Below are 57,671 nucleotides of genomic sequence, written 5' to 3'. Positions count from 1 at the left end.
GCGTATGAGCCCCACAACGACGGTCCAATCGCAATAATTTGCGAGATGGACGCATATATACTCCTAACTCATTGGCAATTAAGCGGATTCTTATTGGGAAAAATCTACGAGCGGGCGCTAATTTTTGCGAGGAGGCGTGAGACCGTACTTCTTCATTTTGTATCGTATTGTCGGTTCAGGAATTCCGAGGATTTTGGCGGCTTTGGTTCTGTTCCAGGATGATTCTTCAAGGGCTCTCTTCAGCATTTCAAGCTCGACTTTTGAGATTACCTCCATGAGGGTCTCCTCGCCTGGAGCGAAGGCCGCCAGAGCCGGGCCAGATCCCTCCCGGACTTCGTCAGGCAAGTAGTCAAAAGAGATCTCCGAGCCCTCTGACATGACAAGAGTCCTTTCAAGGCAGTTGAAGAGCTGCCGGACATTCCCGGACCACCTTCCTTTCACCAGAGCCTGAATGAATTCCTGAGGAAGCGGTTTTGGTCTCATTCCGAGACTCTTATAGTAGTTCTTTACGAAGAAATCAGCGAGCAGCGGGATATCCTCCGTTCTCTCTCTCAGGGGCGGCACTTCGATGGGAAGTGTCGAAATTCTGAAATATAGATCTTCCCTGAATCTTCCCTCCTTGATTTCATTCCTGAGGTCCTTATTTGTGGCCACGATTGTCCTGACATCGACCTTTATGTCTTTCCTTCCGCCGACCCTTCTAACTTCTCCATCCTGGAGAACGCGAAGGACTTTTGCCTGGACTGAAGGGTCCATATCTCCTATCTCGTCCAGAAGCACCGTTCCGCCCTCGGTTTCTTCAAAAAGTCCTTTTCTCATGCTCACGCCGGTCGCAACCTTCTCTTCGATTCCAAGGAGCTCGCTCTCGATCAGTTCTCTAGGGATGGCTGCGCAGTTTACGCCCCTGAACGGTTTGCCTGCTCTCGGGCCGGTGAAATGAATTGTTTTTGCAATAAGCTCCTTACCAGTCCCACTCTCTCCCGTGATCAGGACCGGAGCCGTCGAACCGGCGACTTTCTCAATGAAAGAAAACACCTTTCTTATTGCCTCACTCTGGCCGACGAGGTTCTCGTACCGGTACCGCGAGACAACTTCTATTCTCAACGACTCGTTTTCCCTGGAAAGAGAATCTCTCGCCTCTTCGAGGTCAGATCTCAGCCTTGAGGTCTCAATAATTACTCCGGCCAGGTGGCCGAACGCCTGCAGGAAAGAGAGATCGTCCTCCGCAAAGGGACTCAGGTCCTCTCTCTTGTCAATATATATTGCTCCAACCTTCTCACTCTTTATGACAAGGGGAATGCACATGAGCGAATGAATCTGGTAATCGACAACGCTCTTTCTTTCTCTGAGTCTCTCGTCCTCTGCTGCGTTTCTTGATATCAGGGGTATTCCTTTCTCGGCGACATCTTCAAGCACTGACCTGGAGATCCTGAGCGCGTCCCTGACGAGTCCCATCTCGACACCCGAGTTCACAACCACTTCCAATCTCCCGGTCCTCTTTGAGAAGAGTGCGATCAATCCCCTCTCGCCACCCGTCTTCCTCAATGCGAGCTCCATGACCTTGCCCAGAAGTTTCTCTGTCTTCTCAATTGAGTTGGCAAGCTCCAGCATTTCGCGCAGAGCCAGGGTGTCGGCTTCCCTTCTCGCTTCTTTCCCGGTTCTGCTGAGAGCAGATTCCAGAACTGCCGCATAAAGGCCGAGCGTTTCTTCAAGCTTCCTCTTTGCCCCCAATCTTCTGAAGATCTTGATCGCACCCTTTAACGATTTGAGCGGCTCCGCCCGCTCACCTTGTTTCCCTGCATCATCCGCGAGGATTCCCCCCTTCGCAAGCAGAGACTCCGCCTCTTCATAGGGGGCTCCCATCTCCCGGAATTCAGCAATTGCCTGCTCAATAAGTGAAAGTCCCTTCTCCCCATCCCCCAAGATGCATAGGCTCTGACCCAGAATCCTCTTTGAGCTTGAAACATCGACTTTGTTCTCATACCGTGGAAGCAAATCAAGACTCTTGCTCACGTAACCCGCCGCATCTTTGGACTCATTCCTGAGACATAAGGTGTACGCCAAGCAGGAAAGCAATCTTACCCGAAACGACGGTTCAACGAATTCCTTCTTTTCATCAAGAACAGACCTCAGAAGAGCTTCTGCCTTTGCAGCTTCCTCTTTCTCGATGGCAAGAAAGGCCAGATTCGCGCTGGTAACAAGAGACCTGGCTTTCAGTCCCAACGCGTCTTTGAGTTCCCTGCTTTCAAGAAGTAGCTTCTCGGCCTGACCGATGTCGCCTTTCCTAAGGGAAAGAAGAGCCAGATTCTCTTTGGCCGCGGAGAGAGTGGACCTGTCTCCCAACCGGCATGACATCTCAAGCCCCTGGGTGATATATTCCTCAGCCTTCAGCCACTCACCCCTGAGCATGAGGACCCAACTAAGCGAGACTCTGGACCACGCCTCGCCGCTCTTGTTGCCAATCCTGTTTCTCAAGTCGATTACCTGCAGATAACACTTCTCCGCTTCCTCGAATCTCCCGAGTTTCTCCTCGACAGAGGCGACATTGTTGAGTATGAGCGCCGCAGAAAAACTATCCTCTCGCCCCTCCGACAGCGAGAGCGCATCCTTGTAGGTTGCGAGGCCCTTTTCCAGCTCACCCTTATTGTCCAGGACGAAACCGATGTTCAAAAGACACTTCTGGATGGTCAGGATATCATCCTCTTTCCTGCCGATAGAGAGGGCCTCGGAGAATGAGGCCTCTGCCCCATCAAACATTCCGGAGTAGATTTCCACTATTCCTTTTCTCATAAGCGCGAGAGCGACATTCTTGGAATCCTGAAGACCGTCAAAGATTTCCCGGGCTGTCTCAAAGGTGCTGACTGCCTCACCGCCTCTTCCCTCGAGATGTTCGAGCCAGCCAAGCTCAAGCAGGATCTCCCCGCATACAGATTCCTGCCCCTGTTCGACAGCCCGGATATGACACGCATCGAGTTTTTCCCTCGCCTGCCTGAGCTCTCCCTTCTTTCTAAGAATGACACCCTCTCTGAAGATTGCTTTCAGCGCGAACGGAGAGGCATCGCCTTCTTTTGCTTCCAGAGATTTCAAAGCACCGAGTGCCTGGTCAAGCATCCCGGCTTCCTCGAGAAGATCTGCAAGCTGAATCATGAGTTCATTCTTCTCTTCTTCAGAGACTTCAGGATGCAGCTCAAGGAGGGTCTTCAGGAAATGAGCGCCTTTTCTCGGGCATCTTCTTCTCAGTGCAAGGCCGGCAGCTTTTCTTGCGTACTCCTTTGCCTTATCGAGGCGATTGCTTTTCAGGTAGTGATCGGCAATCTCCCAGACTGTCTCATCCGCGTCCGATTTCTCTTCAAGGATGCCGGCAAGATGCTCATGTAGCTCCTTCTTCCTCCCTGGCTCTAACCTCCTCTCCACGTATTGCTGCAAAGATGAGTTTGAAAAAAAGAAGAGGCCATCTCCCTGTTCTGAAAGAAGTCCCTTACCTAGAAGCTCACCCAAAGAGTCAAGAAAACCTTCCGGCTTGAGAGAGACAAGCTCTTCAAGGAAATCGCCCAGTATTGAGATCTCAAAAACGCTCGCAGCTTTGAGAACTGAAAGAGTCTCAGTGCCAAGGCCTGAAAGAATATTCTCAAACGCAGCCTCCAGAGACCCCGGTAGAGGCAGCTCTTTCCCCTCTTCATCATATTTCCAGGCTCCGCCCGCTCGTGAGAGAATTTTCCCCTCGACAGCCATCTTCACAAACTGGACGGCATAGAGAGGATTACCCTGAGATATTTCAAAGACCCTTTGAGCCAGGCCGGACGGAGGAGTAGCGGTCCCGAGCATCGATGCGACTACAAGCTCGATCTCGTCCCTGGAAAGAGGATCAAGTTCACGCCTCTGGAACCCGGAGGCTTTCGAAAGTTCATCCTCTTCGAGGAAGGAATGAACAGGAGGCGGATCAAGGCAGGTGAGGACAAAGAGGCCGCCAGCAAGCGATGAATTATTCGAGAACATGCTGATATATGCGAAACTCAACTCATCGATTAGATGAGCTGAGTCAACAAGAACAACAAGGTGGGGCTTCGTGCCGGGTTTCCGGAAAAGTATCTCTGCTGCTTTGCAGAGAAATTCGTCGACTTGAAGGAAGAATTCTCTTTCTGAGCTCCCGGCCCACGCTGAGAACCTTGAACGGGCTTCGAGGAAAAACTCATCGCCGGTCCTCTCAAACGACTTCTCGCAAAATTGGTGGAAGATCTCCAGTCCACGATTCTTTCCCGGATAGTCAATCATTATCGGGAAGAATCCCTTCATGGACGCAGTTGCAGCAAATTCTTCAAGGAGCCGCGTCTTGCCGGTCCCGGATTCTCCACGCACGAGGAGGACGGCCCTGTTGTTCTGAGTTTGATCCAGAAGGAGAGAGTCGAACTCCCGAATCAATTTCTGTCTTCCTGTGAAAGCCGGCAGGAATACTGTCCCCTTCCCGGTAGCAACATATGTTCTTCCCAGAAATTGGGAAAAGTCCCTCAGCACCTCATCGGCGAACTGGTACCTTTTTCGTGGGTCCCGCTCCAGCAATCTCGATATCACTTTCTCAAACCCTTGGGGCATTCTGGAAAAAAGGCCGGCGCGAAAGACGACTTCCCTGTTCTCATCGAACTCAATCTTGCCGCCGCTCGCTGCATGGCAAATCGTCACGCCGAAAGAATAGAGATCGCACCTTCCGTCAGCTCCCTTCCCTTCGAGCAGCTCAGGAGCAACGAATCCCGGTGTGCCGGAGACTTTGCCCGATCCCTTTTCACGAAACAACCTCGCGAGACCGAAGTCCGCGAGCTTCGCAGTGGGGCGGGGACCAGCATCTATTACAAAGATGTTTGATGGCTTCACGTCCAGGTGGACTATCCCTCTTGAATGGATGAACATGAGGCCCTGAAGAATATCCGCTACTACCGAGCAAGCTCGTTCTGATTCCATCAATGCCCATGCATCCAGAAGATTCTTCCCTTCGATGAATTCCATCGTGTAGAAGGGACTGACATCATCTGCCCAATCCTGTTCGTGAACACGAACGATGTTTGGATGCTCAAGTTTCGAGAGCCGCAGGAACTCCCTCACAAACCGCTCTCTATCTTTTCGAGTGTTCAGTTCTCTGGAGAGCAGCTTTAGAGCCTTGATACCGCCCTGTTTCAAATCCTCGATTTTGTAAACCGAGCCCATGCCCCCGGTGCCGAGACGAGCAAGGACCTTGTACCTTCCGGCTAGGATTTTTCCAATATCGATATCGGACATCGTCTGCGGTTTCTCCTGACGAGTGACTACAGCTTGTATCCTATCCGTCTCAAGAAGGATTTCCTGTTCTTCACATCCTCGCTGCCTTCAACGGTCCTTGGCGGCGATCCGTCTATGACACCCATGATTCCTCTTCCTTTTTCAGTTTCCGCAACAACGACCTGGAGAGGATTGGCTGTGGCACAGAAGATGGAACACACCTCATCGCACGATTTGATTGCCCCAAGGACGTTTATTGGAAAGGCATCCTTCATGAAGGCAACAAACACATGCCCGGCTCCTATTGAAAGAGCTGCCCTCTCTGCAGATTCCTTGAGTTCAGCATCGTTCCCTTCAGAACGGACAAGGCAGGGCCCCGAAGCTTCGGAGAATGCTACGCCAAACTTCGCAGCCGGCACAGAAGTCACGAATGCCTCATAGAGGTCTTCAACCGTCTTTATGAAGTGGGCTTGCCCAATGATCACATTCGTGTCTTTGGGAAGATCAATGTCAATTACCTCTGTCTTCATGGCACCTCCAGAGCAGTGCAATTCCCTGAAACATCATCGTCCAGCACAGACAACAGAACCCTACATTATGTTTGACAATAGTGGCTCTGGCGGTGAACTGTCAAGAACGCGCCTCTTGGGAGAAGCATCTCCGCTGCCGCGACTGCCTTGACAGGTCTCTTGTCCAATGATAGCCTGAGATTGCATCGATAGGCACCCAGTCCTGGAATTCCAGACATCCAGAGGCAGAAATGCACGCCAGAATCTCTTTCACTGATATTCACGACCTCGACGAACTCGCTGAGCTCATCATCCGGTGGCCGCACTCTTTCGAGAATGGATATTCGGTAATCCTCAAGGGTGGTGAGAAGAAGCTTCCGCCCGGCTTGATAAAAGCTTCTCAGAAAGAAAGAAGCTATCTTGTCGGGATCGACTGCAATCGGAAGCCTGTGTCCCTCTGCATATCACTCGAACCTTCAGACGGGCTCTTCTTGGAACTGCTGGATATTTACCTGTGGGAGAAGAAAAACCCCTGGTTTTTCTCGATTCTTTTTCCAGGGAGTGAAGCGGTCAACGCTGAAGCTTGCAGGATAGTAGTTGCTGCTCCCTCTTTTCCAGATATCTTTCTTGAACGGATGGCCTCCTTCTCCAGCTATGCAATTGAGCTTTTCGAACTCAGAGTAGTCCTTCTCGGCAAGGATGAGAAGTACCCCGTCTTCAACGCAGTGAACCTGTCCCGCATCAAGCGGGTGGATGCGGAATCTCTGCCCGCATTTTTCTCCCAAATAGAGCCGGACAAATTGCGAAATCTTGCGATGCGGGCGGCGGGGAGAATCCAGAAGCTCTTTCCCGGAGTCTCTCTGAAGTGCGAGCGTGGAAGAATCTTTGTGGAGGCATTCCAGAAGCCGGTAGCAACCATCCAGGCAGGACGAGGTTTTCTCGAGTTCTCACTTGACGGAGGGGGCGCCGGTCCCATGCAGATTCAAGAGGCCGAGGACATTGAGGAAGCCTTGAGGAAGCTCAGGGAAAAGTTCGCAGTGCCGGACGAGAAGCCAAAGGCGGGGCTCCTGACCATTGCCGAGATAATGTCCCTCGGAGGTTCTTCTCCGGGGGAATCCGGACAAAAAGACAATGAACGATGAGGCGTCTGAAGGAAGGCCCGGTCTTGCGCAAGATTTCGGATCGCTCCAGGGCGTACTCATCAGTTTTTCCTCGGGCAACGGGGGGACCGGAGTATCCTACCTGGCGACTCAGTTCTCCTTGTGGCTTTCCAGGCTCGGAAAGAAAACTCTACTCGTTGACGCTAACTGGAGTCTTGGTTCAAGCCACTTTTTCTTTGGCATCGAGCCGGATGATCACTTTGCTCAGTATCTCGAAGGGAAAAGGACACTCAGGTCGTGCGTGAAGGAAACCAAGACCGGAGTCAGCGTTCTTGCCGGGTGTCCCGGACTCGGCAGTCTCTCGGGGCTCTCACACGAGGAGCATCTCTCAGTCCGCGGCGACCTTGAACCCATATCAAGAGAATTCGACTGCATTATTCTTGACATTCCATCGGGTCTGGGAGGTCCTGGCGCGGAGCTTCGTGAAATCTCAACGTTTGCGGTGATCGTAGCAACACCTGACCCTCTATCGCTGACTTCCAATTATGCCCTTCTCAAAAACATTGTCCTGGGCAAAACGACTTCCAGAGTCGGTGTTGTGGTTAACAGGTGTACCACGCCTAACGAGGGGCGAAGTGCTTCTCAAATACTTGCTGGAGTCTCAGACCGTTTTCTCAATTTCACTCCGGTCGGGCTCGGATTTCTCCCTTTCGACCTCCAGCTCCTCAGAAGACCTTCCGGGACCGGCTCAATCTCGAAGGTTCTCGAAGACCTGTTCTCGCGCATCCTGTCGGTCATTGAGACGCTCCCCCAGGAACTACCACAGTGATGAGCCCTTCGCCGGCTCCGCTCCGGGATGACCCATCTATGGCCCGCTAGGCGGGGAATCCTTGCCCCTCCCAGCGTCTGAAGGGCTGGGTATCCCCACCTTGCTCGCCAAGATGTGTCCCCATCCCTCCCACAGAAGCCAGCTCAGGGTTCATCACTGTCAGCCATCCCAGTCGCTCATGACCCCATTCGTTTTCCTGCCAGTAGAAGATTTCCCTCAAGTGTAAAGCCCAGCCTGACGATTAGATAAACAGCATGCTTCCCATCCTGCCCTTCCAGAGAACAGGCGAAGCGCGGGAATAAATCGGAGGGTGTCTTGTCAGATCAACGGCTGCTGCTCGAACGTCTTCTAGAAGATTCAGGTCTTCTTCCAGTCATAAACGAAACCCCTATTATCCGCGAAAAACCGCTTTCAAAGGAACAAGCGCTTCTCGGTTTCAGAGAGGTTCTGACGACAAATCCGCTCCTCATGAAGAAAGCCATGAGTTCATGGAATGAGACCGGGGAGATCGACCAAGTTCTGAGACTTGAGCTTGTAAAGGAGTGGGTGAAACAGATGTCCAGGCAACAAAACAGGGTGGAACCAGAAAGAGAAAAGTGCATGTTCTGCACCAGGGATCTGCCTGCAATAACGGCTCCGTACAGGTTCGTCATCGCATGCGAAAAGCCGTACGAGTCTGAAAAGGACTGAGCTTCACGAGGAAGAGAATTCCAGACCCTAATAGGGAGGAGGTGATGAGCAATGCCGAAGTTCAATCTCCAGGATTTCGAGTGCCTCGAAAGATGGCCGACTTCTCCGGGAAATCTGAGAAACAAAGTGAGCCAGATGCTACTTAATTCTCACAATGCCAACTGCAAGGTGGAGGCCGTCAACAGGACGACCGGGGAGTACAGGATTGTTCTCCAGGGAACACTCGACAAAGACGAGAGCAGGTGGGATACGCCCTAAACTCTGAAGGAGGATTTTTATCATGCCAAGATTCAAGATTCAGGATTTTGATTATCTTGAGAAGTCGCCGACCGCCCCTGCATCGCTCAGAAACAAGCTCTCCGAGATGCTGGTCTGTTCGACCAACGCAAGGGCAAAAGTGGAGTTGGTCAATCCGGAGACCGGCGAATACAGAGTTGTTCTTCATGGCACTCTTGACAAGGACGAGTCCAAGTTCGACGACTGGAGTTGGTAGGCCGGTCACTCGAGAAGAAGGGGAAGAATATTCTTCCCCTTCTTCTTTGCAGCCAGCGCAGAGCCAGTGTGCCCTCCCAGAGATGACTTTACGAAATGCGGGGCGTTTCATAAGGCACACTGCCAGGGGGTATGAGGGGGTCGTGGCCGACCCCCTCAGGGTGACAGCGTAGGGATGCGACAAAGAGGAGCATCCAGAAGCGTCAGAGGGGTAACAAACCCCTATGAAAGTGTCGTGTCCCTGGGCAAAGACATATACAAGGAATTTCCGGGACACGACACTAACGGCACCAGCATGAGACTCATCGCAAGAGACTACGGACCACACGAAGAAGCTACTCCGCTTAATCCTGGTTTCAGTGAGGAGCTGTGGAGGCTCAAGCTGACCATTGAAATCGGACAAGAGCTTTCTTTGGAATTCAGAAAGCGCCTTCCCCAGGTCATCGGAAGATTGGCTGTTCTCTTCCCTGCTCTCCCCAATCACAAGTGCTGCGGCAGTTCAACCCTTATTGAGACGCTCCTTTCCCTCGAGGGCCAATCCCAATGCGGTGCCCCTGACAGAGGAGCCGCCGCTGATGTGGCCCATGTGTTCGAGCATGTTCTCATAGACACGATCTCATCTTTGAGCGGCGTGAGGAGGTGCAGCGGTATCACATGCGGTCACAAGGAGCCTGAGCACAGGTTCGACTTATTCGTTGAATGTCCGAATGAGAGACTTGGGAATTTCGCTTCATCTCTTGCCCTACTTATCGTGCCTGAGCTTCCGGAGCCAGGCGCAAACTACAGCTTGTACTCACGCTCGATCGGCCTCGCAAGGCTCATCGCAAGAAAGAAAATGAGAGTTCTAGCGCTGTCAACCCTGGCTCAGGAGGTCAACTGGACTGTTGAGGAAATCGAAGATACTCTCCGGCTCCTTTCTGATCTCGGATACATTGCAGAAAGGCAGTATGCGATGAACTTCAGTGGAACCAGGAGTTTTGAGGTTTTGACCGTCTAGGACAAGTCCAGTATCCGCTCAAATGCGTCTTCCACCAGAACCTGTATAAGCTCTTTTCTGTACCAGGCGTGGCCCCGAACATCATCTATCGGCTTCGATTCCCCGGCGGCAACTTTCGAGGTTTTGGCGACAAGCTCTCTGGTCGGAATCCGGCCCAGCAGAACCTTTTCTGCCGCCACAGCCCTTATTGCAGTCGGCGCAACGGAGCCAAGCGCTATCCTTACCTTCACTATCTTCCCCCCCTCAACGTGCGCTCCGACCGCGACGTTTACGAGTGATATCGCCAGGGAGTTTCTCTGTCCCGCTTTCCTGAAACTCTGAAGCGGGGGAAGTCCACGCCTATCAATAACGACCGAAGAAAGTATCTCCTTCGAAGAGATTGCCGTCTTGCCGGGACCCTTGAGGAGCTTTTCCAGTGGCACTTCCCTCCTTCCGCTTCTTGATGCAAGGACGACCTTCGCGTCGAAAGTAATCAGTGGGGGTATGAGATCGCCTGCGGGTGATGCGTTCGCTATGTTCCCTCCCACCGTCCCCCTTGACCTTATCTGAGGAGAGCCAATCATAGACGCTGCTTCTACCAGTGATGGGCAGAGCTTCGCCAGCTGCCGGCTCTCTTCGATAGTTTTGTGAGTCGTGAGAGCACCGAGGATTATCTGGGTCTTCGTTATCTTCACTCCTCTCAACGACTTTATTCCGGAAATATCAAGAACGGAGAGCGGTTTTCTCTCCTCTTTCAAACGTCCAATCTCATCGGTGCCGCCTGCAATGATCGTTATCCCCCGCGTTTTCGAAAGAATCTTGAGCGCCTCTTGAATGCCCGCGGGTGCATGATACTCAAGGATTTCAATCATCTCTCTTCTCCGGCTGATGCCAACTTGTTCGAATCCGGCTCTTCTTCCACGGTATGACTCTTTCTCCGGACCCCGAAGCTGGCCCTCGTTCTTCCGAGATGAATCAGAATCGCCTCCAGAACTCCGCCTCCGATTGCCCTTGCCTTGTCCGAAATGGTGAAGCATAGAGATTTCTCGCCGCGCGGGTCGATGTCGCCGAGTTTCATTCCCTTCTTAACCTGGCTTCCCGATGTCAGCATTCCTCTCAATACTCCGTTAATCGTTGCGGAGATGTATCTTCCGTCGACGGCGCATATCTCCTCTCCCTTTCTTACCTTTCGTCCAATATCTGCGAAGCTCGTGAGCACTCCGTCACACGGCGCCCTCAGGACCCTTTCTTCACCGTGACCCAGGATTGGCTCCGGAATTCCGTCGTCCGCCTGAGCTTCTCCTTCATGAATGACCTTGCCCAGGTTATGGCCTCTTTTGGTCTCAATCACAAAGTCAACGTCCGTCCCGGCAGCGAATCCGGGACCAAGTCCGATCACCAGTTGTGCCTCATCGATCGTCGTTCCAAGATTTGTCTTCGCCATCCGTCCGTCGATCACAATGCGCGGCTTGAGCTTGCCGGCAGTGACACCCCGCGGATCGACAAGAACGGGTATGCAGCTCCTCTCCTTCAGGATTCGCTTTGCCTCACTCAAGGTCGCAGCAGAGAATGCTCTGACGCCCTCAATTTCCATCGTTCCTCTGTGGACGGCCTCGGCAAATGATACAAGCCTCCGCACTGCCAGAGGGTTTTCAAGCTCAGTCATGCAGACCGGAAATCCGGCCATGAAAAGCCGGTGCGCGACTCCGGAGGCAAGGTCTCCTGCCCCCTTGATGACAACCACAGGGAACTTCATTTCTCAAGCTCTCCTGCTCAGCGAACCAAGCGGACTGTCCAGTCCGCGCCTCACCGCAACGATTTCCGCAAGTATGCTGACGGCGATCTCCTCAGGAGTCTCCGCGCCTATGGCGAGTCCAATGGGCGTGAAGATTCTGTCGATTCTTTTCTTGCTGAAACCTTTTTCCTTCAGCTTCTTCTTGATAATGGCTGTCTTTCTTCTGCTTCCGATCATGCCGATATATGCCGCATCCTCCCGAAGAAGCCTTACCAGGTACGCAAGGTCAAGCTCGTGCCCCCTCGGAACAAGGGCGATGAATGTGTTCCTGCCGATCTTGATTTTCTCGAGAAGTTTCTCCGGCTTCACAACGATGACTTCATCTGCGTCAGGAAATCTCTTTCTCGATGCAAAAGCCCGTCTGTCATCGGTGACAACCACTCTTAAGCCGGCAATTTTTGCCAATCTTGAAAGAGCAAGCCCGATGTGGCCGGCGCCGACTACGAGGAGTGTCGGCTCACTGATCACAGGCTCGATGTAAACTTCGGCCGTCCCGCCGCAGATCGAGCCTATTCCATGCGACTCTTTCTCGGTGAGCTTGAAGACGACCTTTCGTGGAGACCTTTCCTCAATTGCTCTTTTTGCCTCCCGGATTACAAGGTTTTCGAGCCGCCCTCCCCCGATTGACCCTATGACCTCCCCGGACTGCTTCACAATCATTCTTGCACCAGTCCCTCTTGGAGTAGAGCCTTTCACGGAAATCAACGTGGCCACAGCACAGTCCTCACCATTTTCCTGAAGAGCCAGAACGTTCCGAAAGATAGCATCCATCATTTGTCCGGAGCCTCCGTGTCAATGTCGGAATAGATCGAATCCGTACCGACTTCGAGAAGGAAAAGGTCTTCCGGGTGCTCGTCCAGAAGCTCCCTTGCACCGGAGTCACCACCCAGGCGCCTCAGCTCGCCGAGATATTTCCGGCTGAAGCAAACAGGATGGCCTCTTCTTCCCAAATGAGCCGGAGCGAGGATTCCTTTTCCACATTTCCCGAAACCAACAACAATATTCCTGACGGTCTCGCCGGTGAGATAGGGCAGGTCAGAAAGCGCGACAAGAATCGCAAGTGATGATTCCGAGACATACCGCGCACCCGTTCTTATTGAGCTCCCCATACCTTCTTCGTATTCTTTGTTAATCACAATCTTCCATCGGCCTTGACCGAGAAGTGCAGTCACCTCTTCCGCCATGTGGCCGACAACAACGATGAGCTCATCGACACCACCGTCAATGAGTGCTGCGGCACACTTTCTGACCAGCGGCATTCCTGAAATGACCATGCCCTGCTTGAGCCCGCCGAATCTTTCGGACTTCCCGGCTGCAAGCAGAATCGCTGATGAGAATTGCATGTCAATCTGTGCCCGATGCTGACAGAATCGCTTTCACGATTTTTGCATAGCCCGTGCATCTGCAGAGATTTCCGGAGATCGCCTTCCGCACGTCCAATTCACGCGGCCTGGGCTTCTTGTCCAGAAGAGCCTTTGCCGCCATGAGAATCCCCGGAGTGCAGAACCCGCACTGAACCGCTCCCTCCCGTAGAAAAGCCTCTTGAATGGGATGCAGTGCCTTTTCGTCTCCAAGTCCCTCGACTGTGATCACGGTCCTCCCCTCTACTTGCGGGGCAAGAACAAGACATGAGTTCACAGGCTCGTCATCAATCATCACAGTGCAGGCGCCGCAGTCACCCTTCCCGCACCCTTCTTTTGTTCCGGTGAGCCCAAGGTCATATCTGAGAATTTCGAGAAGAGTCTTTCCGTAGGGAACACTGAGCTTCCGGACCTTTTCATTCACGGAGAATGAGAGCTCAAACGTTTTCAAGTTTCACCCCTTTCCCCTCCTCAATGGAATCTCCGCTATGAGATCCAAACAATCGCCGTACAGACACGAACTCTACTGATGGCCTCCGCTGCCTTGGCCCTCTCCCCCCGGGGGAGAGGCTGGTGAGGGGGTCCTTCCCGCCCTGTGAGCACAACCGCTACATTCTGGAGGCTTTGTAGATTCCTTCAACAATCTGCTGGTAGCCGGTGCACCGGCACAGATTTCCGGAGATCGCAACTCTTATCTCCTGCCTGGAAGGTCTTGGATTCTTCAAGAGAAGGGCTTTTGCCGAAATAAGAATCCCCGGAGTGCAGTATCCACACTGAACTGCACCTTCGGAGATGAGAGATTCCTGAAGAAATGTCAGCTCTCCATTTTCAGACAACCCTTCAACTGTAAGGATTTCTTTTCCTTCAACTTCCTCAACAGGCATGAGGCACGAGTCTACTGCTTCGCCATCTACCAGCACTGTGCATGCGCCGCATTCTCCTATGCCGCAGCCCTCCTTTGTTCCTGTCAGCTTGAGCACTTCTCGCAGAGTCTCAAGGAGTGACATCCCGCCCGGTACGCTGAACCGGTCTCCATTCACCACGATAATGCAGGACTTGCCAGTCAAGAGAGAACTCCCCTCATCTCATGAATTCCTTATGTGCCCTCGAAGAAGCAATCCTGAGCGCCCTCTCAACGAGAACGCTAACAACCGGGGCCTTGTATTCTGTTGACCATCTTACTCCGCCACGATTTACCATCTCCCTGGATACTTCGCCCGATGCTTCCTTAATCCCCTTCTCAGTCATCCTCCTGCCGAGTAGGATTTCCTCTGCCGGGCGGAATCTCTCGCATTTAGGCGTGACCGCACCTGCGGCAATTCTCACGTCAGTGACAATGTCCTTGTCGTCGAGGCAGACTGCGCACGCAGCAGATATCCTGGCTCTTACCATGACAGACCTTCTCCCAAGCTTCAGAAACGCCGTGCCCGTTCCGGGCTGCAGAACCTCAAACGAGAACTCGGTGAGAATCTCATCAGCCAGGAGCGCCGTCCGGTGAGGTCCAAGAACCAGTTCTGAGACCGGGATCAGCTTTTCTCCGCGCGTGCTTACTACTTTTGCCTTTCCGTCAAGCGCAACAAGGACAGGAACAGTATCTGCGTGTGGCGCCGCATTGACAACGTTGCCGCCTATGGTTCCCACTGCCCTGATTTGCGGCGAGCCGACTTGAGAGGCAGCTTCAATCATGAAAGGAGCTTCCTCATTCATAAGAATGGAACTCTGAATAGCGGAAAAAGTGAGGGCAGAACCAAACACGATTTTCCCGTTCTCCCTGCGAACAGCCGCGAGTTCGGGAATGCGGGTAATGCTGAGAAGCCTGTCCGGACAGATTTCTCCTTTCTTCATTCTCACCATTAGGTCTGTCCCGCCGGACAGAATCTTTGTCGAGACGGTCTTCTCCGCGAGAAGAAAGACTGCCTCTTTCAGCGAAGCAGCCCGATAGAAACTTCCGTACATCACTTTCAATATCCCCCGGCTCCATTCACAATGAAACTCGCTAACGGCTTCCTGAGAGCCTTGCCAAGAAGAACTCTCTCAAGACTCATAGGGAGATCATGGATTCTCCTGCCCGTTGCAGCACAGACTGCATTCGCTATGGCAGGTGCCGTCGGCAGAATCGGCGGCTCGCCGACCGCTTTTGCACCAAAGGGGCCCTGCGGCTCAAAGGCCTCAACGATTATCGGAAAAACATCAGGGCTGTCGAGCGATGTCGGAATTACATACTCGTCAAAATTTCTCGTTCTTGTGATTCCGTTCTCGATTTTCACCTCTTCGTACAATGCGTACCCCATCCCCATTACGGCACCGCCTCTGATTTGGCCTTCAACACCCTGAGGATTTATCGCCTTTCCAACGTCGTGAGCAGCGAAGATGTTCAGTACTTTGACTTCCCCCGTGCCGAGGTCAACCTCAACCTCAGCAACCTGGGTCCCGAAGCTGTATGAAAAATATGCATCTCCTTTACCTTCCTCATCGCTCCAGGATACGGGTGGGCCTTCGTAGTAGTGGTGCACATCAAGGCTGATCCCTTTCCTCAGGCACTCCCTGGCAACTTCCCCAAGCGAGATCCCACGAGCAGAAGCTCCGGCGCTCCGCGGCTCCATTTTCTCCGGCAAGCTGCCGGAAGGCTCCGCACCGGGAAAATTCTCTTTGTCCTTCTCAACGATCCTGTCGTTCTTGATGGCGAGTCTCTCCGGGCCCACTCTGAGCAAATCCGCCGCAACTGAGAAAATTCTCTCTTTCAAGCCCAGGGCAGCGCCTATCATTGCGTTTCCGCCAAGCGTAGTGCCCCTCGATGCAACAGTAGGACCGGCATCGCGGACAAGTGCCGTGTCCGAGGCAAGGACTTTTATCTTTTCGACAGGTATCCCCAGAACCTCTGATGCGATCTGGGCAAACACGGTTTTTGAGCCGGTTCCGTAGTCCGTTATTCCCGATGCAATAAGAATGTTTCCGTCTTCATCCATCTTGCACAGGGCGCTCGAGAAGTCTTTCCCTTCTGCGCCAAGGCTGACCCCGTGATAACCACACGCCATCCCTATGCCGTATGCCTTTTCGCCGTCTATTTTCCCGGTCCGCCTCTTCTCATCCCATCCCGATTTCTCGCGCACTCTGAATATGGTTTCTCTGAGTCCGACACTTTCAGTAAGAAGCTGTCCCGTTGAAGTAGTCCTCCCACAGTCAAGGGCGTTCTTCATTCTCAGGTCCATCGGGTCGATGCCGAGCTCGCCGCTGACTATGTCCATCATCGATTCAGCGGCAAATGTGACCTGCGGCGAGCCAAATCCCCTCATCGGGCCAGTGTATGTATTGTTGGTATAGACCACTGTCCCCGAAATCCTGACATTGGATATGTCGTATGGGCCTGACGCGTGAACGCAGGCACGCCAGATTATGAAAGGACTCATCGCTGCGTAGGCGCCGCCATCTCCGAGAATCTCCGCTTCCAACGCGATGACAGTCCCATCCCTTTTTGCCCCAACCTTGTATCTCATCTCCATCGGGTGTCTCTTGTAGCTGGCGACGAAGGATTCTTCTCTCGAAAGTACAAACTTACATGGAAGGCCTGTCTTCCGGGAGACAAGAGCGGCCTGCGCAGCCATCTCATAGATAATGTCGTCCTTACCTCCGAAGCAGCCCCCGGTAACTGCCTGCACGACCCTCACTTTTTCCTCACTGACTCCGAGAGTCTCGCACACGGTTCTCCTCACATTGAACGGACTCTGCATGGAGCCATAGATGGTGAGCGAGCCGTCTACCTGGGGAACGCAGACAACGCTTTCAGGTTCGATGTAGGCATGCTCGACAAAAGGCGTTGAGAATCTCTTTTCGACAACGATGTCGGATTCAGAGAATCCCTTCTCTACATCGCCTCTTATCACCTTCTGTTTCTGGATTATGTTCCCGTCTTCATGGACTTTCGGAGCATCTTCCTTGAGCGCTTCCGCCATGGTGAATACGGCGGGAAGTTCTTCATAACTGACCTTCACCTTCCGGACCGCTTCTTCACAGGCGGCCCTCGACGCCGCTCCGATTATCGCTATTGCTTCGCCGAGATACCTGACCTTCTCCGATGCGATAACAGGATGATCCCGCTTCGGAAATCCGTACAGCTTCCGGCCCGGAATGTCGCTGCTCGTGAGAACAGCCTTCACGCCCGGAACCGCCCCTGCTTCTGCTTTTTCAATCTTCAAAATTCTTGCGTGAGGGAAGGAGCTCCGCAATGCTTTGGCATAGAGCATTCCCTCGAAAAAAAGGTCACCTGCATACTTCGCCTTTCCGGTGACCTTCTCTTCTGCGTCAACCCTTCTGATTGATTTCCCTATGCACTCTGCCAAGGCAGGCCCTTTCTACCTGTTCCGGACTCTCCGCACGGCGGTGTCGGGCGTCTGTTCATATTCACTTCTTTATTTTCCTGAGCTCTCCGAGGACAACCTCTCCTGTCATGGGGATTTCTCTTATCCTCACGCCGGTAGCATTAAAGACTGCATTTGCCACTGCCGGAGCAGTCGGAATTATGGGAGGCTCTCCGACTCCTTTTGCACCAAATGGTCCGTCTTCCGATGGCGCTTCCACTATTATTGAAGCAATCTCCGGGGCATCAAGGGCAGTCGGAATTATGTAGGTTGAAAGATTCTGAGTGATTGGCCGGCCTTCATCCAGGATGAAGTTCTCATAGAGGGCATACCCTATCCCCTGAACCACACCGCCCTCAATCTGTCCTTCAACGCTGCCTGGGTTTATGGCTTTGCCGACGTCCTGGGCGGCGGTCACTTTGGTCACCTCAACCTTTCCTGTCTTCGTATCAACAATCACCTCTGCCACCTGTGTTCCCCACGAGTAAACGTAGTAGGCATCGCCGGAGCCGTCCTCTTCGCTGAAAGATGTCGGTCTCGACGCATAATGTCCGGCCGCGCTGAGTCCGATTCGTCTTCTGTAGCACTCTCCGGAGACTTCCCTGAAAGGAATTGATTTGCCGCCCCTTGTGAAGAATCCGGACCTCACAGATACCGGCCCCTGCCCCCCTAACATCTCCCCCGCAACTGCAATCATCCTGCCCCTGACTTCCGACGCTGCCCGCAGAGCTGCATTTCCGCTGAAGACCGTGGTCCGTGAAGCTACCGTGGGTCCGCTATCCGGCACTATTGATGTATCAACCAGAAGCACCCTGACGTTTTCAACATCGACTCCGAGCTCCTCTGCGACTATCTGGGAAACTACCGTGAATGCACCCTGACCCAACTCAGTTCCGCCTATCGCAGCTCCGACAGATCCGTCTGGGTTCACCTGAACGTATGCAGATGAGGCGTCCAGATACTTTCCCTTGGCACCCAGACTCACGCCATAGTGGAAACAAGCGACCCCGATCCCCTTCACGAATCTGACGCCGCCTCCCGAGGTCTTCCTTTTCTTCTTCCACATGGAAGCATCACGGGCCTTTTCCATAGTCTCAAGGAGGCCGACGCTGCCATTGAGAATTTGGCCCGTCGGAGTTTCTGAGGAATCGCCCAACGCGTTTTTCATTCTCAGTTCAATCGGGTCCATGCCGAGGGCAAATGCTGCCTCATCCATCATAGACTCATGTGCGAATGTTGCTTGCGGTCCGCCGAATCCCCGGAACGCCCCGCACTGCGGGTTATTTGTAAGCACGCCAAAAGTGTCAACCTTCACATTCGGAATCTTGTACGGGCCCGGGACATGAACGGTAGTTCTGAATAGGACGGCGGGACTCAGGGTCGCGTAGGCCCCGATGTCGGCAGTAACGGTTATGTCCGCAGCCCGAATTTTTCCATCCCCGGTCAGCCCCATCTTGTACCGTATCTCAGCGGGATGCCTCTTGCTCGATCTCAGGACATCCTCTTCCCTGCGGTAGATGAGTTTGACAGGCCTTTTGGTCATCCACGCCAGGAGCGCAGCGTGTCCGCACACCTCCGACGGGACATCCTCTTTTCCGCCGAACGCTCCTCCGGTAACCGCCTGGACAGCCCTTACGCGGTTCATCGGGATACCGAGCACGGTTGAAACCGCTTTCTGCACGTAGTACGGACATTGCATCGATGCGATCACGAGGATGGATCCGTCCTTCTCGGGTACTGCAAGAGCTCCCAACGGTTCGAGGTACATGTGCTCCTGGTGAGGTGTTCTGTATGTCCTTTCAATAACGAATTTGCATTCGCCGAATGCATCGTCCGGATTTCCTTTTCTCACCTTGAGATGAGTGAAGAGATTCCCGGAAGCGTGCACTTTGGGCGCCTTCGGCTTCAAGCCTTCCTCTGCGCTGAAGACTCCTTTCAGCTTTTCAAACTTGATTTTCACCTTCTTCTCGGCCTCAAGAAGAGCCCCCTCGCTCTCTGCGGCTATCAGAGCCACGCACTCACCGGCATACCGGACTTTCTCTTCTGCGATTAGCGGCTGGTCGGAGACAATGACACCAATCTGATTCTCACCGGGAATGTCCCTGGCGGTAAGAACAGAGAGGACTCCAGGAACCTTCTTCGCAGCCGACACATCAAAGCCGAGTATCCTGGCATGTGCATAGGGACTTCCGACCACCTTGGCGATGAGACAGCCGGGCGTGACAAGGTCATCTACGTAGGTCGCCTTCCCCGTCACCTTGGACAGGCCATCAACTCGCCTAACCCTCTTTCCGACTACACTGAGGTCTTTCAATGGTCCCCCTCTTCTTCAGAGTAGTCCATCATCGCTTTTCCAAAAACCCTCTTATGCCGATCTGCGAATTGCCTTGCTGATGCAGGCAGTGTGTCCGGTTGTTCCCATGTCGTGAATGGTTGCTGCGCCGCCTCTTATGAGTCCGGTAATTCCGGGGAGAGAAGAGAATAGGAGAGGGCAGAGTCGTTTCCGGCGACCGGTAAGACTCTTACCCGGCGTGCGCATACTCATCTCCAGGCAGGGGCTAGAACTCGAACAATGAAGGGTCAACCCCCTGATCTATGCTTACTTCTCTCAGCATGAGAGTCCGCACCAATCGCCCGTTTATGTAGGTGTCAAGTTTCATGGGAAGCCAGTAGCCCCCCACTCCAGTCATCGGCGGCACAGAGCGGTAATCCAGGAATTGCGTTTCCGTGATCGTGCCGGTCTCTGGGTCATTCTCAATAACCTTTGCCGGGAGCCATGAATCCTTGTTCACCCAGAATTGACTTGAGAGGCTGTCTCCCTGGACAGCGCCGAGCACAACAAAATTCGCGCCTGCAAAGGTTTCTTCATGCATGATGTCAAGCGCAATGCTTATCGCACCTGGTTCTCCGGCTTCCGCGGTAAGACGATTGATGAATGTCGCTTCCTGGACATTCACCATTCCGAATGGAATGAACCATAGTCCCCTCCTAGGGCGCTTTGTACTGGTTCCATCCTTCATAACCTTCTCAACAAACTCTTTTCCGATGACCGTTTCCGCTCCCGCGACATCGATGCGGCTCTGGAACGGCGGAAGGAAGTAGAGTGTCACCTTTTTCCTCTCGACAGTACCTGCCGTATCTTCTCTGGACTCATAGAGCGTGCCTGTAATCTCTGCATCTTTGAATTTCAGTCCTCTGTTTCTCAACTGGTTCACAACAATCTTCGCATCCTGCCTCGTGCTAGAGCTCCAGCGTGCTATGGCATTTCTGTCCATCGCGAGCATCTCAACAAGGTCAACATTGGCCGGAGTTCCGGGAAGCGGGATCGTCGATTTTACGGAAAGGTCGGCCGGAGAGAAGACGACCACCCTCTTGCCGTTCTTATCAACGACACAGAGATTGTTTCCGGTTGGATCAAAGCAGCCGAATTCACCAAATCCGTCGAACTTTGCCTTCGCAATCAGCTTGGACGACTTCTTCTTGAGGTCGAGTCCGTAAAGCTGAATCTCACTGCCGCATGTCACCACGAGCTTCGACCAGTCCGGAGACGAAAACATGTAAAGCGGGCCCGGCCCGACTCCGAATCTCTTGACCACGCGATCGTTCCCTGTGTCAATGATGAGCACCTCTGATGAGCCCGCATCCAGGGCGAGTAGAATCTTGCCGTCACTCGAGAGTTTCAAGGCGGTGATCCCTTTTCCTCCGGGAATCTTCCCGATCTCCTTGCCGCCGGAAGGATCGAAGACGGTTATGTAGTCCCTCAAACCGGCAGTCGAAAGCGCATTTCCCCAGATGACATATAGCTTCTTCCTGTCAGGTGTTATTGCCAGGCCTCTCACTCCATCAGGGGCAGGAAGCCTGGTTCTGGACTTGACCTCAAAGCTGGTGCAGTCGATTTCAAGAAGAGCGGAATCTTTCAGAGAAATTCCGTAGGCGCTCTTGCCAGCCGGTTCGAAGGCGACCGGCCAGATGGGCTCCATCATATTCGAGATTTCTACTTTCGCAAACCCGCCCCGTTTTGTAAGATCTATGACCGTAGTCTTGCCTGAGCCGGTGTTCAAGACCCAAACGTACTTCTTGTCTGGCGAAACCACCGCCCGTGCAGGAGCCTGTCCTGTGTAGAGTTTATAGATGACCTTCCCCCAGGAAAGATCAATCATGGAGACCTGGTTGCCGTTAGGCACGAATCCGACAGTCACCGGCTCCATGTCTGACGATTGCGCAAACAATAAAGACGGGATGAGAATCAAGGGGAGAAGAAAATAGAACCTCATCTTAGCCTCCTTCCAACGCCACTTGAGAACCAACACGTAGACCTGAAGGCCAAATGTTATCACACAGCGCACGACTGTCAACTTCTCACGGTCACGCGGGAGCTTCAGGCGTGATATCTGACTTGGCATCAACACCCAGGATTCACGTTATGGGACGAGAGTCATCCAGGCAGGGATCTTGTAGAATTCCTCTTGAGATTCCATGGTCGCGGTTTGATTAACAAACTTTCTGCTATGCCGCGCTTGCATATGCGTGATCCGAGGCATCGACATACTGCCGGAGGACATGATTGAAGATAAGCTCCACCTTGTCTTCAACCTCTGGGGGACTGTAACTTTCCGCCGGCAAGCCTGTTTGTTCATTCCAGAGGAAATCATGAATAAACGTCTTCACCGCAGCACGCGTGGCTTCTTTCTCCCTCCAACCGTGCACTCTCAGTTGCTCAGCTTTCAGCCGTTCTAGCAGCTCTTTTGCGACCATCTTGAGCTTGTTTCTTTCTCTCGGCCTAAGCTTCGGCTTCTCCAAGAGATCAAATAGCGCCAACGTCTCTTCGTCTAATCCCTCGCGGATGGCACGCTTTTCTTCCCTGTCGAGCTGCTCGACAAATCTCAGGAGTGCTGCGAATGTCTCTTCAATCGTAACTCGATCCTTTTCCAGATTATAGTCAGCAATGATTTCTTGATAACGTCGGTAGAGATCGGTCCGAAGTGGATTCCGTGCAATCATTGCTTTGAGACGCTTCTCCACTTGCTCTTTTAGGCAAAAAGTCATGGTGTTCCTTGTGGGAGACTTCGTGAATTCCTTTTTCAGCCGTTCGAAATCAATCTTGCTAATGTCGTAGACTCTGTCCTGTGATTCCGCAAGATCTCTGGGCACGATTGCTTCATCAACGATCGTTTGCAGTTCCTTCATAATGCCAGTGATGTCAGCACGATCCCTGTCGTCTTGCAGTTTCCTATAGATGATATCGATCGCACCATATTCGTCTCGGTACTTGTTGACGCCTTTGATCGTAATGCAAGCCTTGACCTTGTTGAACACTTCTCGCGCCAATATTTCAAACCGTTTGCGGGTTTCCTCATTGAGGTTGATGACCTCTTTGGCGGCGATGATCGTCTGAATTCGCTCAAACCCCGTGTTCCAAATGATCCGATTAAGATCAAACCCGCGTTCTCTTAGGAATGCTTTCGTCTCCTCAACTACTTCTTCTAGTTCCTCCAACAACTCCTCTTCGGGTTTGAGAGGATCAACGACATGCTCTCCTCCTCCAACAATGGACCGGGTTGCGAACGTGGCTAACGCCTCCCGGAGGTTCTTCAAAATGCCGCAATAGTCGACAATCAAACCATTGGTCTTTCCTTCGTAGACACGATTTGCTCGGGCTATGGCTTGCATTAGCGTGTGAGCTTTAAGCGGTTTATCGAGATAGAGCGTCGAGAGCGACGGCACGTCAAAGCCGGTCATCCACATTGCACACACTATCGCAACGCGAAATCGGTGGTCAGGATTCTTGAATGCCAGATCAATATCGATCCGTTTCCCGTCCGGGGTCTCATAGCCGTTCTTGATCTTTCTACGATGTTGCAGGATATCCAGTCCCCACCTGCGAAATTGCTCAACCTCGCCCTGTTCTTCGCTGATTACGGCAGCGATTTCGGTTTCCATGAGCCACTGAAGCTGCCGACGCAGGTGAATTTCTTCTTGTTCGTCGCCAGCCTTCGACATGTTGGCTTCAATCTCTTGTATCCTTTGCTGCCAAAATCCTCGGATCAGATTATACATCCGCACGGTTGTTATCTTATCGATACAAACCATCATCGCCTTGCCAGTCTCCCAGCGCTGCGTGTAGTGCGAGACAAAGTCACGGGCAATAGCATCAAGCCGCTTTCCCGCTGTGAAGACGTGGTAGTCTCTGGCAAGGTCTCGTTCCAACGCTGCTTGTTGGTCGGGATCGAATTCCAATTCTTCTAATTTCTGTGCAATTCGTTCATTGATGTCGGTCATCGTAATTTGCAGCTTCTCACCTCGGTTATCGTAATAGAGCGGCACCGTGGCTTTGTCGTCAACCGCCCGCTGGAAATCATAGGTTGATACATAGTCGCCAAAGATCCGCATTGTGATTTCGTCATCTTTGAAGAGGGGAGTACCAGTAAATCCGATGTAGCTCGCATTGGGCAGAGCATTCCGCATGTTCAATGCTAATCTTCCATATTGCGTGCGGTGCGCTTCATCGGTGATGACAATGATGTCATCCCGGGTCGTGTACGGCTGGTCAGGGTTAACGTCTTTGTTGAACTTGTGGATCATCGAAAAGACGTAGGGCAGATCTTGCCTGAGAAGTTGCTCGAGGTTATCTCCTGATCCTGCGCGGCACTTTGTTTTGTCGTTATCAACAATACCGCAGCCGGCAAAGGTTCTATAAATCTGATTATCCAAGTCTTCTCGATCCGTCAGGATGAGAAACGTGAAGCTCCCCTGCATTTTGCGGTGGATTATTTTCGCAAAGAAGACCATCGAGTACGACTTGCCGGCTCCCTGCGTGTGCCAGAAGACACCCAACCTTCCCTTCCGCTCCTTCCGTTCACGCACAGCCTGGATTGCCCTGTGGACACCTAAGAACTGATGATTGCGAGCAAGAACCTTCATAAGCTTACCTGAGCTGTCATCGAAAACGATGAAATTCTCAAAGATGTCCATGACATTCTCTTTCGTACATATTCCCTTAAGTAGTGTTTCCATATCCACGACGCCCGGGTCTTCTTCAACGAGTCGTTTCCACTCGTGGAAGTGCTCGTACTTGGCAGAGAACGACCCTACCTTCGCTTCGCTGCCGTTGCTCAACACAACGATAGCATTGTGATAGAGAATGTTGGGGACGGTGTCTTTGTAGTCACTCAGGTTTTCGCTATAGGCGCGGCGGATATCTTTGTGGATGTTCTTGAGTTCAAAGAAGAGGAGTGGGATCCCATTGACAAAGCCAAGAATATCCGGACGGCGGCGATACAAGGGCCCCTGCGTCCATAGCTCACGAACGACCATAAAATGATTGTTCGTGGGATCAGAAAAATCGAACACTCTCAGTTTTTGCTTTTCCACCACACCACCGCTGTTGCGAAACGAAACGAGCACGCCATTCTTGTAAAGTTCGTACTTCTCTCTATTTGTTTGCAATGTGGATTTGGCAACACTCGTTTCCACGATTTGCCTTATAGCGGATTCGTAGGCGTCAGAGGAAAGTCCCGGATTGAGCTTTTCCAGCGCTTGACGAAGATAACGGACAAGAACGACTTCCCGCTCGGTTGTTCTGCCCAGCGTACCATCCGGACCGAGAATCTCGTCGTTGTAGGCGTATACGGATTCCCAGCCTAGCTTGTCACGGAAATAGTTTGCCGTGGTTTCTTGAACGAGTTTGTCTTCGGAGTAATTGTGCGTCATGGTCTTATTCAGTTTTCACGCTTCCATCTCATTGGGCAAATCGTTGAGAAAACAGAGACAAGCCCACCCAGTCCCATTTGCCTACAAATGGATAATCTATTGATTCATAATGAGTTGGCGGGTTTTCCACATTTCCATAGACGTTGTTTGCAAATAGACTATGCCCAAAATGGAATGTATTTCGCATATCTTTTGGAGCTACTTTCAGGATCTTCAAGCCTGATTAGGCCAGCTTCCAGGGTTTCCCTTATGACCCGTGAGGCGGCATCCGCTTTGATTGCTGAGAGCTTGAATCTCCCGCGCAGAGACTGGTTCGTCATCTTCTGATTCATAACACAACGAAGGCAGCAATGCTGATAACAAGCTCGCACTTTGTCTTTCATCTCCATCTCATCAAATTCCTTGTGTGCAAAGATCAGAACGAGAGTATGTTTTTCACCTACACGGAAATCAGGAGCAGGGAGCTGGAACAATTCAACACTTTCAACAACTTTATCAATACCGCTGCCTTTTTCTTCACATATCCCCAGTCTTCGCATCACGTCAGCAAGGCGGTCATTTCGAGATTGGTACTCATCAATGAATCGCTCGGGAGGTATGAATGGTTTGCCGGGATTAGAAATCTCAATCCGATCATTGTAGATTTCGATCATTACAGATGTTCCGCTCTCATTAAAGTCTTGATGAATCAAAGCATTGGCAACAAGTTCTCGAATCACAATTTCCGGATACATTTGAACAGTCTCTCGGAGAGCTTTGCCGATGACTTCATTTGACGGAAGCTGGCTTCCGATATAATCGATCAAACCTTCAAAGCCCACGGCATAGCCTTTCACGCCTGGTTTATCCGATTTGGTTTTCGTTTTGCCTATCCCCTCATAGACGATCACACGTGGGGCCTTTCGATGCAGACTTTCAAACAGCTTTAGATCTTTTGCAAAAAGAATTGCACCAAGATTTGTTACATCGTAGCTATCGTAATGTGAGGTGATAAATCTTTCACTTTCAAATCGTTCAAGCACCCTCTCTCGACTTGCCGGGTATGCTAGATTGAGCAGGTCAAAATAGCTATGAGTATCTAATGACCGAATAACGTCGTCAGAAGAAGCTCGCCGGAGTGCGATCTCGGACAACCAGGATGGTCTGCCCTCATTGAAAATCGCACGAAGACGATCTTCGGACATTGGAACAGTTTCTTCAGTGGATCGCATCAAATAAGCACCATCGATATGATACGCGGTCCCTGTCGGTCTTGAAGGAATGTGAAAAACTACAACACGGCCGCTTGGGTGGGGAATTTTTTCCGTTTCTACCCGAAAGCGCAACTTCTCGAAAATTCTCCTTTGAATATCCTCAAGATTTTCAAATGCCTGGCTGCCAACAACTTCTCGTGGCTTTTTGTCGGTCACGCCAAGAACAAGTTTTCCTCCTCCCTCGTTTGCAATAGCGACGCAATACTTCATCAGTTTGGTGGTGTCAAACTGATTCTTGGCTTCCTTGAACTCGAGATTTCCTTCGTGTTTCTCTCGTAGCCACTGTTCGAATTGTTCGATCGTTGTTCTCATACTTAATTCACTTCATACAATAGAATTTGTTTCAAATCTCTACCTCTCCGTTCATCAGCTTTGGTAGCAAGAGATCACGAGCTTGGCGGAGCTTGTGGTTGGCGAAGGCGAGTGTCTTCAGCTGCTCGACGGTGGCGTGCACGAAACTATCGAAGCTGCTCAGCAGACCGTCTGGCGGAAGAGGTACCAGGTACGCCTGCATTTGTTTCCAATCAGCGCGCGGCATCTTCGATCCTTCCCTCATTGTCTGCGCAGTTACTTCGACAAACGGATCGCACGACATCGTCATCAGCACGAGGCCGCGGAGTGTGGAGCGGCGTGGCCGGATGACGATTGCATCTGACGAGGAAACACCATCAACAAATGTAATACCCACCTTGTGGAAATATGGCCGGATTTTTCCAAAAAGGATGTCTTCTGCGCGGAATCTGTGCTTTGAACTTGTAACTTCTTCAGCTTTCCCCCATGTAGAAAGAGTTATGGATCGACGTGGAATATGTTCAAGTCCGATATACGGCGTATCCGGATCGACTTCCTGGGGAGAAACCATCTCCCTAATTTCATCACAGAGATCACCTAACTTTTTCTTCTCCCACCCTTCCGGCACACCGTTGATGATGCGGGTGTGTTCGTAGCCGGGGAAGCGGAGGCGGACAAACCACTCTTTGTACAGCAGTCTCGCGGATTCCTCCAACAGCTTAATCCGCCGCTGGTTGTTCTCGATTAGGTCGTCGTAGGCGGAGAGGATGTCGCCCACTCTCCTTTGAACTCCAAGCGACACGTCTGGAACCAGCCCCCGCTCAAAGGTGTCAGTGTCAACGGCCGGATACGATGTGCCCTTAGCGTTGTTGGATAAGTACTCGGTGAAGCTTCGGTCAGTAACTGCATAGAAGACAAAACGAGGATCAGCTTGCTCTCGTGCTCGAAGAACGGTGAAGCCTGTCGAGACTACTGTATTTGGCTTTGGATTCTTTATGAAGAGAAATGACCTGAGATTCGGTCGCACGTTGGCAATGATGGTATCGCCGTCACGCACAATCCTCTTGGCCCTACTTGGAGCTGTCCCTAGCGGAATCACCGCTGGCCGTGACACCGAGGCGCCTGATCCAATGCTCGATATGTCGATGTACTCAATCTCTTCGAAAGGGTAATCCTTGCCAACGGTCTCTGGGTTGAACGTTGCGAACTTGGCAAGAGGTGATAGCTTGCGCGCCCTCATGACCCCAACTCCTCAAAGTTCTCCTGAATCTTCGCCGCCAGCTCCGCCGCCTCCTTGTTGAGATCCACCAGCTCGGTGTGAATGTCACGCAAGGTTTCCTCAAAGTCAAAGTCGTCATCCTCTTCCGGTGGTGCCACGCCAACATAGCGACCGGGGGTTAGGCTCCAATCGTTCTTTTCAATGATTTTGCGGGCAACCAGTTTCACCAATCCTTCCACATCCCGCAGCTTCGCATCGGGAAACTTCGCTTGCAGCCAGTGGATCTGCTTATGGAAATAGACAACCTGCTTGAGATTGTCGAGTGCTTTTCTTAAAAGCGTGGTTTCATCGGAATCTGCCTTAGGAATCACAAATTGCTTTGAGAGTTTGGCAACCTCTTTTCGATCCAGACCGCTATTAAGTAACTGGGTCTCTGCCGTCAGGTTCTTCACCTGATCCGCAACTCGAACAGCCAGCTTCGCCAAGAGCTCAATCTGTTTCATCAGGCCTTTGAGCCTGTCCGCCGTGGAATCGAAGGCTTCTCGGGCTTTCACTTGCTTCCCGTTGGTCCCCGGCGGTGTCTTTTCGCAGGATTTCAGAAAGGCCTCGATCTCACCGAGCACTTTCCGGCGGTCTTTTTCGTACAACGTTACTGTTTCATCAATTTCCTTCACTGGTTCCTTGAACTGTTGTTTCTTTTCCGCTGCGACTTTTTTGTTCTTCTCAAGAGTTTTCGAAAACGTTTCAAAGTGTGCTCGAAGCTTTTGCAAGCCTTCGTGGAATGCTTTCAGGCCGTCAGGAATTTGTGTGCATTCAGACACCATGGCATCAAAGTAGTCCCGCACGAGCTTCAGATACTTTTCCGTTTGTCCACGATAGAGCCAAACAATAGCAGCGACATTCCCGAGTTGCTCGGGCGAGAAGTCGTAAATCTTGCGTGTCACTTTGCGGTGAATGTTTCGCGCGTCGATCATCAAGACCTTGTCCTGCATCGCCTTCGGCTTTCCCTTGTCGAAAAACCACAGCTCGCATGGGACTGAACGGGTGTAGAAGAAATTGGAGCGGATTGAGATCATTACGTCCACGTGTCCCGTCTGAACGACTTTCTTCCGGACCGTCATTTCCCCGTGCCCTGCGCTGGAGGCTTGAGACGACATCACGAATCCAGCTCGCCCTTCAGGATTGAGGTAACTGTAGAAGTACGAGATCCACAGATAGTTGCCGCTTGTGACGGCTCCTTTGTTGTTCACGCCCGGCAGGCCGAAGGGTAACCGTGGATCGTTCTTGATCTTCTCGGCATCCACGCCGTCAACATTGAAGGGCGGATTTGCCATCAGAAAGTCAGCCTTCGCAAGCATCTCGTGTTCATCTTCGTAGAAGGTATTCCCTCTCTTTATGTTTCCTTCAAGGCCGTGAACGGTAAGATTCATCTTTGCAATTCTGATTGTCGTTTCATTCTTCTCCTGGCCATAGAAGGTGACCATCTTCTGCACTTCCTTTTCGCGGGTTTCGAGGAAGTGACTCGTCTGCACAAACATCCCCCCCGATCCATTGGCGGGGTCGAATACGATACCGTGATCAGGTTCGATAACATTAACGATCGTCTGAACGATGGAAGGCGGCGTGAAAAACTCGCCGTTGTCATGGGCTCCTTGCATTGCAAACTTCATCAAAAAGTATTCGTAGATTCTTCCGAAGACATCACCCGACGCCCTTCTCAGAATCTCATCATTGAAAATCCTGATGAGCGAACGCAACAAATCATTGCTGAACGCTTCGTAGTTCCTCGGCAAAATACCACGCAGACTCTCATAATCGTGTTCGATAAGCTCCATTCCGTGGTTCAGCGCTCGACCGATGTTTGCATCTCCGGGAAGACCGGTGAGATATTCATACTGCGCCTCTTTTTGCAAATAAATTGACCTCCTCTTTGTGAAGTCTTCCTTGGTAACCCGACGTCTCACACCACCACGGACTGGCAAGGACTTATCAACTTCCTTCGCAGCGAGAGAGAATCGATTATACGCCTGACGCAGAAAGAGAATGCCCAGTACAGGCATGAAATACTCGTTGGAGCCCAGACCTGAGTTTGCCCTTAGCTGGTCTGCGGCTTCCCAGAGCCGTTTTTCAAGCGCTTCGATGTTTTGCATAGTGAAGTTGGCCGAAATCTATCCCGGTCTTTGCACGAAATAGTAATGTGTTCACGACATGGACACGTTTTTCACACCGCGTTCAGAAAAACGTCTATCTCGACATTCAGAATCGAATCTTGACCACATTTGGAACCAAATCAGCATATGTGTCATGAGGATACACATAATTCCACACATGTGTCGTCTGTTTCATTGCCGACACACGTTCTGACAAATACGTGTCTGAGCGACACATGTCACTTTCCTGAAGTTGGGAATCAGGTTGACGATACCTTTGGGTTCTCCGAGAGCACCACGAGCAGATGCCAATTTCTTTAAGACACCCCTTGTTTCTAAGTCTGCCTTTGGTGGCAGTAGGGGCAATTCATTGTAGGGATCACGCGGGTTGAACGTCATGGCGTTAGTCAGTCCTCCTTGAGGTGTTTTTGAAGATACTCATTGTAGATCATTCTGGCTGTTTCAACATTACGCACGTCCGCAGTGGCTAAGAGGTCAGCGTAGACGAGAAGCGGTGGTACGAGATCTCTTCTGAGTTCGTTCAGCTCGAATTTCCAAAAGCGCTGTCGCAATTCTACGTGGCCTTCTTGGTTCTTCCGAAGCTTAAGAGCAAGCAGAAGGTCGTTCAGCGGACGTCGTGCGTAGATCGTAACGATCTCCGGCCTCACGTAATGTACCATTCTATCTGCAGCAACTTCACCGCCCCATTGTGCATCGTAGGGTACAAGATCAACGTCTTGCCAGAACTCAGGTCGGATCGCAGTATAGCGTCCAATCAGGGTCTTCCGGCGGACCCTTTCAGCATATGCAATCGTCCATTTGTCGAGAAGTTCTTTCTTCCTTGTGAGCTTCCGCCCCCCCTCTTGTTTCTCAATCATATACCCCTGGCGAAGCAGATCCTTCACAACAGCGGCTACGGTTCCAAGGGCTACGTCCGCTACCTCAGCAATGTCACGATAGGGAGCATTTTCCAATTCTCTTTTGCACAAAAGCGCAAAGACCACGTGCAAGCCAGCCCGTCCTAGCATGCCTTCTTCCGATGTCAGCTGAAGCCGTCGCTGAGGCTTGTTGCCGTTTATGAAAATGAAGATTGGCGGCTCGTTGATATAGGCGTTGCCGACTGTATCCATGAACTGGATATTAAGGTCTCTCAACTTCCTTGCCAGACGCTGCGGGACATGAGGCGTCACCACCAACCATTTTCCCGAGTACTCTTCGAATTGATGGGCCAAGCGGCCTATGACTGTGTCGGTCACTCCCGTCTTCATCTCGACACAGAATCGTATCTCACGTTGTTGAGCCTTCAAGCGAATCATTGTATCGATTTGTCTCCCATCCGCCGCGATGTCACCTTGGCATCTCTCCACGTTCAGGTGCGTCTCTCGGCGGAATGCATCCAGGGCATCCAAGAGAAACTCCTGCCCGGATTCATCTTCTTCTCTAGGTTCTTGACTTGTGTTCATTCTCGCGTCCCGTTCAATATGCTTGAACATATATGCATATTGAACAAGTGTCAAGTCCAATCTTCCTGTGCCAGTGGGTCATGTTTTGTGGCAGGGAAGCAAACGCGGGCTTTCTTCTGGAGAGGCCGTCGTTGGGCTTTGACCTTTGGCCGAGAGGGAGTGCCCCCACGCTCCAATCAGTAGTCACGAGCGTGACGAGAGCTTTCAATGGAGCATTACACGTGAGACGTGGGGCCATACTCACTAACCAGTGTTTTGCTGCTAATCAGGGTGACACGTAACTCAATTCAATTGGGGCTCGGCCCGGGTCGGTGACGCGGCCGTGCAGCAGGCAGGCTTGGAGATGTCCTTGAACCGACTTTCTGAAAATCTCTGGACTCCCTTCTTGGACGAGGGAGCGACCCGAAAGGGACGAATTTGCGCTGTCTGAGGGCGAAGCCCAAGTTCGCAAATTCGAGTGAGCGAGTTCAAGAAGGATCGATATTTTCGGCAGGAGGGAAAGGACAGCTCGAAGAGCAATTGGCTGACGAGCACCGGAAGCCCAGTCGAATCCGTGCCGAGGAACCAAACCTGGGCTGGGCACACGGAGGTACGTGACTGCGCATATTTTCTCGAACTAGGTGGCGTGTCCCCCGAATCAAAAAATGTGCTTGCCTTTGAAAAACGTGTCGTGTATAAATGGTTGACTTTGGGTATGAGTTGGCTTATATTGCATCGGAAAAACTGAACATTGAGCTCTGAACGGTTCAGGATTTCCTTCCTCGAAGGTTGGGCAGTTTCTAGTACTTCGTCTCATGCTGTGAAAAAAACGAGGATTAGTTTGTCTTGAACGGCTGCGCTCGCAAGGGCATGGCATCACACAGAACACAGATGAGGCAGCAGAGGAAAAGCTAATTGGAGCAAACTGAAATGGCCCAAGAAATAAGAATCGAACCGGCTTTGCTTTCCTGTGTCCGCAGATTTGGCAAATTTGACGTAGGCGGTTGTTTCAATTGTGGAAGCTGCACGATAACGTGTCCTCTGTCTAAAGACTCCGCTTCATTCCCGCGACGGACCATTCGCTACGTGCATTATGGGCTCAAGGACAAACTCAGAACAGGCCTTGAACCATGGCTCTGCTACTACTGCGGCGATTGTGCTGTGACTTGTCCTCACCAGGCAGAGCCTGGAGAGGCGATGATGACACTGAGGCGATATCTTTCATCTCAGTACGACTGGACCGGCTTGTCCTCAAGATTGTACCGCTCGGGAATAGCGAGGTTCATAGCGAGCTTGTTCGTGGCCGGCCTCGTCTTTCTTCTTGTGCTCTTCTACCATTTGAAGTTTGTCGAAGCCTTGCAGGGCGTCCAGGCCGGCGACTTCCTCAAAATGTCCCTGGGACTGAGCCACATGTTCGGCAATATCACCTATTTTACGTATGTTGTCTTCCTGATACCGGTTGTCCTGATGATCACCAACGCCTTCCGTATGTACTGGCTTTCCATCCACAAAGACAAAGGAATGAGAATACCGCCGGTCTTGTTTCTAAAAGAGATGAAGACGTTGCTGCTGCACGGGTTCGCTCAGATGCGCTTCAGGGAATGCACGGACAAGACAAGATGGGTGAAGCACCTGATTCTTTTCGGCGGATTTGCTCTCATAAGCATACTGGTTCTCTTCTTTTTGAAATGGTTTCAGACCGACAACATATACCCCATCTATCATCCGCAAAGATGGCTGGGCTACCTCGCCACTTTGGCTTTGTTATACGGCAGCGGTGAGAGTCTTTTAGGGCGCATCAGGAAAAAAGAGCAGGTGCACAGGTTTTCGAGCTTCAGTGACTGGTCACTCCCCACACTGATATTCCTTACGGCGCTGACCGGAATTGCCGTCCACATATTCAGATATCTGGGATTCGCAATGACCGCACACTACGCCTATTTTGTCCACATGGTGGTAGTTGTTCCGATGCTGATTGTCGAAATTCCCTTCGGAAAATTAGGACACGCAGTATATCGTCCACTGGGTCTCTACTTTCAAGCCGTCAAAGAAAGCGCTCTTGGGCAGGAAGCTGTCAGTGAGGCAAAAGCAGCATGAAGGATAACAACAAGATAGGATCGACTCTGGTCGTTGGCGGTGGAATTGCCGGTATGCAGGCAGCAATCGACCTTGCCGAATCCGGCATAAAGGTTTACCTCGTTGAGAAAGAAGCTTCTATTGGCGGCGTGATGTCGCAGCTTGACAAGACATTCCCCACGAATGACTGCGCAATGTGCACCATGGCGCCAAGACTCGTGGCAATCGGCAGGCACAAGGACATAGAGATAATTGCATCGTCGGAGATAGAGAAGGTGGAAGGAGAAGCCGGGCATTTCAAGGTGGTCCTGAAAAGGAAGGCAAGCTACATAGATGAAATCAAATGTACGGGTTGCGGCACTTGTGTTGAAAACTGTCCGATACTGGAGGTCGTCCAGCCCCTGGATATTGCAAAAGTAGAGTTGGAGCAGCAATTCAAAGAAAAAGTGACGGAAATCGTTGAGAAGCACAAGGGCCGGGAGGGTTTGTTGATGCCCATTCTTCAGGAGATAAATGCGGCCTACAATTATCTTCCGGAGAATACGTTGAGATATGTGTCGCAGGAAACTAATACCCCTCTAACTCATATCCTGAGGATGGCAACGTTCTATAGTGCGTTCAGCATGACTCCGAGAGGCAAGCACATAATAAACGTCTGTACTGGAACAACATGTTATGTCAAAGGGAGTGAAAGATTAATGGAGAGATTTGGGGATCTCCTTGGCATAAAACCTGAGGAGACAACAAAAGACATGAAATTCACACTGAAGGGCGTCAGGTGTATCGGGTGCTGCGGGCTGGCACCTGCTGCGACGGTGGGCGATGTTGTGTATGGTAAGTTAACCACCGCCCAAGTCCCGGACATAGTAAACAGGTACAAGGAAGCCTAGTATGACCAAACTCACGATTGACGAATTAAGGAAAAAAAGAGAAGAGGCAAAGAAGAGCATTTACCTCAGAGACGGGGAGTTCAGGGGACGGATAGTAGTTCATATGGGAACTTGTGGGATCGCTGCCGGTGCGAGAGAGATTGTCTCAACATTTCTAAGTGAACTGGAAAAGGGCGGGGTGAAAGACATAATGGTCACGACGTCGGGCTGCGCAGGACTTTGCTCAAGGGAACCGATGGCTACTGTTGAATTGGTGAATACCCCCCCTGTTAAGTATGGAGACCTCACCCCTGATAAGACAGCAAGAATATTCAAAGAACATGTTTTGGGCGGGAACATAGTAACAGAATATGCCATTGGTATAGGCTCGGAAAAGGGAGGTTGAGCCGGTGGCTGCGAGAAGAATAGAGTTGATGTTATGTACCGGAACCGGCTGCGTAGCTGGCGGCGCCTTTGGAATAAGGGAATGTCTTGAAAGAGAGATTGCAAAACAGGGGCTCCAGAACGAGGTCTCCGTTGTGATAACAGGATGCAATGGTTTTTGTGGTCAAGGCCCCCTTTTGGTGGTTGAACCAGACGGGATCTTCTATGGCTTTCTAAGACCTGAGGATATACCGTTTCTTGTTCAGGAACACTTTCTCAAGGGAAGACCGGTAAGGAGACTAATGTTTGTTCCACCAGAGAAAAAAGAGCCGACCCCTCTGGTCCAGGATATCCCATTCTTTAAGAAACAGTTGCTTATTGTTTTGAGAAACAAGGGAATAATTGACCCGGAAAAGATTGATGATTACATAGCAAGGGATGGTTATGCGGCGCTGGAAAAGGCTCTGAGGACGATGGAGCCGCAGAGGGTCATAGAGGAGGTCATAGAGTCGGGGCTGAGGGGCAGGGGGGGCGCTGGATTTCCCTCGGGCATAAAATGGAGGGTCTGTAGAGGAGAGAAGAAAACTCCCAAGTATATAATTGGCAATTGCGATGAGGGGGACCCTGGGGCCTACATGGACAGAAGCTTGTTTGAGTCAGACCCGCACTCTGCCATAGAGGGTATGACAATTGCTGCATATGCCATAGGTGCTTCCCATGGTTATTTCTATGTTAGAACGGAATACCCGTTGGCCATAAGACGTATGCAGATTGCCATTTCTCAGGCAAGGGATTATGGTTTGCTTGGTGAGGACATACTTGGCTCGAGCTTTGATTTTGACATCGAGATAAGAGAGGGATCTGGCGCGTTTGTCTGTGGAGAGGAGACCTCTCTTATTCATTCAATTGAAGGTGAAAGCCCGGAGCCAAGACAGAGACCACCCTTTCCTGCTCAGGTTGGAGTCTGGGGATGCCCGACAGTTTTGAACAACGTTGAAACCCTGGCAAATGTCCCTGTTATTATCAATAGAGGCGCTGGTTGGTTCTCAAACATAGGGACTGAGACGAGCAAGGGGACAAAGATATTCTCTCTTGTCGGAAAGATAAACAATACAGGGCTGATTGAGGTTCCAATGGGAATCACCCTTCGTGAGATAATTTATGAAATCGGAGGGGGCATTCCGGGTGACAAGAAATTCAAGGCTGTTCAGACAGGCGGACCTTCAGGTGGATGCATTCCATATGATCTGATAGACCTGCCTATTGACTATGAAAGCCTGACAGAGGCGGGGTCTATGATGGGGTCTGGGGGCATGATAGTATTGGATGAAGACACTTGTGTGGTGGACGTGGCAAAGTACTTCGTCCAATTTACAAACGATGAATCCTGCGGAAAATGCATCACTTGCAGAGATGGTAGCGAAGCATTACTTGAAGTCTTGACGAGAATATCAGATGGGGAGGGTCAAGAAGGAGATGTTGACTTCTTGGAAGAGTTCGGAATAGCAATCAAGGATGGCTCAATGTGCGGTCTTGGAACAACCCTTCCAAATCCCGTTCTTTCTACAATTAAATATTTCAGGGAAGAATATGAAGCTCATATCAAGGAGAAACGGTGTCCTGCCCTGGTGTGTAAGAACCTAGTGAAATACTACATTGTCCCGGAAAAGTGCGTTGGTTGCCTGAAATGCCTGAAGGAATGTCCCACTCAAGCCATCATAGGGGCATCAAAGCAGATACACATAATAGAGCAGCCAAAATGCACTAAATGCGGGACGTGCCTGGACGTTTGCCCGGTGAAGGTCTCGGCCGTTATCAAGGTCTCCGGAGAGGAGGCAAGAAATCTCAAGACACTCGAAAAGCCGGTGCCTGTAAAGGATTTCAGGAGGGCTCATGAAGCTTAAAGAGATATTGGCGATCCTGGATGCCAAGCCATTGGTATGTCCGGATGAGAATCTGGACATAAGAATGGGATGCGGATGTGACTTGATGAGTGATGTGCTGGCTTTCATAAAACCCCAGACACTGCTCCTCACGGGACTGACGACCGCTCAAGCGATCTACACGGCGGAAATGACGGATATAGAAGCGATATGCTTTGTCAGAGGCAAGGTGCCCAGCGGCGACGTGATCAATCTGGCGAAGACCAAGGAGATAGCGCTCCTTACGACGCAGCTGCCAATGTTTGAGAGCTGCGGGAGACTGTTCAGGGCCGGGATCATTGGGTGCTCTGAGGCTGACAGAGTGAGTGGAAAAGATCGCAAGGTCTCAAAAACCAGAAAATGAAAGAAGATGATAAGAGACCATCGAAGATACAGGAACTTGCCTATGAACTTAAGGTGGCGCAGGCGATGACAACGAACATGCACACGATCGGACCGGAAGATACTCTGAATGACCTGAGGATCAAGCTGAGAGACCTGAGAATCTCCGGAATGCCTGTCTGCAAAAACGGGAAACTGGTAGGAATCATAAGCATCGAGGATTTGGTGAATTGCATCATGAAGGGAGAGCTTGACAGCAAGATCGGAGACAAGATGACGAAAGATGTGGAGGTCCTCTACGCCGACGAGCCGCTCACCCATGCCATCCGCAGGTTTGAGACTAGTGGGTTCGGACGTTTTCCGGTATTGGACCGCGATACTAGAGAACTGGCGGGAATCATGACGAAGGGTGACATTGTTGACTGTCTCCTCCGGAAACTTGAGGTTGACTACCACCAGGAAGAAGTTCACAGATACAGAGCAAGTCACATATTTGAGGACATGATATCTGAATACTCCACCCTGGAGTTGAGATACCCGGTGGAGGGCGGAAACTTCAAGAAAGCCGGAGAACAGAGCAGTAAACTGAAAACGGATTTGTTGAGATTGGGCGTCCCTCCGGATATCACAAGAAGAATCGTGATTGCTTGCTACGAGGCTGAAATGAATATGGTCATCTTTACGCAAGGCGGCGAGCTTAAAGCCAGAGTGGAATCCAACAGAGTGACTGTCACTGCGATTGATAAGGGCCCGGGAATCGCCGACATTGAACTTGCCATGCGGCCCGGCTATTCGACGGCGCCTGACTGGGTCAGGGAGCTCGGTTTCGGCGCAGGGATGGGGCTTCCCAACATAAAGAATTGTTCCGACGAAATGAAGCTGGAATCTAGTGTGGACGAGGGAACAAGGCTGGAGTTCGTGGTTCACGACCAACGATGAAGCTAAAGGACATAGCCAAAGCCCTGGATTTGAAGATTAAGGCAGGGGAGAATCTTCTGGACAGGGAAGTAACGGGCGGGTATGCAAGCGATTTGCTGAGCGACGTTCTTGCAAACGCCAAAAAGGGAAACATATGGGTGACCCTCCAGACCCATCTTAATATTGTTGCCGTGGCCAGCGCAACGGACCTTTGCGGAATAATAATCGTCAACAACAGAATCCCTGAAGAAGAAACGCTGAAGAAGGCAGAAGAGGAACGGATACCGATTCTGGTCAGCTCTTCAGCCACGTTCAAGGTGGCAGCCAGGCTGTATGAATTGGGGCTGAGGTAGCGTGAGGGAATTCCGGGCGGATTTGCACATACATTCGTGTCTTTCGCCGTGTGCCGAGCTTGAGATGTCGCCGCGGAGCATAGTTCAGGAGGCGAGAAGGAAGGGGCTTGATATCATTGGGATATGTGATCACAACTCAGCCGAAAACGTCCCTGCAGTGAGAAGATCCGCAGAGAAGGAAGGAATAAAGGTCATAGGGGGAATTGAGGTTACATCAAGGGAGGAAGTGCACATTCTCGCTTTGTTCGAGAGAGAAGAATGGCTCTTCTCTTTGCAGGAAATAATTTACGAGAACCTGCGCGGGACAAACAACGAAAAGCTCTACGGAGAACAGGTGGTCGTCAACGAGGAAGATGAGGTTGTCGGGTTTAATAAGAAGCTTCTGATCGGAGCAACAGAGATTCCGGTCGAAAAGGTGGTTGACCTTACGCACAAGTTGAACGGACTGGCAATAGCCTCTCATGTTGACAGAGAGGGCTTCAGCATAGTAGGCCAACTCGGTTTCATACCGGATGGTTTGGCCCTGGATGCCCTGGAGATAACCGATCCATCAGGAAAAGACAGGATTCCTGGAAACCATGGTCTTCCATTCATTACGTCTTCGGACGCACACACGCTTGACGAGATCGGCGGCAGATACACCTGCTTTTTTATGAAAAATGCAAATACTGCAGAAATGAAGAAATGTTTCTTGGGGGAAGGCGGGAGAGAAGTCAGGATATAGGTGTGGAAGACCTGTCGCTGCATATTCTGGACATAGTGGAGAATTCCATCAGGGCCAACGCAAAGAACGTGGAGATAAAGCTCACTGAGTACAAGAAGGAAAACCTTCTCATCCTGGAGATAAATGATGACGGACAAGGAATGGACGATCAGACGAGGAAGCAGGCAATGTCACCTTTCTTCACGACAAAGGAGAGGAAAAAGACAGGACTCGGCCTGTCATTCCTTGCTCAATCTGCCGAGGAGTCGGGCGGGAAACTGAAGATCGACAGCGGCGTAGGAAAGGGCACAAAAGTGACGGCAACGTTCGGGCTGAATCACATAGACAGAAAGCCGCTGGGAAAGCTCGATGAAACAATGAAATGTCTGAGAGTTACCCATCCGGAGATTAATCTCTTCTTCAACTATGCCAAAGCTAACAACAGAGGCGGGAGATGATAGACCTTACAATAAACAATCAGAAGGTTGAGGTAGAAGAGGGGACATATCTCCTCGCAGCAATAGAGAAGCTGGGGATCAAAGTCCCGACCCTGTGCAATCACAAGGCACTGACTCCGTACGGTGCGTGCAGGCTCTGTGTCGTGGAGGTCCAGACCCCCGGGAGATCTCCGGGCCTTCAGGCGTCATGCGCATGTCTTGCCCAGGACGGGATGATCGTAGCCACAGACTCGGAAAGATCGAGGAGAGTAAGGAAAACAGTTGCCGAGCTTCTTCTTGCCAGGTGTCCGGACTCCGAAGTTATTAAGAAAATCGCTGCCGACCTCGGCGTACATGAACCGAGAATCAAGAAGAGATACGATGACTGCATCTATTGCGGGCTTTGCGTGCGGATGTGCCAGGAAAGGATGGGACGAAGTGTCATTTCATTCTCTGGAAGAGGGCCGAGGAAGAAACTGGAACCGGCATTCGGAAGGCATAACGAGTTCTGTTGGACGTGCGGCGCATGTGATTTCATATGTCCGGTCGGGAAAAAGGTAACTGATCTCACGACCGACCGTCCTCTGATACCTATCCTGAACGAGTACAATATGGGCCTGGACGGGAAGCCAGCCGTAAGCATCCTTTATCCCCAGGCAGTGCCCAATAAACCGTCCATCGACAAGAATTACTGTGTGCATCTCAGCCACGACGTGTGCGGAATATGTGAGGTGGTTTGCGAAGCAAAAGCAATAGACTATGACCAGAAGGAACGGAAGATCGAGCTCGATGTCGGTGCCATCATCCTTTCTCCCGGATACGAGGTGTTTGATGCGAAGATCAAGGAAGAATTGGGTTATGGACGTTTTCCCAATGTCATAACCGCTCTTGAGTTCGAAAGGATCCTCTCCCCGTCAGGACCGTTCGGGGGCCTGGTTCTAACGCCTCTTACGATGAAGCCGAAACGCATCGCATTCATCCAATGTGTTGGTTCCAGAGACCATGACAGGGACTACTGTTCCTCCGTGTGCTGCATGTATGCCACAAAGGAGGCAATAATTGCGAAGGAGCACGCCGGGGCAGACTTGCAGTGTGACATATTCTTCATGGACCTCCGCGCATTCAGCAAGGGATTTGAGCAGTATTATGAATCGGCAAAAAAGCATGGCGTGAACTACATAAGATGCCGCATCCCTTCCATAGAAGAAGTCCCGAAAACCAGAAACCTCATAGTCAATTACCTCGACGAGAACGACAGGAAGGTCTCGCGCGAATACGATCTGGTCGTGCTCTCTGTCGGTATCCAGCCACCAAAAGATGTGAAGAAGCTCGCAGAGGATTTCGGAATTGAGCTGAACGAGTTCAATTTCGCCAAGACCGCTGCTTTCAAGCCGGTGGAGTCCACGCGGGATGGAGTATATGTGGCGGGCCCGTTCACAGAACCCAAAGACATACCCGAATCCGTGATGCAGGCCGACGGTGCCGTCTCAAAAACCCTCGCACTCCTGAGTGATGCAAAGGGGAGCCTGATCGTCGAAAGGGAATTCCCGCCGGAGATAGATGTGATAGGACAGGAACCCCGGATCGGTGTGTTCATATGCCACTGCGGCACGAACATTGCCGGCGTCGTAGCTGTGCCGGATGTTTTGGAATATGCAAAGTCACTTCCTAACGTCGTTTATGCAGACGATAACTTGTATACGTGTTCGAATGACACTCAGGAGAGGATAAAAGAGAAGATAAAAGAACATAGTCTAAACCGTCTGGTTGTTGCTTCGTGCACCCCGAGAACTCACGAGCTTCTCTTCAGAAACACGATAAGGGAGGCTGGACTCAATCCGTATCTCTTTGAAATGGCAAACATAAGAGACCAGTGCTCCTGGGTTCACATGGCTGAAGGCGAAAAGGCGACAATAAAGTCAAAAGACCTGGTGAGAATAGCTGTCGCAAAGGCGAGACTACTGGAGCCGCTCCCTGCCAGGACTCTACCCATAAAGAAGTCAGCCCTCGTCATAGGCGGCGGCCTCTCCGGAATGATGTCTGCGCTGGAGATGGCAGATCAGGGCTTCGACGTGCACCTGGTGGAGAAGGAGAAGGAGATCGGCGGGAATCTGCGTAATATTCATTACCTGTTCGACGGAGAAAAACCGCAGAATGAATTGAAATCAATCATCGAAAGGGTAAGACAGAACAAGAGAATCAACTTGTTCACTGATGCGAGAATAGTGAACATCGAAGGCTCGATTGGAAAGTTCAAGACAAAGATTGCGACAAACGGAGATGAGAAGGAGTTTGAACATGGCATAACTATCGTCGCAACCGGCGCAAAGGAGTACACGCCGAAGGAGTACCTCTACGGGGAAGACAACAGGGTAATGACGCAGTCCGAGCTCGAACAGCGTTTGGCGCTCAAGGGAGAACTCTCAATCGACGGCAAGAAGCCGGACACAGTGGTAATGATCCAATGCGTTGGCTCCAGGGACAGGGAAAGACCCTATTGCTCAAGAATATGCTGTTCACTGGCAGTGAAGAATGCTCTGAAAATAAAGGAACTGTCGCCCGAGACGAACGTGTACTTTCTGTACAGGGATATCCGCACATATGGATTCAAGGAGAAATACTACACCAAAGCACGGCAGAAGGGCGTAGTCTTCATGAGATATGGCGATGACGCCGGCGAGAAACCAACCGTCTCGAAGAACGGCGGCCCATTAGCGGTGAGGGTCAATGAGCAGACGTTGAAGATGCCAATTGAAATCCCTGCAAACCTGGTGGTTTTGTCGGCCGGAATAGTCCCAAGCGACGACAACAAGACTATCGCCCAGTTCCTGAAAGTCCCGTTGAATCAAGACGGGTTCTTTTTGGAAGCGCACATGAAGCTGCGTCCGGTTGACTTTGCAACCGATGGGGTGTTTGTTTGCGGGCTGGCACACTCGTCAAAGTCAATAGAGGAAAGCATAATCCAGGCGCAGGCGAGCTCCGCCAGAGCAAGCACCATACTGTCGAAAGACAGCATTGAGTTGGAGGCAAACGTATCGAGCGTGATCGATGAGAACTGTGACGGATGCGCGTACTGCATTGAACCGTGCCCGTACCAGGTGATCACTCTGATTGAGTACATGTGGCAGGGTTCGATCAAGAAGACAGTTGACGTGAATGAGAGCCTATGCAAGGGCTGTGGCTGCTGTATGGCAACTTGTCCGAAGAGAGGCGTATTGGTCAGAGGATTCACCACGGATCAGATCGACGCACAGGTCGAAGCAGCACTACAAACAATATAGCGAGTGATACGATGACTGATGAACAGTTTGAGCCGTTGATAATTTCTTTTTGCTGCAATTGGTGCTCCTATGCGGGTGCTGACCTCGCCGGAGTGTCAAGAATACAGTATCCTCCGAATGTCAGAATAATCCGCGTGATGTGTTCCGGCATGGTGCATCCGAATTTCGTTATCAACGCGTTGACAAAGGGCGCAGACGGCGTCATCATGTGCGGATGTCATCCGGGTGATTGTCACTACCAGGACGGGAACCTGAAAGCAGAAAAGAGGGCGGCTGGAATCTCTCTCATGCTGGAGGACCTGGGAATAGAACCGGAGAGATACAAGCTCGAGTGGGTATCTGCAGCCGAAGGCGGAAGATTCGCCCAGGTCATGACCGATTTCACCGAACAGATCAGGAAACTGGGCCCAAGCCCGTACAGGAGTTAAGGAGGGTACTTAGTGCTCGTGTCGAAGGTGATTGATGGGAAGAAATTCATGTGGGATGGCGTGGAGTATAAGGGTGAGGGCGAAGCAAAAGAAGCCATGACTAAGTATGAATCAGATGGTTTTGAAACCAGAATCATAAAAGAAGAAGACAAGTTCCAGTTGTTTACCCATAGGATAGTGACAGACGTAAAGGTAGAGGGTGCGCCCCCGGTCTAACATTTCACCAGGAGGTGTTGTATGGCCGTAAGAGTGGCAGAAGAATGGTTTGCAATATGTGGCGGTTGTGAGGTCACGATTCTTGATATCGGTGAAGCCTTGCTTGACCTCCTCCCAAAACTCCAGTTTGTCCACATGCCTGTTCTGATGGACCACAAGCTCTACGGTCAGACGGGCGAAAAGAAGAAGATGGAAATCCCTGAGGCAGACGTAGGAATACTGGCCGGCTCGATAAGGAACGAAGAAAACAGGGAACTTGCAAAGGAAATGAGAGCAAAGTGCAAAACCCTCATTGCTCTGGGGAGCTGTGCCTGCTTTGGAGGAATCCCGGCGCTCGCAAACCAGCAGAAGCTCGAAGACCTCTACGAAAAGGTTTACAGAGGATCAAAGACAACCGAGCCTTCACCCACTCCCCAGGCCGGCATCCCCCCGCTTACGGACAAGGTGTACGGTGTGGATGAGGTTGTGAAGGTAGATCTGTACATTCCCGGGTGTCCAACCGCGCCGGAGATCGTTGCAGATGCTCTCACGTCACTGCTCGAGGGAAAGCCTTTCTCACTCCCCGAGAGGAGCGTATGCGACGACTGCCCTACCAAGAGGGAGAAGAAGGCGGACATCTCCCTGAAGAGGCCCCTTGAATCAATTATCCCGCTTGGGCAAAAACTTGAAGAGTCAAGGTGCTTCATGGAGATCGGTTTCCTCTGTCTCGGACCTGTGACAAAGTCCGGATGTGGAGGGCATGAAAAGACCCCGAGATGCGTAAAAGGACTAATGCCCTGCAGGGGATGCTTCGGACCGATCAGAAAAGGTGCAAATCCAATGGTCGAGATGATGGGCGCAATAACAAGTATCGGCCTTGACGCAAAGGTAATACTAGATAGACCAGCAACCTTCCAGAGATACATTGGTGCCCAGGGCAGATTAAGACCACTGCCGGCGAAGCCATAGGAAAGGATCCAAAAATGGGTGAAACAATAGTAATTCAACCAGTCACAAGAATCGAAGGCCACGCAAAGATCACAATTCAGCTGGACGACGGCGGAAACGTCCAGGATTCCTGGGTGAATGTCATTGAGCTCAGGGGCTTTGAGAGATTCTGTATCGGAAAGCCGGTAGAGGAACTGCCAAGGATTGTTACGAGTATCTGCGGCGTATGTCCGTGGTCACATCACCTTGCTAGTGCAAAGGCGTGTGATGCTGTTTTTGGCGTGGACATACCCCCTGCGGCGAAGAAACTGAGAGAGCTCTGCAATTCTGTCGCATACACGGAGGAGCACATACTCCACTTCTATTTCCTGGGCGGCGCTGACTTCGTGATGGGGCCGGATGCGGACTACTCGGTCAGAAACGTGATAGGAATAGCGGGCAAACTGCCGGATGTCGCAAAGAAAGTCGTCAGGTGCAGGTGGCTCGGCGCGCAAATGCTGGACATAATCTCCGGGAAATCGATTCATCCTGTGACCGCCGTGCCTGGAGGTGTTAGCAAGCCCGTGACCAAGGATGAGGTCGAGAAGCTGAAACCCATGGCACAGGAGATCCTCGAGCTCGCAAAATTCAGCATCGACTACGCAAAGAAGAACATATTCACGCCGTTCCTGGACGCGGTCAAAACGCTTGGAGTGATAGAAACGGGGTTCCTGGGAACCGTCAAGCAGGATGGGGCTTTCGACGTATATGACGGCATGCTGAGAATGATGACACCGGACGGGAAGTATGAGGACTTTCCGTATGACAAGTACACCGACTACATAGCGGAGCATGTGGAGCCCTGGACCTACCTTAAGTTCCCATACATGAAGAAGGTCGGGAAGTTCTCGATGGACCTCGCCAATCCATCCGGAATATACAGAACAAATACACTCGCCAGAATGAACGTTTGCGACTACATTCCCACGCCACTTGCGCAGAAAGAATTCGAAGAGTTCAGAAAGAATTTCGGACGGCCGGCTCAGCTCACGCTTCTGTATCACTGGGCTCGCCTCATCGAGCTCCTCTACAACGCGGAGAACGTTGTGCGGCTCCTGAATGATCCTGATATCACCAGTACTGATATCAGAATCCCTGTCAAACCGAGGGCGGCCAGAGGAATCGGCTGCACCGAGGCGCCAAGAGGGACTCTGATACATGACTATGAGACCGATGAGAACGGGATCGTCACGAATGTCAACCTGATCGTCGGAACAACCCACAACAACGCCCCCATAAACATGTCAGTGAAACAGGCGGCGAAGGCGTTGATAAAAGACGGGAAGTATGATCAGGGAATACTTAACAAGGTGGAGATGACGATCCGGGCATACGACCCGTGTCTATCCTGTGCGACGCACGACATAGACGGGACGCTCCCGGTAAAAATAGACATAGTCGACGGAGACAGAAATCTGATAGATACACTCAGGAATTTCTAGATCCCCTGTTCGGCCTGGCAGGCCCGATTGGAAAACACCATACCAGACTACTACAGAAAACCGGTCCTGGTCCTCGGATGCGGCAACATACTCTTTGGGGATGACGGTTTCGGTCCAAAGGTCATAGAACACCTGGAGAACAATTATTTGCTGCCCGAACACGTTGCGGTCGTGGACGCGGGAACGGGTGCAAGGAATATATTGTTCAATATTGCGGTTGGAGAGAGATGGACCAAGAAGATCATCATAGTCGATGCAATGGATGCGGGAAGGAAACGGGGAGAAATATTCGAGCTGGATGTCTCCGATATCCCACTAAAGAAGATCGATGACTTCTCCATGCACCAGGTGCCCACTTCTAACTTGCTCAGAGAGCTCAAGGAGTTATGTTCGATAGAAGTGAAGATAATCTCGGTCCAGATAGAGAATATCCCCGATACGGTTGCGCCGGGCGTATCGGAGACTCTCCTTCGCACCATTCCTGCCGTATGTGAGAAGATTCTCGAGGAGTGCAAGCAGTATGCATGAGTGGAAAATCGCTGAGGCGGTTCTCGAAGAAATAATCGCACAGTCTGAGAAACACAAGATCAAGAAGATCAAGAAAGTCACTCTTTCTATTGGAGAAGATGCTGACCACACCGGTGAGCAGATAGAATTTTGTCTTAAGGCACTGGCCAAGGACAAGGCCCTCGAAAGTCTGCCGATAACGATGACAAGGAGACAAGGAAAGGGAGGAATAACAGTTGAATCAATAGAAGGAGAAAAATAACCCCGACCAGGGCTGCGGTGGAACTTGATATCTACATTCATGGAACTGTGCAGGGCGTTGGATTTAGACCGTTTGTGTACAGACTCGCAAATGAACTCCGGCTGAATGGCTTCACACGAAACACCGCAAGAGGCGTAGAGATACATGTAGAGGGAGATAAGTCAGAGTTATTCGTCGAGAGGCTCAAGGCCGAGGCTCCGCCGAACGCAAAGATTGACCGCATAGATGTACTTCCCTCCGCGACGAGTGGCTGCAAGGGATTTACCATCTTCCCGACATCAGAAGGCGAGGCAACAGTATTTGCGCCGCCCGATCTTTTTACCTGCAGCGATTGCCTGCGGGAGTTGCTCGACCCCTCTGACAGAAGATACAGATATCCCTTCATAAACTGCACAAATTGCGGCCCCCGTTACACGATAATAGAGTCCCTCCCCTACGACAGAATGAAGACAACAATGGACGCGTTTCCGATGTGCCCTGATTGCAGGAATGAATATGAGGACCCTCTCAACCGGAGATTCCACGCTGAACCCAATGCGTGCGCAAAATGCGGCCCCCGGCTGTCTTTCTTTGAAAACGGAAAAACGGAAGGCGAAATAGAGGAGGCAATCAGAGTAATAAGGCAGGGCAAAGTCGTCGCCATGAAAGGGCTCGGAGGTTTTCATCTGGTGTGCGATCCCCATAACGCAGAGGCCGTCCGGAGGCTGAGGACGCTGAAGGAAAGGGAGAGAAAACCATTCGCACTGATGGCAAGAGACATAGATACTGCGAGAGAAATAGCATTCCTGGATGAAGATGAAGAAAGGACACTCCTCTCCCCTTCAAGGCCGATCGTCCTCCTCAGGAAGAAGGTCGAAATAGATGGAATATCCCCGAACATAAACAGTTACGGGATAATGCTTCCATACACCCCTCTGCATGCACTTGTCACCGAAAATTCCCCGCTTCTGGTGGCAACCAGCGCGAACGTCCGCAATAGCCCGATACTCAAGGACGAGGCGGAAGGAATTCATGAACTCTCTGATGCCCTTCTTACCCACAACAGGGATATCGCAATGAGATGCGATGACAGTGTTCTCGAAGTAGTTGACGGCAAAAGTGTGTTCTTGAGAAGGGCCAGAGGATTCGTGCCGGATCCCCTGGGAATAGGCCTGGATGATCAACATCCCGCGATACTTTCCCTCGGAGGCGAGCTGAAGAATACGATCACAATCCTCAAGGATGGCTATCTCGTGACAAGCCAGTATCTGGGGGACATGGGCGAGATCAGAAACAAGAGATATCTTGAGGAGGTACTGGAGCACTACAGGAACTTATACGCATTTAACCCGGAGTTCATAACCTGCGACCTCCACCCCAATTTCACGACCACAAGGATGGCAGAGAAATGGGGAAAACCGGTGGTGAAAGTCCAGCACCACATTGCTCACGTATACGCAGTTCTCGCCGAGCATTCGGTTGATCCGGGTGAGCCGTTCCTGGGGGTTGCTTTCGACGGCGTAGGTTTTGGCGAAGACGGAAACATCTGGGGAGGTGAGTTCTTCCTTGGGAGAAATGGGAGGACTGAAAGACTCCTCCACTTGAGATATGTCCCCCAGCAGGGCGGTGACCTCGCAACAAGAGAGCCATGGAGGATGGCGTTAAGCTACATTGTGGACGCTTTCGGCGAAGTGGAGATGGTTGGTCTTCTTAATGATGTGGACATGAGGATCCTCAAGGGATCAAGAAATGCCATGGAGAAGAAGATAAATTCGCCTCTAACGTCATCCATGGGAAGGTTATTCGATGCCGTGTCAGCCATGCTGAGCGTCTCGCCACTCAGGATTGACTACGAGGCAGAGGCGGCAATGAGATTGGAGAGCACTGCCTCTGAGGATGTTCGCGAGCACTATCCGTTCGACATAAGGGATGCCGAGGTCGATATGAGAAGAATGATAAGGGCGATCGCCGGAGATGCAGAGAACGGAGAAAGTGCACCGGTCATATCACGGAGGTTTCATAATACAATTGCACATGTGATACTTGCAGCGTCGGAGCTGGCGAGGGAGAGATACAAGATTGAAAGGGTCATACTCAGCGGCGGGGTCTTCCTCAATTCTCTCCTTCTCAGGGAAACCGTGACTCTTCTAAGAGACGCTGGCATCGACGTTTATGTTCCAGAGAGGTTTTCGCCGGGTGACGAGGCGCTGTCTCTCGGCCAGGCCTATTACGCCGCGTTCAAACTGAAAGGTGCCAACTGATGTGTCTTGCGATCCCTCTGAGATTGGTTGAAATCAAAGAAGAAATTGGAATCGTAGAGATGGGCGGCATCCGAAGACGGGTTAACCTGAGCTTTGTGGAGAATGCCAAGGTCGGGGACTATGTCATTGTGCATGCAGGATTCGCAATAACGATAATGGATGAGACAGAGGCAGAGAGCACAATCAAGATCATAGAAGAGTGCATAGGAGAAGAAGGACAGTAAGTGGACACGAACATTCTCAGAGAAGAAAAAAGTGTCCGGGCTCTCCTCAGAGAGGTTGAGCGGATTCTGGGGAGACTCAATAGAGAGATCAGAATCATGGAAGTCTGCGGGACACATACTATGACCGCCTACAGGAGCGGCCTTGGGACTGCTCTGAGGAAGAGGGGGCTGAAACTTATATCCGGTCCGGGATGTCCCGTATGCATTACCCCGGACGCAGTGGTCAGCGCCGCGGCGATGCACGTTGTGAAGACTCCAAATGTCATAATCGCGTCTTTCGGAGACATGTTAAGAGTCCCGACAAGCAATGGAAGTCTCCTTCATGCCATCCCCGCCGGGGGGTCGCTTGTGAAAGCGATATATTCGCCTCAGGAGGCCGTTGACATTGCCGCTGCCAATCCTCAGAAGCAGATTGTCTTCCTTGCCGTCGGCTTTGAAACAACGATTCCCTCGATCGCGTGGGTCGTCGATTACGCGGAGAGGAAGGGCATCAAGAACCTCCGTCTTCTCTCCTGTCTCCGGCTTGTCCCTCCACCGCTCGCCGCGATTCTTGAGGCAGGCGACACAAAGCTTGACGGTTTCATTTATCCGGGCCATGTGAGCGTCATAATAGGGTCAAAGCCATACGAGTTCATTCCGGAGAAGTTCGGAATGCCGGGTGCCATTACAGGCTTCGAACCAGCCGATCTTGTTCTGGGCATACTTTCCGTGTTGAAGCAGATAGACAGGGGTGAGGCAAGGGTTGACATAGCATACAAGAGGGCCGTGAGGCCTGAGGGCAATCCGGCTGCAAGAAGGCTCATGAAAGACAAATTGGAGATTGTGGATGCCGATTGGCGGGGTTTCGGCTCCATTCCGAAAAGCGGACTGAAACTGAGGAACAAGGAAATGGACGCGGGAGAGCACCTTTCGCTTGATTCTGTGACTTCCTGGGAGAACAAGGCCTGCCGTTGCGGAGACATAGTGAAAGGAAGACTCGAACCGGAAGAGTGCCCTCTCTTCAGGAGCACATGCAGCCCGGAAAAGCCAATGGGACCGTGCATGGTCTCGGTGGAAGGAACATGTCTCATTCACTACAAATACGGCGGTGTTGAATGGACAGAATAAGTCTGAGCCTCGGCTCAGGTGGAAAACTGATGAGGGATTTTCTGAACGACCTTATTCTCAAGTATCTTGATAATGACCGCCTGAACAAACTTTGGGATAGCGCGCACCTTGAGATAGATGGGAAGGTAGGATTCACCACCGATAGTTTCGTTGTGACTCCGCACTTCTTCCCTGGCGGCGACATCGGCAAGCTTGCGGTTGCAGGCACTGTGAATGACCTGGTCGTGTCGGGAATAAAGCCAAGGTTCCTGTCTCTGGCACTCATCCTGGAAGAGGGCTTTCCGATTAGTAGTCTGGAGATAATACTTGCATCAATCAAAAGAACGGCACTGGAGGCAGGCGTTGAGATTGTGACAGGCGATACCAAGGTAGTAAGAAAGGGCGAGGCAGACGGAATATACGTAAATACTGCCGGGATAGGCGAGGTTATCGCAAGGCCGGAGAGAATAGAAGAAGGCGACCTCATTGTGACTACCGGACCGCCGGGAGACCACTCTGTTTCGATAATGGTTGCAAGAGGGGAATTCGAGTTTGAGGGAAACGTTGAGAGCGACTGCCAGCCGATGAATTCCTTCCTCCCCTCGTGGAAAATGGGCGCCAAGTGGATGAGGGATATCACAAGGGGCGGGCTTGCGACGATTCTGTGCGAGCTTTCTGAAGGTGGTCTGCCCGTCCACGTTGAAGAAGCAAAGATCCAATTTTCACCGCCTGTCCGTGCAGTTGCAGAGATACTCGGAATCGATCCTTTGTATCTTGCGAGCGAGGGCAAGGCCGTGATTGTTGTGAGTGGGGCCGGGGTCAACGATGTTCTGCACTTTCTGAAATCAGTCCCGATTGGAAGAAACTCATGCATAATCGGCAAGATCGGCGGCATGGGGAAAAAAGGTGAAGTTGTTCTGAAAACTGTGTCCGGCGGGCTGAGACTCCTTGAACCCCTCACAGGCGAACTCCTTCCAAGAATCTGCTGATTTCTTCCCGCTATTCGGACGCCTACGTCTTGATGGAGAGATGGCGTTGGAGCGAACATGATGAGATTCCTGGGGTACCAGTCTCCACGGAAAGGGAGCGTCCCCTGGGGCGAATCTGCATGTCTGAGGCCGCAGGCCGAGTTTGCAGATTCGAGCGACCGGGTGGAGACGGGTCAGGAATCTACGTCAGGAGCGGAAACGCTCATCTCCCATTGTGCCGACCGGCACTCCCAGAGAAAGAATTGACTTCGCTTTTTCCTTTGTGCTAGCTTGACGGAGTCTGACACTGGTCAGAGTTTCCTATGGAGGGCTCTCGATGGAAAGAGTCAGTGGAGCCCGAAGGGTCGCAGTTCCTCTTCTAGTATTCCTGTCGCTTCTAATTTTCCTCAGGCTTTTCTACGGAATCCTCAACGCGCCCGATAGACCCTACTCCGGGTTGACACTCAAAGAGAATCTCATAGTGTCGGTCGCCGAAGACAGCCCGGGCGAAGTGGCGGGCCTCAGGAACGGCGACAGGATAGTTCAGATAAACGGGCAGCCGTTCGTCTGGACCCAGGGTGAGGATTGGCTGGCTTCCCTGACACCTGGAAATGCAATCGACCTGCTGATTGCGAGGGGCTCAGAGAAACTCACGTTGACGTTTCTCACCGAGCTTCCTCCTGCTTCCGAAATCGCGTGGTGGCTCTCTCTTGGCTTTTCCGGGATTGTGCTTCTTGTCTTTGGATTGTTTGTTCTTTACAGAAGAAGGGACAAGACCGGCCTGGTTTTCTTTCTCATCTGCTACGTCTTCGCATTCTTCACCAGACCTCCCCTTCCCGAAGCCATCCGCGTCATTTCCTCTTTCGAGAGAATCGCATACGATCTTGTGCAGGTTTCGCTCCCGGCTCTTCTTCTGCATTTCTTCCTGCTCTTTCCGGAGGAGAGTTCTCTCCTGAACAGATTGCCCGACAGGAAGGCAAGAGGTCTCCAGGGGGCCCTCTATCTCCCGTCACTTCTCATCTTCACAGCTTCACAGCTCTTCACGTCAAGGGAATCACAGGGCATTGTCCAGTCAATCGTGGCCGTGTACTTCGGCGTGTCTATCCTGGCTGCTCTCTCCCTTTTCGTCCGTTCCTATAAGGTAAGCCGTTTGCTTCAGAGAAAAAGGCTGAGAGTTGCAATCCTGGGAACGGTCGGAGCAATTCTTCCGGTCTCGCTTTTCACGCTCGTCCTGAATCTGTCTCCAGCGACCCACGTCCCGGCTGCACGATACTCCTATCTCTTTCTCCTTCTGCTGCCTGTTTCCTTCTCATATGCCATAGTCCGCTATCGTTTTCTGGACATTGAACTCATACTCAAGAAGGGAATTCTGTATTCGCTCCTCACTGCGTTCCTTGCGGCAGTATATGTGAGCATAGTTTGGGGCATGGGCGGACTCTTCAGATCGTGGACGGGGCAAAGAAGCCTCGTTCTCACCGTGTTTTCGACTCTCATCATAGCCGTCTTCTTCACACCGGTGAGGAACCGGCTTCAGTTTCTCATAGACAGGGTCTTTTTCAGGGACCGGTATGACTACAGGAAGATTCTGAAGGAATTGAGCCGCAGCCTCGCAGAACCATTGGGCCTCGAAAGCCTCGGGAACCTCCTTGTCTCCAGAGTTCCTTCATCCCTGAAATCTGAGTTTGCGGTTCTCCTTGTGAGAAAAGGGAAATGGTTCGTTGTGGACAAGGTGAGAGGAAACACGCGGCACATAGACAAGACCTTTTCTCTGACAGAAGCAAGCGTCGGCTCTCCCGGAGGCTCACACGAGCCGCTGATAATAGAAAAAATGAGCAAAGAACGGCTTTCCTCACTTTTCCCTGCCGAGGACATTCCCATCCTGAGAGCTTCGAGAGCTTCTCTCCTCGTTCCGATCTATGCGAGGGGTGAGCCGAACCTAATCCTGCTTCTCGGACCAAGACTATCGGGCGAGCCGTACAGTCTTGAAGATTTCGAGCTCCTCTCCACAGTTTCGGAGGAGGCATGCCTTTCTCTCGAAAACATCATGCATGCCGAAGAAAGAGCGGAGAAGGAGAAAATGGATGCGGAACTCCGCCTTGCGAGAGAGATCCAGATGAGCCTTGCCCCCAGGGAGGCGCCGCAGTCCGAGTCTCTCGAAATCTTTGGCACGACAATCCCGAGTGGGAAGATAGGCGGAGACTGTCTGGACTTCATACGATTTTCACCTTCCAGAATCGGGATCGGTGTCGGAGATGTGTCGGGAAAAGGCGTGCCCGCGGCCCTCCTCGCGGCCGGAGTTCAGGCCGCACTGCGCTCGGAAGCAGAAAGAGATCCCTCTCCTTCGTCAGTTCTCAGGAGTGTCAACAGGCGGCTCCTCCTTTTGGAAAGACCTGAGAGGTTCGCCGGTCTCGTTTATGCAGTATTTGACAGTGAAAGAAGTGAAATAGTCTATTCAAACGCCGGACTCAATGCTCCATTCCTGATAAGGGAAACTGGACAGGTCGAGAGGCTTGATGTCGGCGGAGTCATTCTCGGGATATCTCAGGAACCCACGTACCACGACGATAGAATGGCGATGCGACCGGGAGACCTGGTCGTATTCTTCACCGATGGGCTCGTTGAGCAGACCGCCGGCGCCGAAGAGTACGGTGAAGAGAGGTTGCTTGAAGTGATATTGAGAAACAAAAACCTGCCGGCCCAATACCTCGCCAAGGCAGTCCTTGAGAGCATAGGTCTTTTTTCAAAAGAAGCTCACGATGACGACATGAGCATAGTCGTTGCCCGCGCATTGCCTATAATCTAAGACCCACCCCGAAAAATCTCTAATACTTACCGCCGTTCATCCGAACTAATTATTAGGACCTCAGAGACCGCAGAAGTCCGAAGGTGACGAGGGGCACGGACGATCGAGACTCACTAAAGCCTCGACCATTCGCCTGATGGCGAAGGAGGAAGACTCGATGTTCGGAGAGGTTACATTGCTTCTCGCCTTGGCGAGTCTCTCTGCTATCGATCTTTTTTGGTGGCTGAGAAGATAGCTCTGGATTCGTCAAGACCGGAACCAAGGTTTTCAGAGAGGGAAAGCCGGGAGAGAACAGGGGAAGAATGAGGGGACGGTTTCTCTGGAATAGGGGGATGACGTTGCCTCAGTGCATCAGGATGCTTCTCCTGCCTTCTTGAAAAGGGCTCTTCCGCGCCGCGAGCGCGTTTGCCAGCAGCCGATTGCCTGCTAGAACTTGTAGCTCAACATTACGCGCGGCGAGATTCTCTTCTGGGTCTTGTATGTATTGGTTACCGGGTCGTACACGAAGTTCCATCTGTACTCGGTCACAAAGACCAAGAATGGATTGAGTCTGTATCCGACCTCAACCCTCATTATCGAATTTTCATTGAGCTTCCACGCATCACCGAAATCTTTGATTCCTGCCTTGTCATAGGTTCCTGTCAGAACAGCTTTGGGAACAAGACTGGGTGCATCCGCAACCACGTGTATGACTCCCAGAACATTGTCTCCATTGTAGTCCTGATAATTCCCGAGTACCGTTATCTTTCCGAGCACGGTAGCCGAGAGCTCGCCGAAGTAACCGCTGATTGGCTTCTTGAACAGCTCTATGGTGTCGGACTTTCTCATTCCGCTGCCGAATCTCTCTTTTTCATACAGCGTGCCGAAGTAACCAGGTATGAACTCTTTTCCAAGTTCCCTTCTCTCAAACTTCGCGGACAGGCCCAAGTTTCCTCCGACAATTCCCTTCAGTACTCCCATGATGCCGAAAGCCGCCCCTTGGCCATGATTTGTTATCTTGGCGAAGTCGCTGTAGAGCATGGTCTCAAAAAGCGGAGTGGAGAGGAACGGAAGCTCCAGGTCCGGTCCCCAGATGCTCACTTTGGAACCGCCGCTGTCGGCTGCCGCATCGTTCAGATCAGTAACATAGCTTGCCCCAACCGTGAGTTTCTTGATGATCGGGATTCCTATTCTCCCTTCAAGCGGTCTGTAGAACACCCTTGCGCCGACTACGTCAGATTCACTCAGGTTGCTCGTAATTGCCTCGAAGCCGCCTTTCTTCATATTGAGACCAAGCTCAAGTCCGACTTTTCTATCGTCGTAACTCAGCTCATTCGTGTAGTGATACATTATCAGTCCGTGAGCAACATACGAGTCGGTGAGGCCGCCGATCCTTCCGTAGATGAAATCCCTTTTCTGGCCGTATCGGACATACCTTATTGCCTTGATGTAGTCGGAACCCTTCTCCCACTTCTTTGTCCCGGGTCTGATCTGGCCGGTTTTTGGGTTGTATTGAAGATCGACTCTCAACCCCAAACCTATTTTTCCAAAAGAGAATTCCGGCACAAGGTACAGGCCATACCAGGCGTCTCCGTTGATCCACGTCGGACCAAAACCGCCCGCAAAGTTGTTTTGCTGCCCCCCCGCCTGGGCTCCCGCGGCATTGGTCTGTGCAAGCGAAAGCTGAGGCATAAGAAGCAGAACTAAAGTGAGCAGTGAGAAAAAGAAACCGGCTCTTTTTGGCATGCGCACCTCCCAGTAAGACAAAGGCTCAACTACCCGTCGTCAGACACCTGATCCGACATGGAAACCTGCAGGTCATAGCAGTCCGAATCCGGAAAGATTCAGGCTTGGAGCCGCAAGAAGCGGCCAACACCTTCCTGAATGGCAACGGCTGTCCAATGCTCACACATGCGACTCAGACTGTCAACAGGAAACGAGGCGGAACGTACGAATCCGCTCTCCGAAACTGAATCTCTTTGACCGGGGAAGCAGTGACCTCGGCGCCGGCAAGAGCGGCTGCAGGGTTACACAATGAGGGAAGTCATAGTAGTCTTCACCCCGGGGAGTAATTGGATCTTACCAGTGACTATTCGCTCGATTCCACTTAGATCATTCGCCTGAACGACAGCGATGATATCGAACGGTCCCATGACCGAGCATGCTGACTTTATCCCTTGAATCCTGGACATTCTGTTTAGCGTACTCTTGGTCTTCCCGGTCTGCACGCTAATATGCACGTAAGCGGACACTGTCACTTTGCTCACCTCCCTTCTCTACTTGTACCGCTCGCCCTGGCTCGAGACCAGATTCGGATGCTCGGAGATAGCTGGATCGGGTTCCGCAATTCCACTGAAGAGCCGGCGGGCAGATGAAGGCACGATTTGAAGGCCTTGCTCACCAGAAGGAAAAAGTGGGAAAACTGGTGCCGGGAGCGGGACTTGAACCCGCACGGGGGTACCCATACGCCCCTCAAACGTACGTGTCTACCAGATTCCACCATCCCGGCGCCGCAGGGTCGAAAGAGCTTCGTTTATGCGCCATTCCTCAGCCGGAGCGCCCCGGATTCTCTGGTGAATGGGCCGGAACGCAAACCCGGGAGATTACTTTCCTTCTGTCTCTTCTGCCTTCGTCTGGCTTGTCTTTGTCTCGCCGGAGGGAGGGACCTGAGTTTCACTGCCGGGCCTGGTTTGAGAGGGCTGCTGAGTCTGAGGAGTCTGACCCGGGGCAACAGCCTGGCCTGGAGGAGCAGTAGAAGTAGCCTGAGGAATCGTTCCGGTCGGAAGTTTGCTCCCAGGTCTGGAGACAGGCTGCTCGGTTCCAGCCCTTTCCCTGGCTCTCTGAAGGATACCCTTGCCTCCGGTCTTTGCGACCGTTCCGGTCAGGAGCGCAAGTGTCAGGGAAGTTACCATAAAGAGCCCGCCAAGCACACTTGTTGCTCTACTGAGCATGGTCCCTGCACCTCGTCCTCCAAAGATTGTCTGGGCACCGGTCCAGCCAAAAGTGCCGGCAAGGCCGCCACCCTTTCCAGACTGAAGAAGAACCGCGAGCATCAGGGCAGCACAGGTCAAGATGTGAATAAAGAGCAGAACTGCGTACATTCTATTCCTCCTTTGACCCTGAAAAGTTACCATAGAGAGCCGATGCAAGTCAAACACAAACCAATTCGCAGAAGCGAGGGGTTTCCGCGCCCGGGATCCCACGCCGGCTTAAGCCATGAAAGATCCAACCGGAGAGGCACGGGGCGCAGCGATATCTAGGAACCGGGGAAACATTGTGCCTGGAAAACACGTAAAGGGAGTAAGCTAACAGCAAACGCTACTCCCTTCTTCGTGCTTTTATGTCAAGATGGACGTGCGCATCAAAGGAGAACTTCTTGAAGTTCGTCCGTAACGCACCGTTTGTATGCGTCCTTACTGCCCGCCTGCGGTCGTATCTGGAGGAGCAGTCTCAGTAGGAGGCGCAGTCTCAGTAGTTGTAGTCGCAGCCTCCTCTTTCTTCTTGCCGCAACCCGCGACAATGATGACTGTGGTGGCTAGCATGACAACTACTAGAAGCAGGGCCAGAAATCTCTTCATACTTTGTTTCACCTCCTTCCACTTTCGCGTAAAATGGGGCGTCCTCGGAATTCTTTTTGCTTCTCCTAACTCAAGACATTTTGCCAAGTTATAATAAGACACCGTGCCCTTGGCAGGTCGTGTGGTCCACGGAGCGCCCAGAGCTCTTTTGTCAATCTGTGGCACTCTAGAACACGTGGCCAAAGAAGTCAAGAGGAATTTGCGTCTCCCCCTTCCCCGGGGTTAGTGTCGTGTCCCGGAAGTTCCTTGTCTATGTCTTTGCCCCGGG

48 protein-coding genes, 1 tRNA gene and 1 pseudogene are annotated in these 57,671 nt (G+C 51.7%); 28 read left to right on the top strand and 22 right to left on the bottom strand.

The window, feature by feature from the left end; all coding sequences use genetic code 11:
* Positions 1-117: 117 nt before the first annotated feature.
* Both QME66_00555 and QME66_00550 read right to left on the bottom strand, forming a co-directional pair.
* On the bottom strand, positions 118-5,268 hold the full coding sequence (locus QME66_00555) for a sigma 54-interacting transcriptional regulator (protein ID MDI6807460.1): 5,151 nt from the start codon (positions 5,266-5,268) through the stop codon (positions 118-120).
* 26 nt (positions 5,269-5,294) lie between these two features.
* Positions 5,295-5,777 carry an adenosine-specific kinase gene (locus QME66_00550; GenBank protein MDI6807459.1) on the bottom strand — a complete coding sequence of 161 codons (483 nt, stop codon included), beginning with the start codon at positions 5,775-5,777 and terminating at the stop codon, positions 5,295-5,297.
* A 230-nt stretch (positions 5,778-6,007) separates the two neighbouring features.
* Between QME66_00550 and QME66_00545 the strand changes: the two genes are divergently transcribed.
* The 6 genes from QME66_00545 to QME66_00520 all read left to right on the top strand — a co-directional run bounded on the left by QME66_00545 (position 6,008) and on the right by QME66_00520 (position 9,864).
* Positions 6,008-6,898, top strand: coding sequence for a hypothetical protein (locus QME66_00545; GenBank protein ID MDI6807458.1), 891 nt, complete (start codon positions 6,008-6,010; stop codon positions 6,896-6,898).
* On the top strand, positions 6,888-7,685 hold the full coding sequence (locus tag QME66_00540; GenBank protein ID MDI6807457.1) for an AAA family ATPase: 798 nt from the start codon (positions 6,888-6,890) through the stop codon (positions 7,683-7,685). The genes QME66_00545 and QME66_00540 overlap by 11 nt, the downstream gene beginning before the upstream one ends.
* A gap of 315 nt (positions 7,686-8,000) precedes the next feature.
* Positions 8,001-8,375, top strand: a complete 375-nt coding sequence (locus QME66_00535) for a hypothetical protein (protein MDI6807456.1) — start codon at positions 8,001-8,003, stop codon at positions 8,373-8,375.
* Positions 8,376-8,426: 51 nt separating this feature from the next.
* Positions 8,427-8,633 carry a hypothetical protein gene (locus QME66_00530; GenBank protein ID MDI6807455.1) on the top strand — a complete coding sequence of 69 codons (207 nt, stop codon included), beginning with the start codon at positions 8,427-8,429 and terminating at the stop codon, positions 8,631-8,633.
* A 22-nt stretch (positions 8,634-8,655) separates the two neighbouring features.
* A complete protein-coding gene (locus QME66_00525) occupies positions 8,656-8,868 on the top strand; it encodes a hypothetical protein (protein MDI6807454.1) in 213 nt (70 codons plus the stop codon).
* Positions 8,869-9,042: 174 nt separating this feature from the next.
* Positions 9,043-9,864: a hypothetical protein gene (locus QME66_00520; protein MDI6807453.1), complete on the top strand. Its 822-nt coding sequence runs from the start codon at positions 9,043-9,045 to the stop codon at positions 9,862-9,864.
* Here the strand turns inward: QME66_00520 and QME66_00515 are convergent.
* The 15 genes from QME66_00515 to QME66_00445 all read right to left on the bottom strand — a co-directional run bounded on the left by QME66_00515 (position 9,861) and on the right by QME66_00445 (position 31,440).
* A complete protein-coding gene (locus QME66_00515; protein MDI6807452.1) occupies positions 9,861-10,715 on the bottom strand; it encodes a xanthine dehydrogenase family protein subunit M in 855 nt (284 codons plus the stop codon). The genes QME66_00520 and QME66_00515 overlap by 4 nt on opposite strands.
* Positions 10,712-11,599: a selenium-dependent molybdenum cofactor biosynthesis protein YqeB gene (gene yqeB, locus QME66_00510; protein ID MDI6807451.1), complete on the bottom strand. Its 888-nt coding sequence runs from the start codon at positions 11,597-11,599 to the stop codon at positions 10,712-10,714. Before yqeB ends, QME66_00515 begins: the two co-directional genes overlap by 4 nt.
* 3 nt (positions 11,600-11,602) lie before the next feature.
* Positions 11,603-12,412 (bottom strand): XdhC/CoxI family protein, encoded by an 810-nt coding sequence (locus tag QME66_00505; GenBank protein ID MDI6807450.1) that lies wholly within the window; start codon positions 12,410-12,412, stop codon positions 11,603-11,605.
* On the bottom strand, positions 12,409-12,981 hold the full coding sequence (locus tag QME66_00500) for a nucleotidyltransferase family protein (protein MDI6807449.1): 573 nt from the start codon (positions 12,979-12,981) through the stop codon (positions 12,409-12,411). The genes QME66_00505 and QME66_00500 overlap by 4 nt, the downstream gene beginning before the upstream one ends.
* A 1-nt stretch (position 12,982) precedes the next feature.
* Entirely contained in the window at positions 12,983-13,450 is a 468-nt protein-coding gene (locus QME66_00495; GenBank protein MDI6807448.1) for a (2Fe-2S)-binding protein, read from the bottom strand.
* 157 nt (positions 13,451-13,607) lie between these two features.
* Positions 13,608-14,066, bottom strand: a complete 459-nt coding sequence (locus QME66_00490; GenBank protein MDI6807447.1) for a (2Fe-2S)-binding protein — start codon at positions 14,064-14,066, stop codon at positions 13,608-13,610.
* A gap of 13 nt (positions 14,067-14,079) precedes the next feature.
* A complete protein-coding gene (locus tag QME66_00485) occupies positions 14,080-14,955 on the bottom strand; it encodes a xanthine dehydrogenase family protein subunit M (protein ID MDI6807446.1) in 876 nt (291 codons plus the stop codon).
* A gap of 5 nt (positions 14,956-14,960) precedes the next feature.
* The gene (locus QME66_00480) at positions 14,961-17,336 is read right to left on the bottom strand and encodes a xanthine dehydrogenase family protein molybdopterin-binding subunit (protein MDI6807445.1); all 2,376 of its coding nucleotides are present in this window, start codon (positions 17,334-17,336) and stop codon (positions 14,961-14,963) included.
* A 61-nt stretch (positions 17,337-17,397) separates the two neighbouring features.
* Complete coding sequence (locus QME66_00475; GenBank protein ID MDI6807444.1) at positions 17,398-19,668, bottom strand: xanthine dehydrogenase family protein molybdopterin-binding subunit; 2,271 nt, start codon at positions 19,666-19,668, stop codon at positions 17,398-17,400.
* Positions 19,669-19,912: 244 nt separating this feature from the next.
* Positions 19,913-21,628 carry a hypothetical protein gene (locus QME66_00470; protein ID MDI6807443.1) on the bottom strand — a complete coding sequence of 572 codons (1,716 nt, stop codon included), beginning with the start codon at positions 21,626-21,628 and terminating at the stop codon, positions 19,913-19,915.
* Positions 21,629-21,860: 232 nt separating this feature from the next.
* Complete coding sequence (locus tag QME66_00465; protein ID MDI6807442.1) at positions 21,861-25,064, bottom strand: type I restriction endonuclease subunit R; 3,204 nt, start codon at positions 25,062-25,064, stop codon at positions 21,861-21,863.
* A 158-nt stretch (positions 25,065-25,222) separates the two neighbouring features.
* Entirely contained in the window at positions 25,223-26,629 is a 1,407-nt protein-coding gene (locus tag QME66_00460; GenBank protein MDI6807441.1) for an ATP-binding protein, read from the bottom strand.
* A 31-nt stretch (positions 26,630-26,660) separates the two neighbouring features.
* Positions 26,661-27,848, bottom strand: coding sequence for a restriction endonuclease subunit S (locus QME66_00455; protein ID MDI6807440.1), 1,188 nt, complete (start codon positions 27,846-27,848; stop codon positions 26,661-26,663).
* Entirely contained in the window at positions 27,845-29,977 is a 2,133-nt protein-coding gene (locus tag QME66_00450) for an N-6 DNA methylase (GenBank protein MDI6807439.1), read from the bottom strand. Before QME66_00450 ends, QME66_00455 begins: the two co-directional genes overlap by 4 nt.
* Positions 29,978-30,384: 407 nt before the next feature.
* Positions 30,385-31,440: a type IV toxin-antitoxin system AbiEi family antitoxin gene (locus tag QME66_00445; GenBank protein ID MDI6807438.1), complete on the bottom strand. Its 1,056-nt coding sequence runs from the start codon at positions 31,438-31,440 to the stop codon at positions 30,385-30,387.
* A 909-nt stretch (positions 31,441-32,349) separates the two neighbouring features.
* Here QME66_00445 and QME66_00440 point away from each other — a divergent pair.
* From QME66_00440 to QME66_00335, 22 genes and pseudogenes are all read left to right on the top strand, one after another.
* Positions 32,350-33,516 (top strand): 4Fe-4S dicluster domain-containing protein, encoded by a 1,167-nt coding sequence (locus tag QME66_00440; GenBank protein MDI6807437.1) that lies wholly within the window; start codon positions 32,350-32,352, stop codon positions 33,514-33,516.
* Positions 33,513-33,878 (top strand): annotated as a pseudogene (locus QME66_00435) (FAD-dependent oxidoreductase). The gene QME66_00440 and the pseudogene QME66_00435 overlap by 4 nt, the downstream one beginning before the upstream one ends.
* A 63-nt stretch (positions 33,879-33,941) precedes the next feature.
* Positions 33,942-34,385, top strand: coding sequence for an NAD(P)H-dependent oxidoreductase subunit E (locus tag QME66_00430; protein ID MDI6807436.1), 444 nt, complete (start codon positions 33,942-33,944; stop codon positions 34,383-34,385).
* 1 nt (position 34,386) lies between these two features.
* Complete coding sequence (locus QME66_00425; GenBank protein MDI6807435.1) at positions 34,387-34,770, top strand: (2Fe-2S) ferredoxin domain-containing protein; 384 nt, start codon at positions 34,387-34,389, stop codon at positions 34,768-34,770.
* Positions 34,771-34,798: 28 nt separating this feature from the next.
* On the top strand, positions 34,799-36,652 hold the full coding sequence (locus QME66_00420; protein MDI6807434.1) for an NADH-ubiquinone oxidoreductase-F iron-sulfur binding region domain-containing protein: 1,854 nt from the start codon (positions 34,799-34,801) through the stop codon (positions 36,650-36,652).
* Positions 36,642-37,034 (top strand): hypothetical protein, encoded by a 393-nt coding sequence (locus tag QME66_00415; GenBank protein MDI6807433.1) that lies wholly within the window; start codon positions 36,642-36,644, stop codon positions 37,032-37,034. Before QME66_00420 ends, QME66_00415 begins: the two co-directional genes overlap by 11 nt.
* Positions 37,031-37,951: a CBS domain-containing protein gene (locus QME66_00410; protein MDI6807432.1), complete on the top strand. Its 921-nt coding sequence runs from the start codon at positions 37,031-37,033 to the stop codon at positions 37,949-37,951. Before QME66_00415 ends, QME66_00410 begins: the two co-directional genes overlap by 4 nt.
* On the top strand, positions 37,948-38,283 hold the full coding sequence (locus QME66_00405) for a DRTGG domain-containing protein (protein MDI6807431.1): 336 nt from the start codon (positions 37,948-37,950) through the stop codon (positions 38,281-38,283). Before QME66_00410 ends, QME66_00405 begins: the two co-directional genes overlap by 4 nt.
* A 1-nt stretch (position 38,284) precedes the next feature.
* Complete coding sequence (locus QME66_00400; protein MDI6807430.1) at positions 38,285-39,007, top strand: PHP domain-containing protein; 723 nt, start codon at positions 38,285-38,287, stop codon at positions 39,005-39,007.
* Positions 39,008-39,009: 2 nt separating this feature from the next.
* Entirely contained in the window at positions 39,010-39,444 is a 435-nt protein-coding gene (locus QME66_00395; GenBank protein ID MDI6807429.1) for an ATP-binding protein, read from the top strand.
* Complete coding sequence (locus QME66_00390; GenBank protein MDI6807428.1) at positions 39,441-42,704, top strand: FAD-dependent oxidoreductase; 3,264 nt, start codon at positions 39,441-39,443, stop codon at positions 42,702-42,704. The genes QME66_00395 and QME66_00390 overlap by 4 nt, the downstream gene beginning before the upstream one ends.
* Before the next feature lie 11 nt (positions 42,705-42,715).
* Positions 42,716-43,132 carry a hydrogenase iron-sulfur subunit gene (locus tag QME66_00385; protein ID MDI6807427.1) on the top strand — a complete coding sequence of 139 codons (417 nt, stop codon included), beginning with the start codon at positions 42,716-42,718 and terminating at the stop codon, positions 43,130-43,132.
* 12 nt (positions 43,133-43,144) lie between these two features.
* A complete protein-coding gene (locus QME66_00380; GenBank protein ID MDI6807426.1) occupies positions 43,145-43,348 on the top strand; it encodes a hypothetical protein in 204 nt (67 codons plus the stop codon).
* Between the two features lie 21 nt (positions 43,349-43,369).
* The gene (locus QME66_00375; protein ID MDI6807425.1) at positions 43,370-44,296 is read left to right on the top strand and encodes a methyl viologen-reducing hydrogenase; all 927 of its coding nucleotides are present in this window, start codon (positions 43,370-43,372) and stop codon (positions 44,294-44,296) included.
* A gap of 14 nt (positions 44,297-44,310) precedes the next feature.
* On the top strand, positions 44,311-45,756 hold the full coding sequence (locus QME66_00370) for a Ni/Fe hydrogenase subunit alpha (GenBank protein MDI6807424.1): 1,446 nt from the start codon (positions 44,311-44,313) through the stop codon (positions 45,754-45,756).
* A gap of 27 nt (positions 45,757-45,783) precedes the next feature.
* On the top strand, positions 45,784-46,284 hold the full coding sequence (locus tag QME66_00365) for a hydrogenase maturation protease (GenBank protein ID MDI6807423.1): 501 nt from the start codon (positions 45,784-45,786) through the stop codon (positions 46,282-46,284).
* Positions 46,277-46,525 carry a hydrogenase/urease maturation nickel metallochaperone HypA gene (locus QME66_00360; GenBank protein ID MDI6807422.1) on the top strand — a complete coding sequence of 83 codons (249 nt, stop codon included), beginning with the start codon at positions 46,277-46,279 and terminating at the stop codon, positions 46,523-46,525. The genes QME66_00365 and QME66_00360 overlap by 8 nt, the downstream gene beginning before the upstream one ends.
* Positions 46,526-46,542: 17 nt before the next feature.
* A complete protein-coding gene (gene hypF / locus QME66_00355; protein ID MDI6807421.1) occupies positions 46,543-48,765 on the top strand; it encodes a carbamoyltransferase HypF in 2,223 nt (740 codons plus the stop codon).
* The gene (locus tag QME66_00350; GenBank protein ID MDI6807420.1) at positions 48,765-48,989 is read left to right on the top strand and encodes a HypC/HybG/HupF family hydrogenase formation chaperone; all 225 of its coding nucleotides are present in this window, start codon (positions 48,765-48,767) and stop codon (positions 48,987-48,989) included. Before hypF ends, QME66_00350 begins: the two co-directional genes overlap by 1 nt.
* Positions 48,990-50,096 carry a hydrogenase formation protein HypD gene (gene hypD, locus QME66_00345; GenBank protein ID MDI6807419.1) on the top strand — a complete coding sequence of 369 codons (1,107 nt, stop codon included), beginning with the start codon at positions 48,990-48,992 and terminating at the stop codon, positions 50,094-50,096. It begins immediately after the preceding gene.
* Complete coding sequence (gene hypE / locus QME66_00340) at positions 50,084-51,064, top strand: hydrogenase expression/formation protein HypE (protein MDI6807418.1); 981 nt, start codon at positions 50,084-50,086, stop codon at positions 51,062-51,064. Before hypD ends, hypE begins: the two co-directional genes overlap by 13 nt.
* 316 nt (positions 51,065-51,380) lie before the next feature.
* Positions 51,381-53,846 (top strand): SpoIIE family protein phosphatase, encoded by a 2,466-nt coding sequence (locus QME66_00335; GenBank protein ID MDI6807417.1) that lies wholly within the window; start codon positions 51,381-51,383, stop codon positions 53,844-53,846.
* Positions 53,847-54,272: 426 nt separating this feature from the next.
* Here QME66_00335 and QME66_00330 read toward each other — a convergent pair whose 3' ends face one another.
* From QME66_00330 to QME66_00310, 5 genes are all read right to left on the bottom strand, one after another.
* Positions 54,273-55,571, bottom strand: a complete 1,299-nt coding sequence (locus tag QME66_00330; protein ID MDI6807416.1) for a hypothetical protein — start codon at positions 55,569-55,571, stop codon at positions 54,273-54,275.
* Between the two features lie 281 nt (positions 55,572-55,852).
* Entirely contained in the window at positions 55,853-56,083 is a 231-nt protein-coding gene (locus tag QME66_00325; GenBank protein MDI6807415.1) for an Lrp/AsnC ligand binding domain-containing protein, read from the bottom strand.
* Between the two features lie 165 nt (positions 56,084-56,248).
* Positions 56,249-56,334: transfer RNA gene (locus tag QME66_00320), tRNA-Leu, on the bottom strand.
* A gap of 94 nt (positions 56,335-56,428) precedes the next feature.
* Positions 56,429-56,926, bottom strand: a complete 498-nt coding sequence (secG, locus tag QME66_00315; GenBank protein ID MDI6807414.1) for a preprotein translocase subunit SecG — start codon at positions 56,924-56,926, stop codon at positions 56,429-56,431.
* A 312-nt stretch (positions 56,927-57,238) separates the two neighbouring features.
* The gene (locus QME66_00310; protein MDI6807413.1) at positions 57,239-57,403 is read right to left on the bottom strand and encodes a hypothetical protein; all 165 of its coding nucleotides are present in this window, start codon (positions 57,401-57,403) and stop codon (positions 57,239-57,241) included.
* Between the last annotated feature and the right edge of the window lie 268 nt (positions 57,404-57,671).

Source organism: Candidatus Eisenbacteria bacterium (genome assembly GCA_030017955.1).
Classification (GTDB): Bacteria; Eisenbacteria; RBG-16-71-46; order JASEGR01; family JASEGR01; genus JASEGR01.
Note: the sequence above shows the minus strand (reverse complement) of the source record. Positions and strands in the feature narration are given on the sequence as shown.

Coding starts and splice junctions, on each gene's coding strand:
- QME66_00555 (MDI6807460.1), bottom strand. CDS start 5,268: ATGTCCGATATCGATATTGGAAAAATCCTAGCCGGAAGGTACAAGGTC.
- QME66_00550 (MDI6807459.1), bottom strand. CDS start 5,777: ATGAAGACAGAGGTAATTGACATTGATCTTCCCAAAGACACGAATGTG.
- QME66_00545 (MDI6807458.1), top strand. CDS start 6,008: ATGCACGCCAGAATCTCTTTCACTGATATTCACGACCTCGACGAACTC.
- QME66_00540 (MDI6807457.1), top strand. CDS start 6,888: ATGAACGATGAGGCGTCTGAAGGAAGGCCCGGTCTTGCGCAAGATTTC.
- QME66_00530 (MDI6807455.1), top strand. CDS start 8,427: ATGCCGAAGTTCAATCTCCAGGATTTCGAGTGCCTCGAAAGATGGCCG.
- QME66_00525 (MDI6807454.1), top strand. CDS start 8,656: ATGCCAAGATTCAAGATTCAGGATTTTGATTATCTTGAGAAGTCGCCG.
- QME66_00520 (MDI6807453.1), top strand. CDS start 9,043: ATGCGACAAAGAGGAGCATCCAGAAGCGTCAGAGGGGTAACAAACCCC.
- QME66_00515 (MDI6807452.1), bottom strand. CDS start 10,715: ATGATTGAAATCCTTGAGTATCATGCACCCGCGGGCATTCAAGAGGCG.
- yqeB (MDI6807451.1), bottom strand. CDS start 11,599: ATGAAGTTCCCTGTGGTTGTCATCAAGGGGGCAGGAGACCTTGCCTCC.
- QME66_00505 (MDI6807450.1), bottom strand. CDS start 12,412: ATGATGGATGCTATCTTTCGGAACGTTCTGGCTCTTCAGGAAAATGGT.
- QME66_00500 (MDI6807449.1), bottom strand. CDS start 12,981: ATGCAATTCTCATCAGCGATTCTGCTTGCAGCCGGGAAGTCCGAAAGA.
- QME66_00485 (MDI6807446.1), bottom strand. CDS start 14,955: ATGTACGGAAGTTTCTATCGGGCTGCTTCGCTGAAAGAGGCAGTCTTT.
- QME66_00470 (MDI6807443.1), bottom strand. CDS start 21,628: ATGAGGTTCTATTTTCTTCTCCCCTTGATTCTCATCCCGTCTTTATTG.
- QME66_00465 (MDI6807442.1), bottom strand. CDS start 25,064: ATGACGCACAATTACTCCGAAGACAAACTCGTTCAAGAAACCACGGCA.
- QME66_00460 (MDI6807441.1), bottom strand. CDS start 26,629: ATGAGAACAACGATCGAACAATTCGAACAGTGGCTACGAGAGAAACAC.
- QME66_00455 (MDI6807440.1), bottom strand. CDS start 27,848: ATGAGGGCGCGCAAGCTATCACCTCTTGCCAAGTTCGCAACGTTCAAC.
- QME66_00450 (MDI6807439.1), bottom strand. CDS start 29,977: ATGCAAAACATCGAAGCGCTTGAAAAACGGCTCTGGGAAGCCGCAGAC.
- QME66_00445 (MDI6807438.1), bottom strand. CDS start 31,440: ATGAACACAAGTCAAGAACCTAGAGAAGAAGATGAATCCGGGCAGGAG.
- QME66_00440 (MDI6807437.1), top strand. CDS start 32,350: ATGGCCCAAGAAATAAGAATCGAACCGGCTTTGCTTTCCTGTGTCCGC.
- QME66_00425 (MDI6807435.1), top strand. CDS start 34,387: ATGACCAAACTCACGATTGACGAATTAAGGAAAAAAAGAGAAGAGGCA.
- QME66_00420 (MDI6807434.1), top strand. CDS start 34,799: ATGTTATGTACCGGAACCGGCTGCGTAGCTGGCGGCGCCTTTGGAATA.
- QME66_00415 (MDI6807433.1), top strand. CDS start 36,642: ATGAAGCTTAAAGAGATATTGGCGATCCTGGATGCCAAGCCATTGGTA.
- QME66_00410 (MDI6807432.1), top strand. CDS start 37,031: ATGAAAGAAGATGATAAGAGACCATCGAAGATACAGGAACTTGCCTAT.
- QME66_00405 (MDI6807431.1), top strand. CDS start 37,948: ATGAAGCTAAAGGACATAGCCAAAGCCCTGGATTTGAAGATTAAGGCA.
- QME66_00390 (MDI6807428.1), top strand. CDS start 39,441: ATGATAGACCTTACAATAAACAATCAGAAGGTTGAGGTAGAAGAGGGG.
- QME66_00385 (MDI6807427.1), top strand. CDS start 42,716: ATGACTGATGAACAGTTTGAGCCGTTGATAATTTCTTTTTGCTGCAAT.
- QME66_00375 (MDI6807425.1), top strand. CDS start 43,370: ATGGCCGTAAGAGTGGCAGAAGAATGGTTTGCAATATGTGGCGGTTGT.
- QME66_00370 (MDI6807424.1), top strand. CDS start 44,311: ATGGGTGAAACAATAGTAATTCAACCAGTCACAAGAATCGAAGGCCAC.
- QME66_00360 (MDI6807422.1), top strand. CDS start 46,277: ATGCATGAGTGGAAAATCGCTGAGGCGGTTCTCGAAGAAATAATCGCA.
- QME66_00350 (MDI6807420.1), top strand. CDS start 48,765: ATGTGTCTTGCGATCCCTCTGAGATTGGTTGAAATCAAAGAAGAAATT.
- hypE (MDI6807418.1), top strand. CDS start 50,084: ATGGACAGAATAAGTCTGAGCCTCGGCTCAGGTGGAAAACTGATGAGG.
- QME66_00335 (MDI6807417.1), top strand. CDS start 51,381: ATGGAAAGAGTCAGTGGAGCCCGAAGGGTCGCAGTTCCTCTTCTAGTA.
- QME66_00330 (MDI6807416.1), bottom strand. CDS start 55,571: ATGCCAAAAAGAGCCGGTTTCTTTTTCTCACTGCTCACTTTAGTTCTG.
- secG (MDI6807414.1), bottom strand. CDS start 56,926: ATGTACGCAGTTCTGCTCTTTATTCACATCTTGACCTGTGCTGCCCTG.
- QME66_00310 (MDI6807413.1), bottom strand. CDS start 57,403: ATGAAGAGATTTCTGGCCCTGCTTCTAGTAGTTGTCATGCTAGCCACC.